49 protein-coding genes, 1 tRNA gene and 1 pseudogene (1 of these 51 only partly in view) are annotated in these 56,651 nt (G+C 71.4%); 25 read left to right on the forward strand and 26 right to left on the reverse strand.

The annotated features are described in order from the left end of the window. The 3 genes from ACZ3ZD_RS28820 to ACZ3ZD_RS28830 all read right to left on the reverse strand — a co-directional run. Positions 1-835, reverse strand: partial view of a HAMP domain-containing sensor histidine kinase gene (locus ACZ3ZD_RS28820; protein ID WP_467403288.1) — the 5' portion only. It extends 290 nt beyond the left edge of the window; the window shows 835 of its 1,125 coding nt (coding positions 1-835); the start codon lies at positions 833-835; its stop codon lies beyond the left edge, outside the window. Continuing rightward, a complete protein-coding gene (locus ACZ3ZD_RS28825) occupies positions 832-1,572 on the reverse strand; it encodes a response regulator transcription factor (protein ID WP_467403291.1) in 741 nt (246 codons plus the stop codon). The genes ACZ3ZD_RS28820 and ACZ3ZD_RS28825 overlap by 4 nt, the downstream gene beginning before the upstream one ends. Positions 1,573-1,684: 112 nt before the next feature. After that, positions 1,685-2,362, reverse strand: a complete 678-nt coding sequence (locus tag ACZ3ZD_RS28830; protein ID WP_467403294.1) for a spermidine synthase family protein — start codon at positions 2,360-2,362, stop codon at positions 1,685-1,687. 174 nt (positions 2,363-2,536) lie between these two features. Between ACZ3ZD_RS28830 and ACZ3ZD_RS28835 the strand changes: the two genes are divergently transcribed. The 4 genes from ACZ3ZD_RS28835 to ACZ3ZD_RS28850 all read left to right on the forward strand — a co-directional run bounded on the left by ACZ3ZD_RS28835 (position 2,537) and on the right by ACZ3ZD_RS28850 (position 7,389). Continuing rightward, entirely contained in the window at positions 2,537-3,301 is a 765-nt protein-coding gene (locus ACZ3ZD_RS28835; RefSeq protein ID WP_467403297.1) for a rhomboid-like protein, read from the forward strand. A 115-nt stretch (positions 3,302-3,416) separates the two neighbouring features. Beyond that, on the forward strand, positions 3,417-5,837 hold the full coding sequence (gene lon, locus ACZ3ZD_RS28840) for an endopeptidase La (RefSeq protein WP_467403300.1): 2,421 nt from the start codon (positions 3,417-3,419) through the stop codon (positions 5,835-5,837). A 131-nt stretch (positions 5,838-5,968) separates the two neighbouring features. Further along, on the forward strand, positions 5,969-6,979 hold the full coding sequence (locus ACZ3ZD_RS28845; protein ID WP_467403303.1) for a serine/threonine-protein kinase: 1,011 nt from the start codon (positions 5,969-5,971) through the stop codon (positions 6,977-6,979). A 158-nt stretch (positions 6,980-7,137) separates the two neighbouring features. Continuing rightward, on the forward strand, positions 7,138-7,389 hold the full coding sequence (locus ACZ3ZD_RS28850; RefSeq protein WP_467403305.1) for a hypothetical protein: 252 nt from the start codon (positions 7,138-7,140) through the stop codon (positions 7,387-7,389). Positions 7,390-7,453: 64 nt separating this feature from the next. On the opposite strand, the gene ACZ3ZD_RS28855 is transcribed toward ACZ3ZD_RS28850, so the two are convergent. Together ACZ3ZD_RS28855 and ACZ3ZD_RS28860 are read right to left on the reverse strand one after the other, a co-directional pair. Further along, positions 7,454-9,823: a SpoIIE family protein phosphatase gene (locus ACZ3ZD_RS28855; protein WP_467403308.1), complete on the reverse strand. Its 2,370-nt coding sequence runs from the start codon at positions 9,821-9,823 to the stop codon at positions 7,454-7,456. Positions 9,824-9,964: 141 nt separating this feature from the next. Beyond that, on the reverse strand, positions 9,965-10,801 hold the full coding sequence (locus ACZ3ZD_RS28860) for a lysozyme (protein ID WP_467403310.1): 837 nt from the start codon (positions 10,799-10,801) through the stop codon (positions 9,965-9,967). A 247-nt stretch (positions 10,802-11,048) separates the two neighbouring features. Here ACZ3ZD_RS28860 and ACZ3ZD_RS28865 point away from each other — a divergent pair, with 247 nt between their 5' ends. Further along, complete coding sequence (locus ACZ3ZD_RS28865) at positions 11,049-11,540, forward strand: MarR family winged helix-turn-helix transcriptional regulator (protein WP_467403314.1); 492 nt, start codon at positions 11,049-11,051, stop codon at positions 11,538-11,540. Positions 11,541-11,571: 31 nt separating this feature from the next. On the opposite strand, the gene ACZ3ZD_RS28870 is transcribed toward ACZ3ZD_RS28865, so the two are convergent. Beyond that, positions 11,572-12,360 (reverse strand): protein phosphatase 2C domain-containing protein, encoded by a 789-nt coding sequence (locus ACZ3ZD_RS28870; protein ID WP_467403315.1) that lies wholly within the window; start codon positions 12,358-12,360, stop codon positions 11,572-11,574. Positions 12,361-12,732: 372 nt separating this feature from the next. Here ACZ3ZD_RS28870 and ACZ3ZD_RS28875 point away from each other — a divergent pair, with 372 nt between their 5' ends. From ACZ3ZD_RS28875 to ACZ3ZD_RS28895, 5 genes are read left to right on the forward strand one after another with little or no spacing between them, the layout of a single operon-like run. Next, positions 12,733-15,618: a sensor histidine kinase gene (locus ACZ3ZD_RS28875; RefSeq protein ID WP_467403319.1), complete on the forward strand. Its 2,886-nt coding sequence runs from the start codon at positions 12,733-12,735 to the stop codon at positions 15,616-15,618. Next, positions 15,615-16,112 (forward strand): roadblock/LC7 domain-containing protein, encoded by a 498-nt coding sequence (locus ACZ3ZD_RS28880; protein WP_467403322.1) that lies wholly within the window; start codon positions 15,615-15,617, stop codon positions 16,110-16,112. The genes ACZ3ZD_RS28875 and ACZ3ZD_RS28880 overlap by 4 nt, the downstream gene beginning before the upstream one ends. Then, positions 16,109-16,516 (forward strand): DUF742 domain-containing protein, encoded by a 408-nt coding sequence (locus ACZ3ZD_RS28885; RefSeq protein WP_467403324.1) that lies wholly within the window; start codon positions 16,109-16,111, stop codon positions 16,514-16,516. Before ACZ3ZD_RS28880 ends, ACZ3ZD_RS28885 begins: the two co-directional genes overlap by 4 nt. Further along, positions 16,497-17,150, forward strand: coding sequence for a GTP-binding protein (locus tag ACZ3ZD_RS28890; RefSeq protein ID WP_467403327.1), 654 nt, complete (start codon positions 16,497-16,499; stop codon positions 17,148-17,150). The genes ACZ3ZD_RS28885 and ACZ3ZD_RS28890 overlap by 20 nt, the downstream gene beginning before the upstream one ends. Positions 17,151-17,165: 15 nt before the next feature. Beyond that, on the forward strand, positions 17,166-18,419 hold the full coding sequence (locus ACZ3ZD_RS28895; RefSeq protein ID WP_467403329.1) for a styrene monooxygenase/indole monooxygenase family protein: 1,254 nt from the start codon (positions 17,166-17,168) through the stop codon (positions 18,417-18,419). A gap of 33 nt (positions 18,420-18,452) precedes the next feature. On the opposite strand, the gene ACZ3ZD_RS28900 is transcribed toward ACZ3ZD_RS28895, so the two are convergent. From ACZ3ZD_RS28900 to ACZ3ZD_RS28915, 4 genes are all read right to left on the reverse strand, one after another. Continuing rightward, positions 18,453-19,493, reverse strand: coding sequence for a C40 family peptidase (locus ACZ3ZD_RS28900; RefSeq protein WP_467403331.1), 1,041 nt, complete (start codon positions 19,491-19,493; stop codon positions 18,453-18,455). A gap of 112 nt (positions 19,494-19,605) precedes the next feature. Further along, positions 19,606-19,926 carry a hypothetical protein gene (locus ACZ3ZD_RS28905; protein WP_467403334.1) on the reverse strand — a complete coding sequence of 107 codons (321 nt, stop codon included), beginning with the start codon at positions 19,924-19,926 and terminating at the stop codon, positions 19,606-19,608. Continuing rightward, entirely contained in the window at positions 19,913-20,569 is a 657-nt protein-coding gene (locus tag ACZ3ZD_RS28910; protein WP_467403336.1) for a TetR/AcrR family transcriptional regulator, read from the reverse strand. The genes ACZ3ZD_RS28905 and ACZ3ZD_RS28910 overlap by 14 nt, the downstream gene beginning before the upstream one ends. A 68-nt stretch (positions 20,570-20,637) precedes the next feature. Further along, positions 20,638-21,576: an AurF N-oxygenase family protein gene (locus tag ACZ3ZD_RS28915; RefSeq protein ID WP_467403339.1), complete on the reverse strand. Its 939-nt coding sequence runs from the start codon at positions 21,574-21,576 to the stop codon at positions 20,638-20,640. 122 nt (positions 21,577-21,698) lie between these two features. On the opposite strand from ACZ3ZD_RS28915, the gene ACZ3ZD_RS28920 reads away from it, so the two are divergent. Then, positions 21,699-22,808, forward strand: a complete 1,110-nt coding sequence (locus ACZ3ZD_RS28920) for a ferritin-like domain-containing protein (RefSeq protein WP_467403343.1) — start codon at positions 21,699-21,701, stop codon at positions 22,806-22,808. A gap of 83 nt (positions 22,809-22,891) precedes the next feature. Here the strand turns inward: ACZ3ZD_RS28920 and ACZ3ZD_RS28925 are convergent, their stop codons facing one another. The 4 genes from ACZ3ZD_RS28925 to ACZ3ZD_RS28940 all read right to left on the reverse strand — a co-directional run bounded on the left by ACZ3ZD_RS28925 (position 22,892) and on the right by ACZ3ZD_RS28940 (position 28,017). Next, the gene (locus ACZ3ZD_RS28925) at positions 22,892-24,349 is read right to left on the reverse strand and encodes a penicillin-binding transpeptidase domain-containing protein (protein ID WP_467403741.1); all 1,458 of its coding nucleotides are present in this window, start codon (positions 24,347-24,349) and stop codon (positions 22,892-22,894) included. Between the two features lie 35 nt (positions 24,350-24,384). Further along, the gene (locus tag ACZ3ZD_RS28930; RefSeq protein ID WP_467403346.1) at positions 24,385-25,746 is read right to left on the reverse strand and encodes an FtsW/RodA/SpoVE family cell cycle protein; all 1,362 of its coding nucleotides are present in this window, start codon (positions 25,744-25,746) and stop codon (positions 24,385-24,387) included. A gap of 226 nt (positions 25,747-25,972) precedes the next feature. Continuing rightward, positions 25,973-27,226: an ATP-binding protein gene (locus ACZ3ZD_RS28935; RefSeq protein ID WP_467403349.1), complete on the reverse strand. Its 1,254-nt coding sequence runs from the start codon at positions 27,224-27,226 to the stop codon at positions 25,973-25,975. Next, positions 27,223-28,017 carry a hypothetical protein gene (locus ACZ3ZD_RS28940; protein ID WP_467403352.1) on the reverse strand — a complete coding sequence of 265 codons (795 nt, stop codon included), beginning with the start codon at positions 28,015-28,017 and terminating at the stop codon, positions 27,223-27,225. Before ACZ3ZD_RS28940 ends, ACZ3ZD_RS28935 begins: the two co-directional genes overlap by 4 nt. Positions 28,018-28,408: 391 nt before the next feature. Between ACZ3ZD_RS28940 and ACZ3ZD_RS28945 the strand changes: the two genes are divergently transcribed. Then, positions 28,409-29,212 (forward strand): nuclease-related domain-containing protein, encoded by an 804-nt coding sequence (locus tag ACZ3ZD_RS28945; RefSeq protein WP_467403355.1) that lies wholly within the window; start codon positions 28,409-28,411, stop codon positions 29,210-29,212. 11 nt (positions 29,213-29,223) lie between these two features. On the opposite strand, the gene ligD is transcribed toward ACZ3ZD_RS28945, so the two are convergent. Further along, positions 29,224-30,111 (reverse strand): non-homologous end-joining DNA ligase, encoded by an 888-nt coding sequence (gene ligD, locus ACZ3ZD_RS28950; protein ID WP_467403358.1) that lies wholly within the window; start codon positions 30,109-30,111, stop codon positions 29,224-29,226. Between the two features lie 53 nt (positions 30,112-30,164). Here ligD and ku point away from each other — a divergent pair, with 53 nt between their 5' ends. Both ku and ACZ3ZD_RS28960 read left to right on the forward strand, forming a co-directional pair. Beyond that, positions 30,165-31,187, forward strand: coding sequence for a non-homologous end joining protein Ku (gene ku, locus ACZ3ZD_RS28955; protein ID WP_467403361.1), 1,023 nt, complete (start codon positions 30,165-30,167; stop codon positions 31,185-31,187). A 207-nt stretch (positions 31,188-31,394) separates the two neighbouring features. Further along, positions 31,395-31,895: an SPW repeat protein gene (locus ACZ3ZD_RS28960; RefSeq protein WP_467403365.1), complete on the forward strand. Its 501-nt coding sequence runs from the start codon at positions 31,395-31,397 to the stop codon at positions 31,893-31,895. A gap of 144 nt (positions 31,896-32,039) precedes the next feature. Here ACZ3ZD_RS28960 and ACZ3ZD_RS28965 read toward each other — a convergent pair whose 3' ends face one another. The 6 genes from ACZ3ZD_RS28965 to ACZ3ZD_RS28990 form a co-directional block, all read right to left on the reverse strand. Then, positions 32,040-32,330, reverse strand: coding sequence for a hypothetical protein (locus tag ACZ3ZD_RS28965; RefSeq protein WP_467403369.1), 291 nt, complete (start codon positions 32,328-32,330; stop codon positions 32,040-32,042). 241 nt (positions 32,331-32,571) lie between these two features. Further along, the gene (locus ACZ3ZD_RS28970; protein WP_467403371.1) at positions 32,572-33,906 is read right to left on the reverse strand and encodes a Dyp-type peroxidase; all 1,335 of its coding nucleotides are present in this window, start codon (positions 33,904-33,906) and stop codon (positions 32,572-32,574) included. Positions 33,907-33,961: 55 nt separating this feature from the next. Next, the gene (locus tag ACZ3ZD_RS28975) at positions 33,962-34,975 is read right to left on the reverse strand and encodes a hypothetical protein (RefSeq protein ID WP_467403373.1); all 1,014 of its coding nucleotides are present in this window, start codon (positions 34,973-34,975) and stop codon (positions 33,962-33,964) included. A gap of 10 nt (positions 34,976-34,985) precedes the next feature. Continuing rightward, positions 34,986-35,519, reverse strand: a complete 534-nt coding sequence (locus ACZ3ZD_RS28980) for a hypothetical protein (protein WP_467403376.1) — start codon at positions 35,517-35,519, stop codon at positions 34,986-34,988. A gap of 112 nt (positions 35,520-35,631) precedes the next feature. After that, complete coding sequence (locus tag ACZ3ZD_RS28985) at positions 35,632-36,120, reverse strand: hypothetical protein (protein ID WP_467403378.1); 489 nt, start codon at positions 36,118-36,120, stop codon at positions 35,632-35,634. A gap of 375 nt (positions 36,121-36,495) precedes the next feature. Then, on the reverse strand, positions 36,496-37,245 hold the full coding sequence (locus tag ACZ3ZD_RS28990; RefSeq protein ID WP_467403381.1) for a hypothetical protein: 750 nt from the start codon (positions 37,243-37,245) through the stop codon (positions 36,496-36,498). A gap of 350 nt (positions 37,246-37,595) precedes the next feature. On the opposite strand from ACZ3ZD_RS28990, the pseudogene ACZ3ZD_RS28995 reads away from it, so the two are divergent. The 4 genes and pseudogenes from ACZ3ZD_RS28995 to ACZ3ZD_RS29010 form a co-directional block, all read left to right on the forward strand. Continuing rightward, a pseudogene (locus ACZ3ZD_RS28995) lies at positions 37,596-38,249 on the forward strand (tyrosine-type recombinase/integrase); the annotation flags it as partial. Positions 38,250-38,394: 145 nt separating this feature from the next. After that, entirely contained in the window at positions 38,395-38,694 is a 300-nt protein-coding gene (locus tag ACZ3ZD_RS29000; protein WP_467403382.1) for a FeoA family protein, read from the forward strand. Beyond that, on the forward strand, positions 38,691-40,628 hold the full coding sequence (feoB, locus tag ACZ3ZD_RS29005; protein ID WP_467403384.1) for a ferrous iron transporter B: 1,938 nt from the start codon (positions 38,691-38,693) through the stop codon (positions 40,626-40,628). The genes ACZ3ZD_RS29000 and feoB overlap by 4 nt, the downstream gene beginning before the upstream one ends. After that, positions 40,625-41,203, forward strand: coding sequence for a NifU family protein (locus ACZ3ZD_RS29010; protein WP_467403387.1), 579 nt, complete (start codon positions 40,625-40,627; stop codon positions 41,201-41,203). The genes feoB and ACZ3ZD_RS29010 overlap by 4 nt, the downstream gene beginning before the upstream one ends. Before the next feature lie 732 nt (positions 41,204-41,935). Here the strand turns inward: ACZ3ZD_RS29010 and ACZ3ZD_RS29015 are convergent. From ACZ3ZD_RS29015 to ACZ3ZD_RS29035, 5 genes are all read right to left on the reverse strand, one after another. Beyond that, positions 41,936-42,595, reverse strand: coding sequence for an endonuclease VII domain-containing protein (locus tag ACZ3ZD_RS29015; RefSeq protein WP_467403390.1), 660 nt, complete (start codon positions 42,593-42,595; stop codon positions 41,936-41,938). Between the two features lie 374 nt (positions 42,596-42,969). Then, positions 42,970-44,199 carry a pentapeptide repeat-containing protein gene (locus ACZ3ZD_RS29020; protein ID WP_467403393.1) on the reverse strand — a complete coding sequence of 410 codons (1,230 nt, stop codon included), beginning with the start codon at positions 44,197-44,199 and terminating at the stop codon, positions 42,970-42,972. Positions 44,200-44,744: 545 nt separating this feature from the next. Further along, on the reverse strand, positions 44,745-45,509 hold the full coding sequence (locus ACZ3ZD_RS29025; protein ID WP_467403395.1) for a transposase family protein: 765 nt from the start codon (positions 45,507-45,509) through the stop codon (positions 44,745-44,747). Between the two features lie 125 nt (positions 45,510-45,634). Beyond that, the gene (locus ACZ3ZD_RS29030) at positions 45,635-46,168 is read right to left on the reverse strand and encodes a VOC family protein (RefSeq protein ID WP_467403397.1); all 534 of its coding nucleotides are present in this window, start codon (positions 46,166-46,168) and stop codon (positions 45,635-45,637) included. Between the two features lie 546 nt (positions 46,169-46,714). Continuing rightward, positions 46,715-46,786: transfer RNA gene (locus ACZ3ZD_RS29035), tRNA-Arg, on the reverse strand. 100 nt (positions 46,787-46,886) lie between these two features. On the opposite strand from ACZ3ZD_RS29035, the gene ACZ3ZD_RS29040 reads away from it, so the two are divergent. The 7 genes from ACZ3ZD_RS29040 (at position 46,887) to rho (ending at position 56,525) form a co-directional block, all read left to right on the forward strand. Then, entirely contained in the window at positions 46,887-47,489 is a 603-nt protein-coding gene (locus tag ACZ3ZD_RS29040) for a response regulator (protein ID WP_467403401.1), read from the forward strand. A gap of 467 nt (positions 47,490-47,956) precedes the next feature. Beyond that, entirely contained in the window at positions 47,957-48,931 is a 975-nt protein-coding gene (gene nrtL, locus ACZ3ZD_RS29045; protein ID WP_467403404.1) for an ArgS-related anticodon-binding protein NrtL, read from the forward strand. Positions 48,932-48,980: 49 nt separating this feature from the next. Then, positions 48,981-50,372, forward strand: coding sequence for a diaminopimelate decarboxylase (lysA, locus tag ACZ3ZD_RS29050; RefSeq protein WP_467403408.1), 1,392 nt, complete (start codon positions 48,981-48,983; stop codon positions 50,370-50,372). Between the two features lie 158 nt (positions 50,373-50,530). After that, positions 50,531-51,820, forward strand: a complete 1,290-nt coding sequence (locus ACZ3ZD_RS29055; RefSeq protein ID WP_467403745.1) for a homoserine dehydrogenase — start codon at positions 50,531-50,533, stop codon at positions 51,818-51,820. A gap of 6 nt (positions 51,821-51,826) precedes the next feature. After that, entirely contained in the window at positions 51,827-52,885 is a 1,059-nt protein-coding gene (gene thrC / locus ACZ3ZD_RS29060) for a threonine synthase (RefSeq protein WP_467403412.1), read from the forward strand. Between the two features lie 280 nt (positions 52,886-53,165). Next, on the forward strand, positions 53,166-54,083 hold the full coding sequence (gene thrB, locus ACZ3ZD_RS29065; RefSeq protein ID WP_467403416.1) for a homoserine kinase: 918 nt from the start codon (positions 53,166-53,168) through the stop codon (positions 54,081-54,083). 405 nt (positions 54,084-54,488) lie between these two features. Then, entirely contained in the window at positions 54,489-56,525 is a 2,037-nt protein-coding gene (rho, locus tag ACZ3ZD_RS29070) for a transcription termination factor Rho (RefSeq protein WP_467403419.1), read from the forward strand. Positions 56,526-56,651: the final 126 nt, after the last annotated feature.

Here is a 56,651-nt window from a genome sequence, read left to right on the forward strand (position 1 = left end):
GGCCGTGCGGCGGGCTGTGCTTGACGGCGTTGTCGATCAGGTTCGCGACGACCTGGTGGATGCGCTCGGGGTCCGCGTGCGCGGTCAGCTCCGGCGGGGAGACGTCGAGGTGCAGATGGACGTCCTTGCGCGTGTGGCTGCCGGAGCCGGTGGGCATGCCCGCGCGCGCGGAGGCGACCATGTTGGCCTCCTTCAGCACGCCCGACAGGTACGGCCACACCTCGAAGCGGCGCAGCTTCAGCGGGACGACGCCGTTGTCGAGCCGGGACAGGTCCAGCAGGGTCTCCACCAGGCGGCCGAGCCGCTCGGTCTGCTTCAGGGCCGTCCGCATGGTCTCCGGGTCGGCCTCGGTGACCCCGTCGACGATGTTCTCCAGCACCGCGCGCAGCCCGGCGATCGGGGTGCGCAGCTCGTGCGAGACGTTCGCGACCAGCTCCTTGCGCTGGCTGTCCTGGGCCTCCAGCTCATCGGCCATGACGTTGATCGTCTCGGCCAGGTCGCCCAGCTCGTCCCGGCGGTTCTCGCGCACCCGGCGGGTGTAGTCGCCCTCGGAGATGGAGCGGGCCACCGCGTTCATCTCGTCCAGCGGCATGGTGAGCGAGTGCGCCACGAACTGCGTGATGAGCAGGGTGGCGATCATCGAGAAGACCGTGATGAAGCGCAGCTCCGTCTTGGTGTGCACCGCGACGATCGACAGACCGGTGGTGATCAGCACCGAGATGACGACGAGCGCGCCCAGCTTGGTCTTGATCGAGAACGGGCGTACGCCGCCCCAGGGTTCCTCGGCGGGGATCCCGGGGCTCCTCCGTGCGGCCTGGCGCCCGTCGGTGCTCACGGGTTCGGCGTCTCCAGCGCGTACCCCACCCCGTGCACGGTGCGGATCCGCTCGGCGCCGATCTTCCGCCTCAGCGCCTTGATGTGGCTGTCGACCGTGCGGGTGCCGGAGGCGTCCGCCCAGTCCCACACCTCGGCCAGCAGCTGCTCCCGGGAGAGCACCGCGCGGGGGGTGTTCGCCAGGCACACCAGCAGGTCGAACTCGGTGGGGGTCAGGTGGACGTCCTCCGACTTCACCCGCACCCTGCGCTGCGCGTGGTCGATCTCCAGCTCGCCCAGGCGCAGGATGCCGGAGCGGGGCGTGGTGGCGGCCAGCGCGGCCCGCTCCACCCGGCGCAGCAGCACGTGCACCCGGGCCGCCAGCTCCCGCATCGAGAACGGCTTGGTCATGTAGTCGTCGGCGCCGACGCCGAGCCCGACCAGCATGTCCGTCTCGTCGTCCCGCGCGGTGAGCATCAGCACCGGCACCGGCCGCTGCGCCTGCACCCGCCGGCAGACCTCGAGCCCGTCGAAGCCGGGCAGCATGATGTCGAGGATCAGCAGGTCGGGCTGCCAGGCCTCGGCCGTGTCGACCGCGGCCGGACCGTCGCCCGCGGTTTGCACCAGAAATCCCTCGGCGCGGAGCCGGGCCGCGATGGCGTCGACGATCGTGGGGTCGTCCTCGACCACCAGCACCCGGCGCTGTGCGCCCGGGGTGGTCGTCGCCGCGCCGCTCTGGGAGGTGTGTGTCTGCTCCATCGCCCGCCCCTGTTGTTGCTTTCCGGAATCCGTGGGGTGATCCCATGTCTGCGATTGACGCTTGAATGATCCGCGTCAGAGCAGCACATTACGGGGACTCACCGCGCTGTCGCTATCCAGGTCGGACGCCGAGGTGGACGGCGTCCGGAACGCCCCGGGCAACAGGCACCTCTTCGGTACGCACCTGCCGGAACCCGGCATTCCGCAAGCTTCCTTCAAATTCCGGAGAGGGTTCGGCCGACCACACCGCGAGCACCCCGCCGGGTCTCAACAGCCGGGCGCACGCGGCGAGTCCGGCCGGTGCGTAGAGGCCGTCGTTGCCCTCCGTGACGGTCCAGCCGGGGCCGTTGTCGATGTCGAGGCACAGCGCGTCGAACGTGTCCGATGTCTCATGGACGTACGCGAGGAGGTCCGCTTCCACGATCGAGGTCCGCGGGTCGGCGAGCGCGCCCGCCGACACCTCGGCCAGCGGGCCGTCCCGGTGCCAGTCGACGACGGCGGGCTCCCGCTCCACCACGGTGATCCGTCCCCAGCGCGGGTCGGCGGCCGCGTGCGCGAGCGAGAAGCCCACGCCCAGCCCGCCGAGCAGCAGCCCCGGCGCCGGCCGGCCGTCCAGCGCGGCGCGGGCCGCGTCGACCAGCAGCCGCTCCGAGCGCCCGTCGGAGGTGTCCATCAGGAAACAGCCGTTGGCGATGATCTGCAGCAGCGCGCCGTGCCGGCGCAGCACCACCTCGCCGTACGGGCCGTCGCGCCGGTCCAGGACCACGGGAGTGTCGTACACGGCAGTCATGAGCCCATCCTGCTCGAACAGGGCCCGGCGTTCACGTGAATTGCGGATGACGCACGGCCGCGGGTGAGAGGTTGCTGAGAATCCCCTCCCGCGTGGCCCCGGTCATAGACAGCGACACGCCGAGGACGAAGGGTGGGGCCTGAACGGAAGGAGCGCCTCAGCGTGGAACGCGGCATGACGGGCCCTGCGCCGGACGCCTCCCTCCCGGACGGTACGGCCGCCGTACCGGTGCCGGTCGGCCTGCCGGCCGGCAGGCCTCGCCCGCGCACCGGCACCCCGGCCCCGGCCGCCGTGACCGCTGCCGTTCCCGTCCCGGCCCCCGCCCCCGCCTGGCGGTCCCTCCCGCTGCCCACCCCGGCCGGCACCCCGTTCACCTTCGCCTACGCGGCCGTCCTGGCCGTCACCTCCCTGGTCGCGGCCCTGGCCGACCCCGCCCTGGTGCACGCCCTGCACCAGGGCTCCAGCACGGACGTGGTCCACCTGGTGCGCACGCCGGTGCCGGTGCTGCTGGCCAGCGCCCTGTGGATCGCGGGCGGGGTCCTCTCGCCGTACGCGGTCCTGTTCGTGCTGGTGCTCACCGCGCTGGAGCGGCGGATAGGCGGAGCGCGGGCCGCCGGCGTCTTCCTGCTCGGCCATGTCCTGGCCACCCTCGCCACCGAGGTGCCGGTGGGCCTCGCCGTCCTCGCCGGCCACCTGCCCGGCACCTCGCTGCACCGACTCGACTACGGCATCAGCTTCGGCGTGGCCGCCAGCCTCGGCGCCCTCGCGGGCCTGCTCCGGCCCCGGCTGCGCTGGACCGCCCTGGGCCTGACGGCCGGGGTCCTGCTGACCGACCTGTTCGCCTACACGGACCCGTTGACCGACTGGGGCCATGTGATCGCGCTGGTCACGGGCGTGTCGACGTGGCCGTTGGTCCGGCGCTGGCACCGGTCCGCCTGACCCCCGCCCCCCTCGGGCGCACATGATCGCTCACAGCGAACACCCGCCTGGGAACATTCCGCGACGCCGGAACATTGAGTCGGCATAGCTCAAGTTGACTGCCTAAGGGGAGATCATGGCTGCTGAGTCATCGGCGTTCACGCTGACCCTGCCCGTGCTGCCGCTCGACGACGAGGTCGTGCTGCCCGGGATGGTGGTTCCGCTGGACCTGAGCGACGCCGAGGTGCGGGCCGCGGTGGAGGCCGCGCAGGCCGCCGCCCGCTCGGAACCCGGGAAGCCCAGGGTGCTGCTGGTGCCACGCGTCGACGGCACGTACGCCAGGACCGGCGTCCTCGGCACGGTGGAGCAGGTCGGCCGGCTCGCCGACGGTGACCCGGGGGCCCTGATCCGCGGCCGGAGCCGGGTGCGCATCGGCGCCGGCACCACCGGCCCCGGCGCCGCGCTCTGGGTCGAGGGCGCCCGCGTCGCGGAGGACGTCCCGGAACCGCTGCCCGGCCAGGTCGCCGAGCTGGTCAAGGAGTACAAGGCGCTCGCCACCACCTGGCTGAAGAAGCGCGGCGCCTGGCAGGTCGTGGACCGCGTCCAGGCCATCGACGACGTGCCGGCGCTGGCCGACAACTCCGGCTACTCGCCGTTCCTCACCACCGAGCAGAAGCTCGAACTGCTGGAGACCGCCGACCCGGTGGCCCGGCTCAAGCTCGCCACCCAGCAGCTGCGCGACCACCTCGCGGAGCAGGACGTGGCCGAGACCATCGCCAAGGACGTCCAGGAGGGCGTCGACAAGCAGCAGCGCGAGTTCCTGCTGCGCCGTCAGCTGGAGGCGGTCCGCAAGGAGTTGCGCGAGCTGAACGGCGAGAAGGAGGGCGAGGAGTCCGACGACTACCGGGCCCGCGTCGAGGCCGCCGACCTGCCGGAGAAGGTCCGCGAGGCCGCCCTCAAGGAGGTCGACAAGCTGGAGCGCGCCTCCGACCAGTCGCCCGAGGGCTCCTGGATCCGCACCTGGCTGGACACCGTCCTGGAGATGCCGTGGAACGAGCGGACCGAGGACGCCTACGACATCCAGGGCGCCCGGGCGGTCCTCGACGCCGAGCACGCCGGCCTGGAGGACGTCAAGGAGCGCATCACCGAATACCTGGCCGTGCGCAAGCGGCGCACCGACCGGGGCCTGGGCGTCATCGGCGGCCGGCGTGGGGGCGCCGTACTCGCCCTGGTCGGCCCCCCTGGGGTCGGAAAAACCAGTCTCGGCGAAAGTGTCGCCCACGCCATGGGACGCAGGTTCGTCCGCGTCGCCCTCGGCGGCGTCCGCGACGAGGCCGAGATCCGCGGTCACCGCCGCACGTACGTCGGTGCGCTGCCCGGCCGGATCGTGCGCGCCGTCAAGGAGGCCGGGTCGATGAACCCGGTGGTCCTGCTGGACGAGATCGACAAGGTGGGCTCGGACTTCCGGGGCGACCCGGCCGCCGCCCTCCTGGAGGTGCTCGACCCGGCGCAGAACCACACCTTCCGGGACCACTACCTGGAGGTCGAACTCGACCTGTCCGACGTGGTCTTCCTCGCCACCGCCAACGTCCTGGAGGCGATCCCGGAGGCCCTCGCCGACCGGATGGAGATCGTCCGCCTGGACGGCTACACCGAGGACGAAAAGGTCGTTATCGCCCGCGACCACCTGCTCCCGCGCCAGCTGGAGCGGGCCGGTCTGGACGAGGGCGAGGTCACGCTCGACGAGAGCGCGCTGCGCAAGCTCGCCGGCGAGTACACCCGCGAGGCGGGTGTGCGCACCCTGGAGCGGTCCCTCGCACGGCTGCTGCGGAAGATCGCCGCCCAGCACGAACTGGGCGAGCGGGAGCTGCCGTTCACCGTCACCGACGGCGAGCTGCGCGCCCTGATCGGCCGGCCGCACCACGTGCCCGAGTCCGCCCAGGACCCGGCCGAGCGCCGTACGGCCGTACCCGGTGTGGCGACCGGACTCGCCGTCACCGGCGCCGGTGGCGACGTGCTGTTCGTGGAGGCGTCCCTGGCCGACCCGGAGACGGGCGCGGCGGGCCTGACCCTCACCGGCCAGCTCGGTGACGTGATGAAGGAGTCGGCGCAGATCGCGCTGAGCTTCCTGCGCAGCCACGGCGCCGAACTGGAGCTGCCCGTGGCCGACCTGAAGGACCGGGGCGTGCACATCCACTTCCCGGCGGGATCGGTGCCGAAGGACGGGCCGAGCGCGGGCGTCACGATGGCCACGGCCCTCGCCTCGCTGCTCTCCGGCCGCCTGGTCCGCACGGACGTCGCCATGACCGGCGAGGTCTCGCTGACCGGCCGGGTGCTGCCCATCGGCGGGCTGAAGCAGAAGCTGCTCGCCGCCCACCGCGCCGGGGTGACCACCGTCATCATCCCCAAGCGCAACGAGCCCGACCTGGACGATGTCCCGGCCGAGGTGCTGGAAAGGCTGGACGTCCACCCCGTGACCGACGTCCGCCAGGTCCTGGAGCTGGCGCTCGCGCCCGCCACGAGCGACGCGGCGCCTGAGGTGCCGGTCGCGGCCTGACGAGCGCGTGGCGCGCGTCCCTCGGTGGGCCGAGGGGCGCGGGGGACGGCGTCGGGGAGGCCCGGGTCTCCGTGCGGAGGCCCGGGCCCGCGCCGTACGCCCGGAACGGGCTCACTCGGTAGAATTCAGGCGTGAGCCGGCCCGCCGGGCACGCCCCCGGCCTGATCGGGGCCGAGATCGCGGGCTACCGGGTGGAGCGCGAACTCGGCCGCGGCGGCATGGCCGTCGTCTACTGCGCCAGGGACCTGCGCCTGGGCCGCACGGTCGCCCTGAAGCTGCTCGCCCCCGAGTACACGCGCAACGAGGCCTTCCGCAACCGCTTCGCCCAGGAGTCCCGGGTGGCCGCCGCCATCGACCACCCCAACATCGTGCCCGTCTTCGAGGCCGGCGAGGCGGACGGGGTCCTGTACATCGCCATGTGCTTCGTCTCCGGCCTCGACCTGCGCGCCCTGCTCGACCGCGAGGGCCCGCTCCCGGTGCCGGCCGCGCTGCGCATCGCCGCCCAGCTGGCCTCCGCGCTGGACGCGGCCCACGCCCGCGACCTGGTGCACCGGGACGTCAAACCGGGCAACGTGCTGGTCGCCAAGGGCGTCGACAGCGACCACCCCGAGCACGTCTACCTGACCGACTTCGGCCTGGCGAAGAAGTCGCTGTCGCTCACCGGGTTCACCACGGCGGGCGAGTTCGTCGGCACGCTGGACTACGTGGCGCCCGAGCGGATCGCCGGGCGCCCGGTGGACGGCCGGTCCGACCAGTACAGCCTCGCCTGTGTGGTCCACGAGACCCTGACGGGCGCCCCGCCCTTCCGCCGGGCGGACCAGCTGGAGCTGCTCTGGGCCCACCAGTACGACCCGCCGCCCGCGGTGAGCGCGGAGCGGCCGGACATCCCGGCCGGCGTGGACGAGGTGCTGCACCGGGCCCTGGCGAAGATCCCCGACGACCGCTACGGCACCTGCCTGGAGTTCGTGGCGGCCCTGCGCGGCGCGGTCGCCGAGGCCGGCCCGCGCGGACCCGCGCCGACACCTGAGCCGACACCTGAGCCGACGCCTGAGGCGACGCCTGAGCCGGCGTACGGACCCCCGTACGAACCGCTGCCCCGGCCGCCCGCCTGGGCCGGTCCCGTGCTCCGGGCGGCCCGCTAGCCGGCGCATTCTCCTCCGCCGCGTTCCCCCGTCAAGTCCCGAGTCCTCGGAACATGACCCTTCCGTGCCGCTCCGGCCTACTGGAAGCACGGGCCGCACCGGAACCACCGGACACCGACAGGGCCCGCGACACGGAACGACACAGAAGGAGAAAAGCCATGAAGCGCACGAACGAGAACCTTGGGGACCGCCGCTCGAAGCGGGGCATGCGCCTGCGCCTGGCCACGCTCGCCGTCTCGGCCGGTGCGGTCGCCGCCGGGGTGATGCTGCCGGCCGTCTCCGCGAGCGCGGCCCCGATGCCCCGGACTCCGGTGGTCGTCCAGCTCCCGGCACACCACGGTCACCACGGTCACCACGGTCACTACTACGACTACGACCACTACTACGAGTACTACTCCTACTACTGCTGACGCACTCCTGCCGACGGCGGGACGGGCGGGCCGGGGTCATCCGGCCCGCCCGTCCCACCCCGGGTCAGGGCGCGGTCAGCGACTGCTCCGCCCACACCGTCTTGCCGACCCGGTCGTGCCGGGTGCCCCAGCGGTCGGCGAGCTGGGCGACCAGCAGCAGGCCCCGGCCGCCCTCGTCGAAGATCCGGGCCCGGCGCATGTGCGGGGTGGTGCCGCTGGAGTCGTAGACCTCGCTGATCAGCTTGGTGCCCTGGTGGATCAGCCGGAGCCGGATGGGCGGGCGGCCGTAGCGGATCGCGTTGGTGACCAGCTCGCTGACCATCAGCTCGGTGGTGAACGCGGCCTCGTCCAGGCCCCACGCGGAGAGCTGCTCGGTGGCGTACCGGCGGGCGAGCGCGACCACCGTGAACTGGTCGTCCAGCTGCCAGGTGGCGACCAGGTCCTCGTGCAGCGCCCGGGTGCGGGCCACCAGCAGGGCGATGTCGTCGTCGGGGCGGTGACTGAGCAGCTCGGTGAGGACCCGGTCGCACACCGCGTCCAGGGACGTCGCGGGGCGGCCGAGCGCGGCGAACATCTTGTCCAGCGCCACGTCGATGTCGTGGTCGCGGGCCTCCAGCAGCCCGTCCGTGTACAGCGCCAGCAGGCTGCCCTCGGGCAGTTCCGCCTCGATCGCCTCGAAGGGCAGCCCGCCGAGCCCGAGCGGCGGTCCCGCCGGCACGTCGAGGAAGCGGACGGTGCCGTCCGGGCTCACCACCGCGGGCGGCGGGTGCCCGGCCCGGGCCGCGGAGCAGCGGCGCGAGACCGGGTCGTAGACGGCGTACAGGCATGTGGTGCCGATGCCGCCGGCGGTGTCGGCGCCCGGGTCCGCGCTGCCCTCGTCGGCGGCCAGCCGCAGCACCAGGTCGTCCAGGTGGGTGAGCAGCTCGTCGGCCGGCAGGTCGACGTCGGCCAGGGTGCGCACCGCCGTGCGCAGCCGGCCCATGGTGGCGGATGCCCGGATGCCGTGGCCCACCACGTCGCCGACCACGAGCGCGACCCGCGCCCCGGACAGCGGGATCACGTCGAACCAGTCGCCGCCCACGCCGGCCCGGGTCGCGGCCGGCAGGTAGCGGGTGGCGATCTCCAGCGCCCCCTGCTCGGGCAGCGTGTGCGGCAGCAGGCTGCGTTGCAGGGCCATGGTGGTGGTGCGGGACCGGGGCCGGTCGTGCGCCTGCTCGATGCCGGTGGCCGCCTTCGCGGTGAACTCCTCGGCGAGCCTCAGCTCCTCCGGTCCGAAGGGCCCCCGCTCCGGGTGCCGGCCGAACAGGGCCACGCCCAGGGCGGCCCCCGGCACCAGCAGCGGCACCGCCAGCAGGGAGTGCGCCCCGGACGCGCGCAGCCAGGCGGCGCCCGGGTCCAGCGCCGCCCACTCGGCGATGTCCGGGTCGGCCGTGTCGTACAACTGCGGCCGGGCCGTCGCCAGGCAGCGGGCGGCCGGCGAGTCGGCCGGGCAGACGACGGTCTGGCCGACACCGGTCTGGCCGGCACCGGTGCCGTGGTCCGGCCGGTCGCCGTCCGGGACCGCGCGCAGGGCGGCCCGGCGCAGCACGACCTGCTCCGGGGCGGCGGCCCCGGCGGTGCTGCGCGGGGAGTCGAGCAGGTCGACCGTCATGACGTCGGCCAGCCGGGGGACCGTGACCTCGCCGAGTTCCCGGGCGGCACGGGCCTGTTCGGACGGTGTCCCGTCCGGCGGGCCGGAGCCGTCCGGGGGCCGCGGCGGGGGGTTGGCGGTCTCCCGGGCGCTCTGCACGGACAGGCACACGGCCCGCACCCGGCCGTCGGCGTCCTTCAGGGGGGTGACGAGGGCGGCTCGGCCGGGCTCCGCGCCGAGCCGTACCGGCGCCTCCTGCGGCCTGCCGGACTCCAGCGCCAGCCGCATCGCCCGGTCGGCCTCCTCGCTCGCGGCCCCCGGCACGATGTGGGCGAGGCCCAGTCCGCGCATCGCCGCCTCGGGCAGGGCGAGGGCGTGCTCCAGCCGGCGGTTGGCGCGTACCAGGCGCAGCTCCGCGTCGAAGATGGCCAGGGGAAAGGGGGACTGGAGGAACGTCCACTCCTCCAGCGGTTCGCCGCGGGGCGGCCGGGCGCGGGCCGGTACGGCGCTCACCACCAGCCAGTCGGTGGCCCCGGCCGGCGAGGTCCGGCGGTGGACGAGCACGCCCAGGTCCAGTCGCCGGCCGTCCCGGTGGCGCAGCGGGACGGTGCCGTTCCAGCGGGTGCGGCCGGCCAGTGCCCGGCGGACCGCCGTGTGGTCGCCGGCGAGCAGCGCGGTGGCGGGCCGGCCGACCACCGCCGGGGAGTCGTAGCCGAGCAGCCACCGCGCACCCTCGCTCCAGCCGGTCAGGATGCCCTGCTCATCGATGGTGGCCGTGGCCGTGTACGTCGACTGTCGCTCCATCGCCGCTCATCTCGCCTTGCTCGGCAGGCTCACCTCCAGCATGATCCCGGGCGGCGCTGAGCACCAACGCAGCGCGGGCGGGCCCGGTGGCCTCCGGCGGTGCGGGGCCGCCGGGACCGCCGGGGGGTCACCGGGGACGCCTCAGCCGAGGGCCAGGGCCTGCACCCGGTCGAGCGCGCCGTTGAACCTGTCGTGGTCGCCGACGGTCGGTCCGGAGGAGGTGTACTGCCACATCGTGTAGTACGTCCACCCGGCCGGCAGTGTCCCGGGGTCGGCGGCGTAGCGGGCGATCCACAGCGGGTCGTTCGCCGCGAAGGCGCCGCTGTCGCCGGTGCACTGGGTCCACCAGCCGGCGGCCGTGTAGATCACCGGGTACCGGCTGGTGCGGGCCTTGTAGGTGGTGACGAAGTCGGTGATCCAGCCGACCATCTGGCTCGCGGTCTTGCCGTAGCAGGCGGCGCCGTACGGGTTCCACTCCATGTCGAGGGCTCCGGGCAGCGTTTTGCCGTCCCGGGACCAGCCGCCGCCGTGGTCCACGAAGTAGTCGGCCTGGGCGGCGCCACTGGTGGTGTCGGGGGTGGCGAAGTGGTAGGCGCCGCGGATCATGCCGACGCCGTAGGAGCCGTTGTACTGCTGGGCGAAGTACGGGTTCGTGTAGTACGTGCCTTCCGTGGCCTTGGTGTACGCCCAGCGCACCCCGCTGCCCCACAGCGTCGACCAGGCGACGTTGCCCTGGTACGCGGAGACGTCGACGCCCTCGGTCTGGGTGGCGGCCTTGGTGGCGGGTGCCCCGTCCCGGCCGTCGTGGGCGAGGACGCCCATGCCCATGTGGGCGGAGCCGCGGGCGGGCGTGCTCGCGGCCCGGGCGGAGGCGAGCGGGAGGCTGAGGGAGAGCGCGGTGAGCAGCGCCGTGAGCAGCGCGGTGAGGAGGACGGCGCGGGGGCGCGGGTGGGCGGGGCCGGGTCTGAGCACGGGCATGGCGTGCCTCCGGGGGGAGCGAAGTGGGGGAGTGAGCTGTGTGGGGGGCTCGTGGCGCTCGACGCCGTGCACTGGCGTGGGCATGCCAGTAAGGGCGTGGTAAAGAAGCTACGCACGTAGATGACGACGTGGGAAGGGGGTCCGGACGACGCCGTTGGTCTACGCCTGCGAAATACTGACGGAGCTGCGGCGATGACGACTTTCGACGGAAACTTTCACCACCACGAAACCGAGCAGGGGTGCTGACGTGCACGAGGACGGAAACGGTGCCGCCCACGGCGTCACCGGCCAGGTGACACCCAGTGGTGCGGACCAGGAGTTCCTGGCGCTGGAGCGCGAGTTGACCGTGCTGCTCCGGCGCGCCCGGGCCAACCAGGGCGAGATGGCCCGGGAGGTCCACCCCGACCTGGAGTCCTCCGCCTACGGCCTGCTCATCCGGCTCGACGAACTGGGCGGCCAGCGGGCCACGGCACTGGCCGCCTACATCGGCGTCGGCAAGGCCACCATGTCCCGCCAGCTGCGCGCCCTGGAGGACCTGGGCCTGATCGCCCGCGAACCCGACCCCGCCGACGGCCGCGCCTGGCTCGTCACCCTCACCGAGGAGGGCAGCCGCCGCGTCGGCACGGTCCGCGAGGCCCGCCGCGCCCGCTACGTCCGCCAGCTCGCACACTGGGACCGCCGCGAGGTCGCCGAACTGGCCCGGCTGCTGCACGAGCTGAACGGCGTCATGGCCAAGTAGGCCGGACAAGGGCGCCCCCGGCGCCCGGCCGTCACAGCTCCACGTACACCACCGTCGCGTCGTCGTGCGTCTTGCTCCGCCCCAGGAACGCCCGCTCCTCCCGGTCCGCCGCCTCCAGCTCCCGTACCCGGTCCACCAGCGAGCGGGCGCCCTCCTTGGCGACCACGTCGAACAGCGCCGTCCAGTCGCCCTCCCGGAACCGCTCCGTCCAGCGGGTCGCGCCGTCCGTCAGCGCGGCCAGCGCCCGGACCTCCCGCCGGGGCAGGACACCGGTGACCGCCCGGACGGCCACGGCCGGGTCGGCGGCGGCCGTGAAGAAGCCGCCCTCCTTGTTGCGCAGGTGCGTGTCGACCAGGGCGTCGGTGGCGAGCGCGGCCCGGGGCAGCCGGGCCAGCCGGTCGTCCAGCACCGGGGTGACCGCGCCGTCGGGTCCCCGCACCAGCAGCGCCGAGTCGGACAGCACCAGGTACTCGACCTCGGCGGCGGACCACCGGGCCAGGACGACGGTTGCCTGGGGGGTTCGCGGGTGAGAAAGGTCACAGGTGCCCGCGTGGGCCTCGGCGGTGCGCCGGATCGCCCGCGCGAGCACCTCCGTGAGCGTCAGATCTCGCCCGGAAAGGGTCAGTTCGGTCAGCGCTCCGCCCAGCCGCGCGGTGAACCAGGGAACGGAGTGCAGGCAGCCCGTCCCACCGGCCGGCGGCGTGACCCCGTCCAGGACGATCACGCAACCTCCCTGTCCGGAGGCGGGAAGTCCGACACCGGCGAAGTCCTCGTTGGGGCGGGTCGCGTCGCCGGAGTCCGAAACGAGATCAGTGCGCATCCGGCCAGTCTGCACGAGGCCTTCACGCCGTGCGCCAAAGACCGGCAAGCACCGGCGAATCCTCACGGCCGCCCAGGTCAGGCGCCTGGTTTGGGCAGGAATGGTCCACTCCGGAAAGACGTGGTGGCGAATACTGCCAAAGCCCGCCGCGTGCGTCCAACCGGCCCACCGCACAAGGGCCCCGCACGCGCCAGAGGAACTTGCCCGCCAACTCCCCTCCGATGTTCACTCCTTCGGGTGGCGGGTCAGGTGATGCGCGACCACTGCCCACCGGCGCTGGGAGGGTCGGGAACCGTACGAACCGGGTGTACGCACCACTTGGCACCGAGCTGACGGGGCGCCACCCGGGCCCCTGGGTAGACGAGTTCAGGAATGCGAGCACCGGTGCAGAAGAAGCGGCCTCGGCGCACAGGCAGGCAGACGGTCCCCGAGGGGACCGTTCCCCAGACCCCCGTGGGCTCCGGCCGCCCCACCCATGTGCGCACCCGGCTGATCGTCGCCGTCGCCGTGGTGGCCGCGGCCGTCGCCGGGGCCGGCGCGCCCGCGCTGCTGAGCGCCTCCCAGGACGTCAGCGAGTCCCAGGACCTGGTGACCCTCGCCGGACGCACCCAGGACGCGCTCACCCTCGCCCACTCCCTCGCCGACGAACGCGACGAGGTCACCTCCTACGTCGCGGCCGGCCGCCCCAAGTCCAAGGCGCCCTCCGAGGACCGCAGCGCCCGCGTGGACCGGCAGGTGGAGGAGCTGCGCGCCGACACCGACACCCCGGCGCGGCTGCGCACCGCCCTCGACGGCATCGACACAGTGCGCCGGGCCGCCCTCACCGGCAAGACCGACGCCCTGCGCACCCACCAGGCGTACTCGGCGGCCATCACCGCACTGCACGGGCTCGCCGAGCAGCTGGCCGCGCAACTGCCCCCACGGGCCGGCTCCGGCGCCCACGCCCTGGCCGAACTGGACTCCGCCGTCCAGCAGTCCGCCGCCGCCCGCGGCCTGCTGCTGGCCGCGCTGAACATCCCGTCCCGGTCCCAGACGGTGATCGACCCCACCACCGGCCTGCCCACCACCTCCGCCACCGGTACGGCCACGGACCGCAAGCAGCGTGACGCGCTCACCGCCGCCGCGCAGCAGGCCCGGCTGCGTGCCGACGCGGCCCTCGCCGACTTCCGCGAGAACGCGCCCAAGGCCGCCGTCGACTCCTACGACTCCACGGTCACCGGCCCCGAGGTCAACTCGGCGACCGCGTACCTGTCCACGCTCACCGACCAGCCCACCCTGGCCGACAGCGAGCTGACCACCAGCACCAAGAAGCTGGACGCGGCCCTGTCCGCCCGCGTCGACCTGATGCGCGGCGCCGAGTCCGCGCTCTACGACCACCGCACCAAGGACCTCGCCCGGCTCCGGGACGACGACGTCACCGCCCTGGAGATCCGGATCGCCGTCCTCGGCGTGCTGATGCTGGTCGCGGTCGGTGTGGCCACCGCCATGGCCCGCTCGCTGACCCGCCCGCTGTCGGTGCTGCGCCGCGGCTCCGCCCGCCTGGCGGAGGCCGAGGAGCCGGCCGGCCAGGAGCCGATCGCCTTCACCGGCCGCAACGACGAGTTCGCCCAGGTGGTCCGCTCGGTCAACGCCCTGCACGGCCACGCCGTCGCACTGCACGAGCGCGTGGCCACCCTGGAGACCGACCGCAAGCACCTGGTCGGCCAGCGCCAGAAGATGGCCGACGCCCGTGAGGAGCTGCGCGCCGAGCTGGCCGACTCCGCCGCCCAGCTGGAGCGGCTGCGCACCAGCATCGGCACCACCTTCGTCAACCTGGCCCTGCGCACCCTGGGCCTGGTCGAGCGCCAGCTGGCGGTCATCGAGGGCCTGGAGGACCGGGAACAGGACCCCGAGCGCCTCGCCACCCTGTTCAAGCTGGACCACTTCGCCACGGTCATGCGCCGGCACAGCGAGAACCTCCTGGTCCTCGCCGGCACCGAGCACGTCCAGCAGCACCCCGGCCCGGTGCCGCTGGTCGACGTGGTCCGGGCGGCGGTCAGCGAGATCGAGCGGTACGAGCGCGTCCGCATCGCCGCCCTGCCGCCGCACGCGCACGTGGCCGGCTTCGCCGCCGACGACCTCTCCCACCTGCTGGCCGAACTGATGGAGAACGCCACCGCGTTCTCCCCGCCGGACCTGCCGGTCGAGGTCTCCGGCTGGCTGCTGGAGTCGGGCGAGGTCATGCTGTCGGTGCAGGACGAGGGCATCGGCGTGGCCGAGGACCGCCTGACCCGCCTCAACGCCCGCCTCGCCGACTTCGACCCCGAGTCCCTCTACGACCAGGAGGGCGAGGACGGCCTCGGCCTCGGCCTGTACGTCGTCGCGCGCCTCGCCCACCGCCACGGCGTCCGCGTCCAGCTGCGCGAGCAGAAGCAGGGCGGTATCGCGGCGGTGGTGGTGCTCCCGCCCGGCCTCCTCGTCGCGCCCCCGCCCGCCGCCGTGGCGCCCCGGATCGCCCCCGGCATCACCGGCACCTTCACCCTCCCCGGCGCCGCCGCCGAGGCCAACTCCAACGTCCTGCCCGCCCGCAAGCACCAGGACCTCCTCGTCGGCCTGGCGGAGCAGGCGGTACGGCAGGCCGGCGAGGAGACACCGCGGCAGCCGTCGGCACAGGTGCCGGAGCGGTCGGCCGAGGACGCCCACGAGCAGGCCGCCCAGCCGGCACAGGACACGGAGACCCGCCCGAAGGCCCCGCCGGAGAGCTACGCCGAGACGACGATGGAACTCCTCCTCCCGGACGCACCGGCGCAGCCGGCACCGGCGGAGCCGGACCGTCCGCACGCCCCGGCAGCCGCCGACGCCGATGCCGGGCCCCGGGCCGATGCCGGGCCCCGGGCCGGAGCCGAGACCTGGACCGGAGCCGAGCCCCGGATCGGAGCCGAGCCCCGGACCGTCACCGGGACCGAGGCCGCGCCCGAAACCGAGCCCGAGCCCGCGCCCGAGCCCGAAGCCGAGCCCGAGGAGCGGCTCACCAGCAAGGGTCTTCCCAAGCGCACACCCAGGATCACCGCACCCACCGCCCCGCCCCGCCCGCGCAGCGCGTCCGTGGACGCGGAAGCCCTGCGCCGCAGGCTCGGTGGCTTCCGCCGCGGTGCCGAGGCCGGCTACCGCGACGTAGAGGCGGAGATCGCCGAACAGACGGCCAACACCCAGCGGCCGTCGAGCCACGCACACGCCGAAGAAGCCACGGGGGGCACAGCCGAGGAGGCAAGCAGTTGACCGCGCCCACTACCTACGGACTGAGCAGTGAAGCCCGCAACCTGCACTGGTTGCTGACCAACCTGGTCGAGGAAGTACCCGGCATCCAGTCCGTCGCCGTGGTCTCGTCCGACGGCCTGCTGCTGCTCTCGTCCGACCCGGGTCACACGGAGCAGTCCCGCCAGGCCCGCCCGGCGAAGGGCCCCCGGGGCTCCTCCGCCGACCTCGCCACCATCGTCTCCGGCATCGGCAGCCTCACCATCGGCGCCGCGAAGCTGATGGACTCCGGGGCGGTCCGGCACACGATGGTCGCGATGGAGCAGGGCAGCCTGTTCGTGATGTCGATCAGCGACGGCTCGCTGCTCGGCGTCCACGGTTCCGCCGAGTGCGACATGAGCGTCGTGGCGTACCACATGGCGCTCTTCGTGGGCCGGGCCGGACACGTGCTGACGCCCGAGCTGCGCAGCGAACTGCGCAAGTCCCTGGAGGGCGAGTCGACGGGGAGCACCCGATGAGCGGCACCCCGAAACTGCCCGTCCGGGGCGGTGACCGCAAACCCGCCCGGGTGCGCCCCTACTCGCTCACCGGCGGCCGTACCCGCTTCGGCCACGTCCTCCTCGTGGAGACGTTCGTGGCCGCGCTGGAGGCCCCGGAGGAGCGCAGGGAACTGACGAACGGCGCCCTCACCACCCGGGTCATGCCCGAGATGCGGGCCATCGTCGAACTGTGCCGCCGTATGCGCACGGTGGCCGAGATCGCCGCGCTGCTGAAGATGCCGCTCGGCGTGGTCCGCGTACTCCTGAGCGACCTCGCGGACCAGGGAAAGATCCGTGTATACGGCACCGGGACCGGTCACGGCACCGGCCGTCCGGACCGCGCGCTGCTGGAAAGGGTGCTGAGTGGACTCCGCCGTCTCTGACGCCACCGCCTCCCCCGGGGGCGCCCCCCTCGCCGGCTTCACCGAGCCGGACGAGGACCTGAAGTCCTGGCAGACGGACCGGACCCGCGCCCCCGTCGCGACGAAGATCGTGGTGGCGGGCGGCTTCGGCGTCGGCAAGACCACCCTGGTCACCTCCGTCTCGGAGATCACGCCCCTGCAGACCGAGGCGCTGATGACCGAGGCCAGCGAGGGCACCGACGACCTGTCGGCCACCCCGGGCAAGCTCACCACCACCGTGGCCATGGACTTCGGCCGCATCACGCTCGACGACGACCTGGTGCTCTACCTGTTCGGCACGCCGGGCCAGCAGCGGTTCTGGTTCATGTGGGACGACCTGGTGCGCGGCGCGATCGGCGCGGTCGTCCTCGCGGACACCCGGCGGCTCAAGGACTGCTTCCCCGCGCTGGACTACTTCGAGAGCTGCGGGCTGCCGTACGTCGTCGCGGTCAACCACTTCGACGGCAGCGAGCGCTTCGCACCGGAGGACGTGCGGGAGGCGCTGACCATCCCCGCGCACATCCCCGTCATGATCATGGACGCCCGGCGCAGGATCGCGGTGATCGAGACACTCCTGTCCCTCGTCGCCCACGCGCTGGACGAAACCCCCGAGTAGGAGAACAGCCCCCGCATGCGGAAGATACTCGTCGTCGGAGCCGGCCAGTCCGGCCTCCAGCTCGCCCTCGGCCTGCAGTCGCACGGCTACGAGGTCACCCTGATGTCGAACCGGACCGCGGACGAGATCCGCTCGGGCCGGGTCATGTCCACCCAGTGCATGTTCGACACGGCGCTGGGGCACGAGCGCGACCTCCAGCTGAACTTCTGGGAGACGCAGGCCCCGCGGATCGAGGGCCTCGGCGTCTCGGTCGCCGCCCCCGGCTCGCACGACCCGGGCCCCACCCAGCGGGCGATCGACTGGGTGGGCCGGCTCGACGGGTACGCGCAGTCGGTGGACCAGCGGGTGAAGATGGCCGGCTGGATGGAGACCTTCGCGCAGCGCGGCGGCCAGCTGGTCATCCACGGCGCGGCGGTCGGCGACCTGGACTACTTCTCCCGCGCCTACGACCTCGTCCTGGTCGCGGCCGGCAAGGGCGAGCTGGTGTCGATGTTCGCCCGCGACCCGGAGCGCTCCCCGTACGCCGAGCCGCAGCGGGCGCTGGCGGTGGCGTACGTCCACGGGCTCGGTCCCCGCCCGGAGCACCCGGAGTTCGACGCGGTCCGCTGCAACCTGGTCCCCGGGGTCGGCGAGCTGTTCGTGATGCCGACCCTGACCACGTCCGGCCGCGCCGACATCCTGTTCTGGGAGGGCCTGCCCGGCGGCCCGCTGGACGTCTTCCACGGCGTCAAGGACCCGGCGGAGCACCTCTCCCTGACCCTGGAGCTGATGGAGAGGTTCACACCCTGGGAGTACGCGCGGGCCACCAAGGTCGAGCTGACCGACGCCGGCGGCACGCTGGCCGGCCGGTACGCGCCGACCGTCCGCAACCCCGTCGGCCGGCTGCCCGGCGGCGGGCTGGTCCTCGGCGTGGCCGACGTGGTCGTCGCCAACGACCCGATCACCGGGCAGGGTTCGAACTCGGCGGCCAAGTGCGCGGCCGCGTACCTGGCGTCCATCCTGGAGCGCGGTGACCAGCCGTTCGACGAGGAGTGGATGCGGCAGACCTTCGACCGGTACTGGGCCACCGCGCAGCACGTCACCAAGTGGACCAACGCCATGCTGGCGCCGCCGCCGGAGCACGTGCTGAACCTCATCGGCGCGGCCGGCCAGCTGCAGCCGGTGGCGGACCGGTTCGCCAACGCCTTCGACAACCCGGCCGACTTCGAGGACTTCTTCTACGACCCCGACAGGACGGCCGCCTACCTGTCCTCGCTGACGACCGCCTGACGGGCCGGGGCGGCACAGGCCGTCCAGGGCCGGCTAGCTCCGCTCCGCGGGGTCGGGCCGTACCGCGCCGAGGACCGGGTAGGAGGCCAGGGGCGAGACCTCGACCCTCGCTCCGGGGCGCGGTGCCTGGACGACCCTGCCGTCGCCCACGTACATCGCCACGTGCGTCGCCTCGGGGAAGTACACCACCAGGTCGCCGGGGCGGAGCCGGTTCAGCGGGACCCGCCTCAGCCGGCCCCACTGCTCCTGGCTGGTGCGCGGGATCGGGGCGCCCGCGTGGGCCCACGCGTCCGAGGTGAGGCCCGAGCAGTCGTACGCCTGCGGTCCCCGCGCCCCCCAGGCGTACGGCTTGCCGATCTGGTCCAGGGCGTAGCGGACGGCACGGTCGCCGGCCGGTGAGGCGGCGCGGTCGGCGGGGAGGGCGCCCGCGGTGGTGAGCGCCCGCTGGGCCGTGGCGACCCCCTGTTGTTCGAGGCGGGCGATCGCGGCGAGCTGCTCCGGGGTGAGGCTCGCCAGCAGGCGTTCCACGTCGGCGAGCCGGGTCCGGACGTCGTCGCGCTGCCGCTTCTGCCGGCCGGCCAGGCCGAGCTGGGTGTCCAGGGCCCTGCGGGCCGCGCGGGCCAGCGCGTCCCTGCGTTTCTCGGCCGCGGCCAGCCGGCCCACCGTGCGGGCCCGTTCGCGGGCCAGCTCGCCGATGACATGGCCCTCGTCCAGCGCGTGCTGCGGGTCCGGCGCGAGGAGGAGCCGCACGTACGGGCCGAGGCCGCCGCTGTTCTGGTACTGCTGCCGGGCCAGGCGCCCGGCGTCGGCCCGGCTGTCCTGCAACGCCAGTCGGGCCCGGGCCAGTTCGCCGTCCAGCCGGGCCACCTCGGCGCGCTGCCGCTCCAGCCGCTCCGTCGTGGCGTCGTAGGTCTCGGTGGCCTGTTCGGTCTGGCGGTACAGCTGCTGAAGGTCCGTCAGCAGACGGGCCACCGGCGGCTGCGGTTCCGGCGTGGCCGCGGCGGGTGCGGGCGCGAGGACGGCCTGGGCCGCCACCGTGGCCGTACAGGCCAGACGCAGAAGCCTTGCTGACACGTCATCACCTCCGGGGCGCGGGGAGCGGAACCTCCGTCTCCCGTCGCGACCCGATAATCAGACGTGTCGGTGTGGTGGGTGGGGGACGCCTGCGCGGTTCGGCGCAGTGGAATCACCCGTTCGAGTCATCCGGCTTGCCGGGCGGCGTGGCATGTGGCTTGGACCAGGGCCAGCGGAGCCTTCCGGCGGACGTGTCGTCGGGGTCGTACGTGTACTTCCACCCCTGGAGCAGCCCGAGCCGCCGGCTGTGCCCGCGCGCCACCCGGCGGTAGACCAGCACCGTGGGCGGACCGCCCGCCGGGTCGGGGACGGGGATCCGGTACGTCTTCGGGGGGTGCCCGGTGGGCCCGAGCAGGACGGGCAGCACGCGACCGTCCATGGGGCCGCCCTCGAAGGGGGTGTCCTGACTCTTCACGAGGTCAGTCTCGGTCATCCGCGGCGAGCGCGCCGACCAGCTCGGCGGTCTGCGGGTCCCGGCCCGCGGTGACCGTGAGGACGGCCACGAACTGCTCCACCAGCCAGTCGCGCAGCTCGCCGGCCGGGGGCTGCTTGTCCTCGTCCAGCCAGATCAGGGAGGCCGCCTCGACGGCCGTGATCCACATCCGGACCGTCATGCGCAGCCGGGGGCCCGGACCGGTGATGCCCAGGTGCTGGTAGATGTGCTCGGCCGCGGACCGGCGCACCCCGTCCACGAGGGCGGTGGTACGGGAGGTCTCCACCACGCTGCCGCCCTGGAGCAGCGCGCTGAAACCGGTGTCGTGCCCGTCCACGAAGGCCAGGTAGCGGTCCAGGACGCGGGACAGGCGGGGCAGCAGCGGGCCCTCGCGGGGCTCGTCGAAGCAGCGCCGGAGCTCCTCGGCGGCCGAGCGCAGCGCGGCCTCGTACAGCTGCTGCTTGCCGCCGGGGAAGTACCGGTACACCAGCGGCCGCGAGACCCCGGCCGCCTCCGCCACGTCGTCCAGCGACACGTCCTCGGGGGCGCGGTGCGCGAAGAGGCCCAGGGCGGCGTCGAGGAGCTGGCTGCGCCGCTCCTCGACGCTCAGCCGGCGGTATGCGGGGGTGGCCGAGGGGGTCATGACCAGCAGCCTAATCGCCGCCCGGCACCGGCCGTCCCCCCGCGCCCGCGGCTGGTGGCCGTCCCCGCCTACGCCAGCAGGCCCGACGACCGCCACAGCCGCCGGCCGGCACCGCGCAGCACCCCGATGTCGTCCAGGAAGTCCGTCAGCTTCTTCGCGCCCGACTGCATGACCTCCCGGCGGTGTCCGCTCGCCTTCACCTGCGCCAGCGCCTCCCGCCTGTCCAGGCCGACGTTGGTGTAGACGTCCGGGTTGACGAAGGCGACCGAGAAGACGCGGGCGAACTCGCCGGAGGTGACCCGGGTGAACTCCTGGGACCACTTCGGCGCGGTCACCATCTGGCGCCGCAGTTCCTCACGGGCGTACCGGACGTGCCGGGCCTCCTCGATCACGTGGATGCGGGTGACGCCCCGGACCAGCGGCTGCACCCGCTCGTCCGGGAACGTCAGCCGCTGCATCCAGTCCAGGACCTCCTCGCCGAGCAGCGTGGCGGTGAAGGAACCCGGGGTGGTGGATATCGTCTTGAACAGGCGGCCCAGGTTGCGGTGCGCGCGGCTCACCGGGTACCAGGGCGTGCCGCCGTGCGTGATCAGCCGCGCGAACATCTTCGAGTGCCGGCACTCGTCCTCTATCTCGGTGAGCGCGTACCGCACGTGGGCGCTCGTCGCCGCCTTGTCGTAGATGTGCCGGACCAGCAGCTGCATGAGGATGATCTCGAACCAGATGCCGAGCGAGGCCAGCGCGGCGGCCTCGTGCCGGGAGAGCAGGAGGCGCTGTTCCTCGCTCATCCGCCGCCACAGCGGGGTGCCGTAGAGCGAGACCAGCTCCGGCGGCCAGAACCACTTGCCCTCCTCGAAGGGCGCGTCCCAGTCCAGCTCCTCGTCCGGGTCGAAGGAGTGCTTGGCGGAAGAGACGAGCAGCCTTTCGGCCACCTGTTCCCGGTCCTTGAGCAGGCCGAGCGCGTCGCGCAGCCCGTCCAGCGCGTCCGCTTCCGTCAGGGTCGTCATGGCTCCCTCACCTCGTTACCCGGGGGTAGTCGTCGTGCACTTATGAGACTACTTGTCAGCAAGGCAGTCAATCCCTCGCGCGCAACTTGTCGTCCCCGCCTCCCCGTGTGAGCCTGCCGGGTATGCCGACCCACGACCTCTACGCCGCCGACCCGGGAGACTCCCCCTGGCAGGTGCCGGCCACCGGCGCGGCCCGGTTCAGCTGGGAGTACGACGACGGACGCGACCGCCTGCTCGCCCTGTACCAGAAGGGCAAGGACAAGCAGTGGGACGGGCGGACACGCATCGACTGGGACCTGGAGGTCGACCCGTACGACGCCCTCGGCACACCCGAGGAGGCCATGTCCCTGTACGGCACCCCGTACTGGGCCAAGCTCTCCGCCAAGGACAAGGGCGAGCTGCGCCGGCACTACGCCTCCTGGCAGTTCAGCCAGTTCCTGCACGGCGAGCAGGGCGCGATGATCTGCGCCGCGCGGATCGTGGAGTCGGTGCCCGACCTCGACGCCAAGTTCTTCTCCGCGACCCAGACCATGGACGAGGCCCGGCACGCCGAGATATACGGCCGGTTCCTGCACGAGAAGATCGGCCTGGTCTACCCGGTCAACGACAACCTCCGCTCGCTGCTCGACGACACCCTGCGCGACAGCCGCTGGGACATGCCCTACCTCGGCATGCAGGTCCTCATCGAGGGCCTGGCGCTGGCCGCGTTCGGGATGATCCGGGACACCACCGACAAGCCGCTGCCGAAGCAGATCCTCACCTACGTCATGCAGGACGAGGCCCGCCACGTCGCCTTCGGCCGGATGGCGCTGCGCGACTACTACAAGCAGCTCACCGACGCCGAACTGCGCGAGCGCGAGGAGTTCGTCATCGAGGGCTGCCACCTGATGCGCGACCGGCTGCGCGGGGTGGAGGTGCTGCAGAACTTCGGCATCCCGAAGGCCGACGCGGAGGCGCTGAGCGAACGGTCCGAGTTCCTCCGGCTCTTCCGCAAGCTCCTGTTCAGCCGCATCGTCCCCTGCGTCAAGGACATCGGCCTGTGGGGCGAACGCCTCCAGCGGGCCTACGTCGACATGGGCGTCCTCGAACTGGGCGACTCCGACCTGGACGCCCTGATGACCCAGGACGAGGACCTGGCCGACCGGTTGGACGCGGAGCGCTTCGCGGCCGAGGAACGGGCCCGGGTGGCGGAGGTGGAGGCGGCGATCGAGTCGGGGGCGAAGGGGGACTGAGAAGCGGAGGCGGCTCGGACGCCGGCTCTCACGAGGCGAGGGGGGTTCTCACCGGGCGAGGGACCCCGCCCGCCAAGGGACCCTCACCGGTCCAGTACCGCTCGCATCACGTCTCGGGCGATCGGTGCCGCGTCGCCGCCGCCGCTGATCTCGCCCCGGTCCGCCGAGGCGTCCTCCACCACCACCGCGACCGCCACCTGCGGCTCCGGCGCGTCGTCGGACTGCGCCCAGGACAGGAACCAGGCGTACGGCACCCCGGCGTTGCCGACCCCGTGCTGGGCGGTGCCGGTCTTGCCGCCGACCAGCGCGCCGGGGATCGCCGCGTTGGTGCCGGTGCCCTCCTCGACCACACCGGCCATCAGCTCCTTCAGCCGGGCCGCCGTGTCCGGACGCATCACCTGCCGCCCCGGCCGGGCCCCGCTGCCGGCGACCGTCTCACCGCCGTGCCGGGTGGTCCGCTCCACCAGGTACGGCGGACGCAGCCGGCCCCCGTCCGCGACCGCCGCCGCGACCATCGCCATCTGCAACGGCGTGGCCCGCGTGTTGTACTGCCCGATCGAGGACAGCGCCAGCTGCGCCCGGTCCACCCGCGTGTCGAAGGTGCTCTTCGACACGGCGAACGGCACACGCAGATCGGTGTCGTTGAACCCGAACGCCTGGGCCGTCGTCGTCATGTCCCGCACCCCCACGTCCACGCCCAGCTTGGCGAAGACCGTGTTGCAGGACCACTCGAAGGCATCGCGCACCGACGCGTTCCGGCAGCCGTCGCCCTCGTTGGTCAGCAGGGTCCTGGTGCCGGGCAGCCGGTAGGGGTCGGGGGAGTCGGTGGGCGCGTCCAGGTCCGTGACCACGCCCGCGTCCAGCGCCGCCGCCGCGGTGACCACCTTGAACGTCGACCCCGGCGGATACGTCTGCCGTACCGCCCGGTTGAGCATCGGCTTCTCCGGGTCGTGGTTGAGCCGCGCCCACGCCGCCGACACCGCCTCGTCGTTGCCCGACAGCTCCGACGGGTCGTACGACGGACTGGTCACCAGCGCCAGCACCCGGCCCGTGGCCGGCTCCACCGCGGCCACCGCGCCCTTGCGCCCGGCCAGCCCCCGGTACGCGGCCTCCTGCGCCCGCCGGCTGAGGGTCGTCACGACGTCCCCGCCCCGGTCCCGCGCCCGGGCCACGTCCCCCCACAACGGCAGCGGCGCCAGCAGCGGATCGGTACCGGAGAGCACTCCGTCCTCGGCGTGCTCCAGGAACGTCGTACCGTACCTCTGCGAGGAGAACCCGGTGACCGGCGCGTACAACGGGCCCGCCGTGTAGGCGCGTTCGAAGCGCAGCTGCTCGCCGGTGTCCACCGACCCGGTGACCGGCTCGCCGCCCACCAGGATGTTCCCGCGTGGCTGCTGGTAACGGGCGATCGTAGCCCGGCGGTTGGCCGGACTGCCGTCGTACTCCCCGGACTGCACGACCTGCACGCGGGCCGCGTTGACCAGCAGGGCCGCCAGCAGCAGGGCGCAGAAGACGCAGGCGTGCCGGATGTACCTCCCCATCGGCCGCCCGTCCTCGGGGATCCGGTCGTAGTCGCTCACGGTGCCTCCCGCCCGTCGTACTGGCTGCGCGCCGAGTCGCTGACCCGGACCAGCAGCGCCACGATCGCCCAGTTGGTGACCACCGAGGAGCCGCCCTGGGCGAGGAACGGCATCGCCATGCCGGTCAGCGGGATCAGCCCGGTGACCCCGCCCGCGATCACGAACACCTGCAACGCCACGATCGAGGCCAGCCCGACCGCGAGGAGCCGGCCGAACGGCTCGCGCAGCGCGAGGCCAGCCCGGTAACCGCGCTCCACCAGCAGCGCGTACAGCAGCACGATCGCCGCGAGGCCCGCCAGGCCCAGCTCCTCCCCGGCGGTCGCCAGGATGAAGTCCGACTTCACGGCGAAGCCGATCAGGATGGAGTGCCCGAGCCCCAGCCCGGTGCCGAGGACCCCGCCGGCGGCGAACGCGAACAGCGACTGGGAGAGCTGGTTGGGGCCCTGCCCGGCCTCGATCGTGGCGAACGGGTGCAGCCAGTCCTCGATCCGGCCGCCCACGTGCGGCTCCAGACGCCCCACCGCGAAGGCGCCGACCACGGCCAGCAGCAGTCCGACCGCGATCCAGCCGGTGCGCCCGGTGGCCACGTACAGCAGCACCACGAACAGCCCGAAGAACAGCAGCGAGGTCCCGAGGTCCCGCTCCAGCACCAGCACGCCGACGCTCACCAGCCAGATCGTCAGGATCGGCCCCAGCACCCGCCCGGTCGGGAACTGCAACCGCCACAGCCGCCGGCCGGTGTACGCGAGCGCGTTGCGGTTGGCGGCCAGATAGGCGGCGAAGAACACCGCGAGCAGCACCTTCGCGAACTCGCCCGGCTGGATGGAGAACCCGGCGATCCGGATCCAGATCCGGGCGCCGTTGACCGCCGGGAACAGGATCGGCAGCGCCAGCAGCACGAGCGCGGCCACCACGCAGACGTACGAGTACCGCTGGAGCACCCGGTGGTCGCGCAGCACCAGGACGACCGCGATGAACAGCGCCACGCCGAGCGTGGACCACACCAGCTGGGTGGGGGCCGCCTGGTCGCCCGGCGTCTCCAGGTCCAGCCGGTAGATCAGCACCAGCCCGAGCCCGTTGAGCAGCACCCCGATGGGCAGCGGCAGGGGATCGGCGTACGGCGCCCGGATGCGGACGGCGATGTGCGCGAACAGGGCGAGCACACCGAGCCCGGCTCCGTAGCCGGCCGCGCCGGGTGGGACGGTGCCGGTCCGGGCGATCCCCACCGCGCAGTATCCGTACACGGACAGCAGGACGGCCAGCACGAGCAGGGAGAGTTCGACGCCCCGGCGCCGGGGGAGGCGTGCGGCGCGCGCGGGAGCGAGGACCGCCGCCGTGGTGGTTCCGGCGTTCGTCATGCCCGGAACCTATCCAAATGGGGCGTCTTGTGCCGGGAAGAGGGCCTTTCGGACTACTGGCGGTTTTCGCGGCGGACAGCGTCGCGGAGGGCTGTTCAGTCGACCGGCTCGCCACCGGCGGCGTTGACGAGGGCCGTTCAGTCGACCGGCGGAGCCGACGGCAGGGTCGAGGAGGGCTGCTCAGGCAAACGGGGGTCTCGCGGCGGGCAGCGTCGCGGAGGGCTGATCAGGCGACCGGCGGAGCCGCCGGCAGCGTCAGCGTCGCCACCGCGCCCCCGTCCACCGCGTTGGCGAAGGTCAGGGCGGCACCCAGCACCTCCGCCTGCCCCACCGCGATGGTCAGCCCGAGCCCGTGCCCCTTGGCCCCGCCCTCGGTGCGGAACCGCTGCGGCCCGTGCGCCACCAGATACCCCGGATACCCGCCCCCGTGGTCCCGCACGGTCACCACCGGACCGTCCACCGTCAGCACCACCGGCGGCGCCCCGTGCTTGTGCGCGTTGGCCACCAGGTTCCCCAGCACCCGCTCCAGCCGCCGCCGGTCGGTCTCCACCCGGGCGTCCCGCAGGACCCGCACCTCGGTGCCGGTGCCCGAGGCCCGTACCACCCGCGCGGCCAGCGCCCCCAGCCACTCCGTGCCGACCTCCAGCCGCTCCCGCCCGGTGTCCAGCCGTGAGATCTCCAGCAGGTCCTCGGTGAGCGTGCGCAGCGCCGCCACCCGGTCCCGGACCAGTTCCGTCGGCCGCCCGGGCGGCAGCAGCTCGGCCGCCGCGTGCAGCCCGGTCAGCGGAGTGCGCAGCTCGTGCGCGACGTCCGCGGTGAACCGCTGCTCGCTCAGCAGCTTGCTCTGCAGGGTCGACGCCATCGTGTCCAGGGCCGCGGCCACGGCGGCGACCTCGTCCTGCGGGCGGGTCGGATCCTGCGTCCGGGGGTCGTTCACCCGGGCGTCCAGGTCGCCGGCGCTGATCCGCCGGGCGACCTGCGCGGTGCCGTGCAGCCGCCGGGTCACCCGGGTCACCGCGAACGCGCCGACCAGCACGGTCGCGCCGATCGCCAGCCCCGACGACCACAGGATCGACTGGTCGAGACCGGCGATGGTGCGGGACTGCTGCGAGTAGTCGACCTCCACGGCCAGCGCCCGGTGCCCGGCCACCGGTCCCGCCGCCCACATGATCGGCCGGCCCTGGTGGGTGGCGACCATCGTGCCGCGCTCCCCGGCCGCCGCCAGCGTCCGCAGCGGAGTCGGCAACCCCTCGGGCTCCACCCCGGCACCCGGCAGCAGCGTGTCCCCGGCCTCGTACGCCCGCGTGGCGTCCGCGAGCCGGGACAGCGCCAGGTCGCGGGCCTGGCCGACGGTCTGGTTGGTCACCGAGACATGGACGAGCACGCCGAGCAGCGCGGCCAGCGCGCAGCACATCACGGTGATGAACACGGCGGCCTTGACGGCGAGGGCCCCGGCCCAGTGGGGCAGCGCGAGCCTCACCGCGGGCTCGCCGGGGTGGTCGCCGGGGTTGCCGCGCTCGTCGGAGTCGCCGGGCTCTCCGGTGTCGCCGGGATCGCGTCGGGGGAGACCGACGGGGACGGGGTCCGGCCGGTGCGGCCGTCGCCGACGTGCAGGTACTCGTCGCGGGAGAAGACCATCGCCCGCTGGCCCGGGTCCCACTCCCAGGTGGTGCGGTACTCGTAACCGGAGATGTCGGCCGGCGACCGTTCGATCAGCGACCGCCCGGCCAGCTCCACCCCGATGATCGCGTCGTTGTCGGCCAGCACCTGCACCAGCCGGTGCCGCTCGACGGTGTACACCCGCACCGCCGTCTGGTTGGTCGGGTACAGCCGGAAGCCGAGCGTCAGATCCGCCCGGCCGTCCCCGGTGAGGTCCCGGTAGTACGGCTTCAGCAGCGGACACCGAGCCCGGTCCCCGCCCGGCCGGCACTCCTTCATCCGGTTCACGGTCGCGTGGTACGCCCCCTTCGAGCCGTAGTCGGCGGGGTGCGCCTTCAGCTCCGCCTCCACCACGTCCACGGGATCGATCGCGCGGATGTCGTCACCGGGGACCGTGATGCCCTTGACGATCTCCCGGGTCGCCACGTCGTAGGGGTAGGCCGGGCTGGACGCCGGCCGCAGATCCGGCCAGAGCTTGGCGGGGCTCGCGGCGGTCGGCGTCGGCCCGGCACCGCGCAGCCCCCCGGTGTCACCGCAGGCCGCCGCCGTCGCCGACAGCACGGCGACGGCAGCCGCGGCGAGGGCGGCGCGCAGGGGACGACGGACCGGCATCCCTACATTCTGACGTAGCCCGCCGGGCACGGCTCCGGGTGCGGGGCGCGAGGCAGGCAGAGCCCGCGCGGGACCGGGCCGGTCGGCGGCCGGTGCGCTGCCGGCCGGCCGGCTTCTTCAGCAGGGGTACGGCGGACTCCAGCCGACCGGAACGACCCCCGGAACCGGTGGCCGGAAAGCCCCGGACCGGTACGGCCCACCCGTTCGCGACGGCCCCGGAACCGGTGCGGCCCACCCGTACGCGACGGCCCCGGAACCGGTACGGCCCACCCGCTCGCGCCGGCGTACGCGACGGCACCCGCCCGGCTCGCCTCCCGGGACTGGCCTCGGCGGTAACCGGTCTTGCCCCGGCGGCACCCCGCCTGTTCCCATGGTCGGGGGGTGATGGCGCATGAGCGGACTGCGCGTGGTGCCGGCATTCCGGCACGGCCGGGAGCGGCTGTACGTCTGCCGCGAGGACGGGTCCCACCTCGCCTGGTACGACCGTGAGACGGGCCGGGTCAACCTGCTCGGCGAGGACAGCAGGGACGACGTACTGAAGGCCCTGCAACCCTTCCTCACCGGCCCGGTCACCGTGGGACCGCCCCCGGTGCCCACCCCCGCGGAACTCGCCCGGCTCACCCTGCACCCCGACGACGACCTCGCCCCCAACCGCCCCGGCGAGGCCCTGCTCGTCGCCCTCGACCGCGACCCCGGCCCCGCCCACCGGCTGCGCCCCGACCCGCGCCGGCGCGCGCTGACCGCCGAGCAGACCGTCGGCGGCGCCCTGGACGAGCTGGAGGGCGCCGGCTGGCACACCGTGCACTCCGTCCCGCTGCCCGGCGGCGACCGCATCCACCACCTGGTGATCGGTCCCGGCGGCCTGTTCGCCGTACACGCCCTGTACGCCCGTAGGAGCCGGGTCCTGGTCGCCGACCCGATGGTCACCCTGGGCCGCCGCGAGGCCGAGCCGCTGCTGCGCCGGCTGCGCGCCGACGCCGACCGCGCCTCCTACGCCCTGACCGCCGAGGTGCGCCCGCTGCTCGCCCTGGCCGGCCCGGCCGACGTGACGGTCACGGCGCGCCCGCGCGGGCTGCGGATCCTGACGGACACCGAGCTGGCCGGCCTGGCCCGGATGGGCGGGGTGCTCAAACCGGCGGACGTGGAGGCCCTGCACGGGATGGCCCGTGACCGCAACACCTGGGGCCGGGTGTAGACGGGGAGCGGTCAGGGCAGCGGTACGGCCCGCTCCGGTTCCGTCAGCGGGGCCATGAGGTCGCCGAGGTCCTGAAGGCGCGGGGCGATGTCCTCCGCCCGGAACTCCAGTCGGCCGGGGCTGCGGCAGTCGGCCACCTCCTCCCAGGTCACCGGAGCCGACACCAGCGGGGCCCGGCGGGCGCGCACGGTGTACGGGGTGGCCGTCGTCTTGCGGGCCGCGTTCTGGCTCCAGTCGACGAACACCTTCCCCGGCCTGAGGCTCTTCGTCATCCGGTGCACCACCAGCCGGGGCAGCTCCCGCTCGGCCTCCACGGCCAGCGCCTTCGCGTACTCCGACGTCTCCTCGGAAGAGCTGCCGCGCACCGCGGCCAGCAGGTGCAGCCCCTTGGAGCCGGCGGTCTTCGGGTACGCCTCGATGCCGTCCGCCGCGAGCCGCTCACGCAGCCACAGGGCGACCTCGCAGCAGTGCACGATCGTCGCGGGCGCGCCCGGGTCGAGGTCGAAGACCAGCCGGTCCGCCTCCTGCGGGGACTGCACCAGCCACTGGTGCGTGTGGAACTCCGTGACCAGGTTCGCCGCCCAGACCAGGCTCGGCAGGTCCTGCACCACCACCATCCGGGCCGGGCTGTCCGCCGACGACCGCGGCACCTCGGCGGTGGTGACCCAGTCGGGCGTACCCGGCGGCACGTTCTTGGTGAAGAACCGCTGACCCTCCGGGCCGTCGGGATAGCGCAGGAAGGACACCGCCCGGTCCCGCAGATGCGGCAGCAGGGCCGGTGCGGTGGTCGCGTAGTAGTGCAGCAGCTCCCCTTTGGTGAAGCCGGTCTCCGGATACAGCACCTTCTCCAGGTTGCTGAGCGCGACCCGGTGCCCCTCCACCTCTGTGATAGGCGTCATAAGATGACAATCCCAGACAAGCGGGATAAATCTGCAAAGGAAGGGTGCGGCACGTGCGATCGATCTGGAACGGCGCCATCTCCTTCGGTCTCGTCAGCATCCCGATCAAGCTGGTGAACGCCACGGAGAGCCACGCCATCTCCTTCCGGCAGATCCACACCGAGGACAACGGCCGCATCCGCTACCGCAAGGTGTGCGAACTGGAGGAGCGCGAGGTCACCCAGGCCGAGATCGGCAAGGGGTACGAGGACGCCGACGGCACGATCATCCCGATCACCGACGACGACCTCTCCCACCTGCCCATCCCGACGGCCCGCACGATCGAGATCGTGGCCTTCGTACCGGCCGACCGCATCGACCCCCTCCAGATGGACGCGGCCTACTACCTCGCCGCCAGCGGAGCCCCCGCCGCCAAGCCGTACACCCTGCTGCGCGAGGCCCTCAAACGCAGCAACAAGGTCGCCATCGCCAAGTACGCGCTGCGCGGCCGGGAGCGCCTCGGCATGCTGCGGGTCGTCGGCGACGCCATCGCCATGCACGGCCTGCTGTGGCCCGACGAGGTGCGGGCCCCGGAGGGCGTCGCCCCCGAGACCGACGTCACCATCCGGGACAAGGAGCTCGACCTCGCGGACGCCCTGATGGACACCCTCGGCGAGGTCGACATGGACGACCTGCACGACGAGTACCGGGAGGCGCTGGAGGAGGTCATCGCCGCGAAGGCCTCCGGCGAGTCCCCGCCCGAGGCCCCGGCCCCCGCCGCCGGCGGCAAGGTGCTCGACCTGATGGCCGCCCTGGAGGGCAGCGTGCGCGCGGCCCGCGAGTCCCGCGCGGCCGCCGGCGCGGAGGCCGACGTCAGACCCCTGCGCCGGGGCCGGACGGCCCCCAAGGAACCGGCCGGCAAGAAGTCGACGTCCACGGCCGCGAAGAAGACGACCCCGGCGAAGAAGGCCACGCCCGCACGCAAGTCGACGTCGAAGGCGGGGGAGAGCGGGAAGAAGACGGGGTCCGCGGCGGCGAAGAGCACGACGAAGAAGGCCCAGACGAAGAAGACCACGCCCCGCAAGCGGTCGGCGTGACAGGCATGGGGACGCTCGCGACCGTGCCGGTGCTGTAGCCGGTCGTGCCACCACTTCCGGGCCCTGCGCGAGGCGGGAGACACGATCGGAAAGCCGCCGAACGCCTACGCCGCACCGGAGTCACCCGTGAACCCGGCGGTTAGCGCCCGGCAGATGGGTACCCGCCCGGCACATCGGTACGAACGCCATACTTCGGAGGTAAGTGACATGGCGACCTCTCCTCGGACCGACATGGCGACCCACCCCGACATCATCGCCATGCGTGAACGCCACGAGATGGCCGAACGCACCACGAGCACGCCAAAGGCGCAGGCCATCGAGACCATGGCCCTGCTCACCGGGCTCTACCTCGCGGCCTCGCCCTGGATCACGGGCTTCAACGGCTTCTCCACCCTGGCGGTCAACAACCTGATCACCGGCATCGCCTACGCGCTGCTCATGAGCGGTGGCTTCGGCCGGGCCTACGACCGCGTGCACAGCATGGCCTGGGCCGCTTGCGCACTGAGCGTGTGGACGATCATCGCGCCGTGGGCCGTGGCCGGCAACGTCTCCACGACGAAGACCATCGTCAACAACGTCATCGTCGGCGTCATAGGGCTGCTGCTGGCCCTCGCGGCCGCCGCGATCGGCCGCCCGGCCGCCCGCGGCAAGGAAGCCACCGGCCCCGCCGGCCGCATGTCCGGTCCCTATGCGGGAGGACGAAGCTGACGGGACGCGGCGGCAGGCCCGTACGGGACGACCCCGGCCCGGCGTTCCGCCGATGCCGGGGTCTTCGGGCACATGGGGTACCGGTTCGTTTGCGAGGCGCCACCCGCACGGGGTCGGCACGACCCCGCGATGCGGGCGGGACCCTCAGATCCGCCCGCCGGTCAGCCGGGTGAGGGGTCCGAGCGTCCGGCGCCCCGCCCGGCGGCCCGCCAGGTAGGAGGTGGCGCTCAACGCCGACAAGCCCGCGCCCACGCCGGCGGCGAGCACCTTCCGATGAGCGATCACCGTCCCCACCGTCCTGGCGAACGCCACGGCCTGCCCCGAGGCGGTGACGACGGCCTTGCGTCCGGCCTGCACGCCGTCGACCGCGCCCCGCACGACCGCACTGCTCGTGCCGGCCACGCGCTCGCCCTCCTCCGCGGCCTTGTCAGCCACCTTGTCCGCCGCCCGCGACGCGGGAGCGGTGGCCTTCGCCGCAGCACCCCGGGCCTTGCCGGCCGTGCCCCGCTTGGCTCCAGAACTCTGATTCGTCGCACTGTTCGACTGACTCATGCACCCCGCGTTGCCGCTCCCACGACCGACAAACGCGCCCCGCACCGGGCGGGCCGCCGAAGGGTCACCCGGCTGCGTCCCGGCGTACCGGGCCCCGCTAGGTGAACGAGGCCCCCCACAGGTGTCAGTCGCGCAGGTCACCGAGCCAGCGCAGGGCGGTCAGGCTCGGCAGGAAGCAGTACTCGCCCCCTCGGGTGACGACGAAACGCGGCAGTGCGGCAAGGCGCCGGCGCAGAGGCCGCCGCGGGATGGTGAACTCGCCGGAGCCGTCGCGGGATCCAGTCACGGGGTCCTGTGCGGTGCCCGCGCCGAAGAACACGCCGTCGTTCATCCACTGGGACTGGACGAACTCGAACTGCCGCCCCGGATGCGCGCCGATGAACGCGAACATCAGACCGCGGTCGGCCCCGTCGTCCTCCAACACCCCCTCGGGCAGGGGCGGACCGTACACGGCGCCGCGGCGGATCATGCGGTGCAGCCGCACCTCTCCCGCCACCGCGGCGTCACGGGGATTGGCCCGGCGGATGTGGCAGCCGCCGGGTGTCCTGAACCCCATTGGGTCGTCGCCCTCGTACAGGAACGTGTTGCGCCGGTACGCGTCGGCACCGAGGGCGGGATCGTCATGCTCCGGAGCCAGCGCCAGGGGAGCCCCGCTGCGCCAACGCCCCATGATCTTCGCGGCGATCAACTCCTCGTCCTGGGGCCCGGTCGAGTTGTCCTTGAGGTAGCGGCGGAACTCGGCGACCTTCTGGTGGAGCTTGCGGAAGACCGCGTAACTGCCGTTGCGGGCCAGGACGGCCGGCTCGGGGCTCTGGATGCCGCCGAGTTCGTCCCGGTAGCCGAGGACGAACTCGCCGGCCTTGATGGGCACTTCCAACTGGTTCGATCCCGGTATGCCGCTGCCTTCGACGGCCGGATGGCTGACTCCGTCGCGGTAACCGAAGTGCTCGGTCTCGGTGGGCAGCGCGTAACACGCCTGCCGCCATATCGCCGTGACACCGGAAAGCCGGTCGTACGCCGGCCGGGCCCGTTCGACAGCGGCTTCCAGGCGCGCGGGATCGGGCGCGACCGCTGTGATCACCACGTGTACACCGGGGCCGCCCAGCGGTGCTTCCCAGTACTCCGGGCTGCTCTCGCCCACATCGCCCAGCGCCCTGGCGCGTGCGGCCATGCCCTGCCGGAACTCCCAGGCGAACGTGTCCAGCGAGGCGCGCGGCACGCCCAGCGCCTCCAGACCGCGGCAGGTGACGGCCACACTCACCCAGCTCTCCCCCAGAGGGCTGACGGAGTCCGCCGCGGAGGTCACCGCCGTACTCGCGCGCCGCATGAACTCCCGTCCGTCACCCCGGTCGTCGATGCGGAAGACGAGGTACGTGGCCGCGTACGGCGTCGGCCGGGCGCTGAGCACCCCGCGCTGGATGTCGTCGAGTCGCAACGCGACGTCCGTGTGCACGCTCACCGTTGACCTCCGGGCGGGTCCTGCTTGGAGACGACTCCTACTTGTCTTACTCGCCTTATTTGGAGACGACGTTCCGCCAGAAGTTCCGCAGGCTGTCGTCACCGCCGAACAGGGAACTGAAGATCGTCGAGTCCGCCAGCAGCAGATCGGCCGCGCGGTCACCGCCGGGCGGCATCCACAGGAACATGTTGAACTCCGCGTTGCCCGCCTCCGTGAACGGATGCGGCCGGGACGTGTCGATCGGCTGCCTGGCCAGCACGCGGATAGCGTCCGGATCGTCGGCCGTCACGTCGTAGTGCGGCAGGTGCATGTGGAAGTTGAAGTTCGTCACCCCGTCGAGCCAGCCCTTCGGGTCCAGATCCCGGACCGTGGACAGCGGGGCGATCCGGTTGCCCTCGAGCGTCGCGGGGCGCAGCCCGTACCGGTTCACGACCGGTACGTCGAGGCCCTTCAACAAGTCCCTGACGTAGGTGGCGAACCGCTGCTGCCGGGGCACCAGTGGATCGCCGTGATGGCGGTACTCCATCTCGCGGACCTTGAGGTCGTCCGAGGCGCCGACATCGTGGTGCGGGCCCAGTACGAGGCAGGCGTCCTCCCGGCCGAGGAACGCCCGCAGCGCCTCGATCTCCCCCGGCCGGGCCTCCTGCCCGGTGACCGCGTGGTCCAGTCCGAACACGAACAGCACGTCGGTGTCGCCGAGCACCCGCTCGTCGAGCGGCGTGAAGAAACCGGCCTGGTCGATGCGCTGGTACACGGGAACGGAATGTCCCGTGACCTCTTCGACGTAGTCCTGGAACGGTATCCAGGCCCAGAAGAACAGCTCCAGCGACCCGGCGATGCCCTGCTGGAACCGGTAGGGGTCCGACCACTTCGGGTCCTCGTAGGCGGGCCATGCCACCCGCCTGACCTCGGTCATCGTGGAGAAGCGGTTGTCCAGCTCGGCCGCGTCGCGACCGGCCTCCGCAGGATAGCTCCAGGAGACGTACACGCTCACCCGACGCCCGCCAGGGGTGTACTTCCGCGGCACGTGCCGCTGGTTGTACGTGCGCGCGGTCCTGACCTCGCTCATTTCCATGGTCTCACTGCATCTGGTCGAGCATCTCCGAAAGGGCGCTCTTGATCCGCAGCGCCTTCTTGATCTCGTCCGCGGTCACGTACGGATACTCGCCGTACTCGATGAAGCTCGGACAGTGGTGTTCGCGTACGAAGCGCACGAAGGCGTCGGGGTTCGTACGCCAGTCCTCGGGGAAACCCTCGAGATTCTCGAAGGCCGTGCTCACGCCCGCTTTGGTGAAGAGCGCGACAGCGTCCTCCGTGTACTTGTCGAAATCGGTGTCGAAAATTCCCTGGTACATGAAGCGCGTGTCGTCGTCGAAGAGAACCCAGCGCAGATAGTGCAGCTTCAAGGGCGCGAGGAGGTACGGATCCTGCTCCAGGGCCTTGGCCAAGGTGTAGCCGTACTCGCGCATCGTGCCTGCCCTGCCCGGTTTGACGTTCGCGACGATGGTGAACCCGTAACAGGCCGGGGTCCTGGGGAAAACAGGGCCGTATTTGCCCTGTTCCAGGTGTCCGGTTTCCTTGGGAATGACGGCCGCCTGCGGCTTGATCTCCATGTCCGCTCCTCCCGTGTTCCAGAGACCGGGACGGACCACCTCCAGCGTCGCACTCGACGGCGGGGGCTGCCCGCCGAGCGGGGGAGCCGATCAACGGCTCGCCCCCTGGCGGTCAACGCTTGCTGGCCACCTTGTAGACCACGACGGCAAGGCCGAGCACCAGGTTGACCGCCCCTGTGATCAGCACCGCGCGGCCTGTGGCGCCCGCGCTGCGGGCGGCGACCGTGGACCAGCCGACATGACCGGCCAGCGCCACGCCGAGGGCCAGCCACACCGCCCCTTTCGGGCCGATGCCCAGCAAGGGTGTGACAGCGACTGCCACGGCCGGCGGCACGGCTGCCATGATGACGGGCCACTCGTCCGTGCAGGCTCCACGGATGTCCTTCATGCCCACGGACCCGCCCGCGATGCGCTGCCGGAACAGCCGGCCGTACACGCGGGTCGCCCAGGACACCGTCCCGGTGCACAGCAGCAGGAGAACCAGTTGCAGCCGGGGGGCGGAACCGAGTGAGCCGGCTCCGACCACCACCGAGGCCGCGAGCAGCGAGCCGTACACGGCCCCCGCGTACTCGCGCCCCTCGGCGGCGTCCGACGGGGACACGTCCCCAGGTGGCGAGGGAGCCCGGCTTTCCATGGTCCCAGTGTGCTCACGCCCGTTGCGCCCCGCATGGCCAGACCATCGGCGCCGCCCTGATGCGAGAGAAGTCCGACACCGGCGGCAATCGCAATCGCCATCACGTCACGCAACCTCCGGGCCTCGCTCGCTGCAGCCCCGCAGCCAGAGGCCGCGCCCCAGACCGGCCACAGCTCCGTGCACAACGCCCTCGACGCCCACTCCCGCCCGGCCCCCACAGCGAGTCCACGGGGACGCGCTCAGGCACATCCCGGAGCTTCTACTTCGGACGCCGGCCGACGACCTGGCCGTCGAGCGACAGTTCGCCTCGGCCGCGTGTGGTGCGCTGACCGGTTGCCGGGGTCACGCGTCCCAGCGAGTGGTGACGGCTTCCGCGACGCCGAAAACCTCGTCGCACTCGGCGCACTGTGCTTTGCCGAAAACGTAGGTCAACTTCTGCGCGACATCGGTCTGGCCGTCCGCGAGTGCGCGACTGTGGAGCCTTTGGGCCAGCCCCTCCAGGGCTGAGGCGTCCGCAGGCCGCAGCGGCATTTTCCTTGCCGTGGCCTCGTTCATGTACATGCTGTCCGTGGTCGAGAAGAAGCCGTACTCACCGAAAGCCACGAAGTTCTCCGTGCTGCACGAGGGGCACGGGACTTCGAACTCATCGTCGTTCAGTCCGTCGAGCTGCTCACCCCAGACCTTGTCCCCTTCGAAGCTGAGGAGCGCAGCCAGCAGGTAGACGTAAGTAGCGGGGTCGTCGGCGAGGGTGGGATCCCGAAGAGCTTCCTCGGTCAGTCGCACCAGGTCCGACATCTCCGAGGCGTAGGCCACGTGGGGATCTTGCTCGTCGTATGGCCGGTCAGTGCTGGCTGCGATGGCGCCGGCGAGCGTGAGTGGCATCTGCCTGTCCGCGGGTGACCACTGGCGAGCCACGTCGCGCAGGGCGGGCAGGGCCGCGTAGCTCGCTGGGTAGACGGTCCCTTGATGGCACAGCCGGGACCAAAGGGCGGTCCATCCTGAGTCCTTCGGGGCCGGGCTCACTGCGTCGAGCAGGCCGGGAATGTCTTCTGCCGTGCCGTAGGCGTGGTGGAGCTGGGACCAGTCCGTCATGCCAACGATCTAAGCAGCCGGCTGCGTCGGGCCTCACGGCTGGGGCCGTGCCGGTCGCCCGACCTTGGGGGCAAGCCGAGCCTAGGGCCAGAAAGCAGCCGGCGACCTGCGGCGATGCTCGAAGATCCCGTCCACGTCTGGTCTGCAGAACCCGGCATGGGACCGCTCCGGGCCGCACATGCCCGCACATACGCGAAGACCCCGGCCTCAGCATCTCTGCCGGTGACGGGGTCTTTGGAAAACCTCATGCTGGGTGCCCCGGCAGGATTCGAAGTCCTCTGTGCAAGCTAACGTAGTTGCTTCGCCTGACGGTGGTGGCTTGCTGCAGGCCATGTCGCATCTTGTAAAGCCAGGCTCGTTCCCTGCTGACTGCTGTCTCGTACGTGGGTGGGTACGGCCGCGCGCGTGGCCGCCGACTCGTCGGCCTGTTCGCCTGCATGTACTACGGCGCCCTCCGCCCGGCTGAGGCCGTCGGCCTCACCAGTGCCGACCTGAAGCTGCCCGAGGTCGGGTGGGGGACAGCACTGCTGAACCGGACGCGCCCCAGTGTCGGCGAGCAGTGGACCGATTCCGGCGAGACTCACGACGACCGAGGCCTCAAGAACCGGCCGGCGGAGGAGGTCCGGCTCGTACCGATCCCGCCCCAGCTCGTCGCCATCCTCCGGCAACACCTCGACTCCTTCGGCGTTGCCGAAGACGGGCGGCTGTTCACCAACGAACGCGGGGGAGTGGTCGGCTCGTCCACGTACTACCGCGTCTGGCAGGAGGCTCGGGCGCTGGCGCTCCCGCCGGCCGCGGTCACCTCACCGCTCGCCGCCCGGCCGTACGACCTCCGCCACTCGGCGCTGTCGAGGTGGCTCAACTCCGGTGTCGACCCTGCAGAGGTCGCCGAACGTGCGGGTAACAGCGTTGAAGTCCTACTGAGCCGCTACGCCAAGTGCATCGACGGGCGGCAGGCGATCGCCAACCGCAAGATCGAAGAGTTGTTGCGTGAGTACGAGTGATCATGTGCGGCATCGGCTTGGCTCCCGCAGATCCGCAGCCCTCCGTGGGGTCCAGCGTCGGGAAGGGGGGCCGATATTGCTGCTACCGGGATAAAAGGTTAGCCTGCCCTAAGCTACTTAGGTGATCCCGGGGTTGAGGATGTCGATGGTCTCAGTGCAGTTGGGTGCGCTTCGGAGTGGTCTGTCCGTGCCGACGGATTCAGCGGGGGATGCGCGACTGGCCGACCTGCGACCCGGGATGAGTGGCCAGGTGATCGACATCGACGAGTCGGTCGAGCCGAGCACCGCGCGGCGACTGTTCGATCTGGGGTTCGCTCCCGGCGCTGAGGTCACCGTGCTGCGGAAGGCGCCGCTTGGCGACCCCGTTGTCTTCCAGATCGTGGACTACGAGGTGGCACTGCGCAAAGAGCAGGCTGCCGGCATCCGTGTACGGCGCACTGCATGAGCGCGCACTGCGGTCCGGTGGCCCAGACGGTCACCGGCAATACTCGTCTGGCTCTGGTCGGCAGCCCGAACTCGGGCAAGAGCACGCTTTTCAATGCCCTGACCGGCCTGCGGACCAAGACCGGCAACTACCCCGGAGTGACCGTCGCGCGCTATGAGGGGACAGCGCGTGTCGGCGAGCACGAGGTGGTCATCGAGGATCTGCCGGGCACCTACAGTCTCGACCCGATCAGCCCGGACGAGCAGGTTGTCGCCGATGTGCTCGACCCGGACAACCCGGGCATCGGCACACCCGACGGGATTCTCGTCACGATCGACGCGACGACGCTGCGCCGTTCCCTCGGGCTACTGGCCCAGGTCATGCAGACCGGTCTGCCGATCTGTGTGGTGCTCACCTTCCGTGACGAACTGGCCCGTCGCGGCGGCACCCTTGACGTCTCGGCCCTCCGCCGTGCACTCGGCGTACCGGTCGTCGCGGTGACAAGCGGATCACGCAATGACCTGGAGCAGTTGCAGTCCATGCTGCTCGACTGGGCCGCATGGGAGCGGCCGGTCGTCGCGCCGCCCACCGATCCCTCACAGAGGCGGGCTTGGGTGGAGTCGCTGCTGCAGAGCGCGGACTACCAGGTACCCGAGGTCGATCACCGCACGCGGCGCATCGATGCCGTACTGCTGCACCCGCTGTGGGGCACACTCATCTTCTTCGCGACCATGTTCGCGTTCTTCCAGATCATCTTCACCGTTGCGACACCGCTGCAGGATGCGGTGCAGAGCCTCTTCGACCGGCTCGGCACGCTGGTCACCGAATACGTCTCGAACCCGTTGCTCGCCGGCTTCCTCGGCAACGCCCTGATCGGCGGCTTGGGCAGCGTACTGGTCTTCCTGCCGCAGATCGCCCTGCTGTTCCTCATGATCTCGCTGCTGGAAGGCAGCGGCTACCTCTCCCGTGCGGCCTTCCTGATGGACCGGCTCATGGCCAAGGCCGGGCTGGAGGGCCGGGCGTTCGTCGCCCTGCTCTCCTCCCTCGCCTGCGCCATCCCCGGCATCATGGCCACCCGCTCCCTCCCGTCGGCCAAGGACCGCTTCGCGACTATGATGGGCGCGCCGCTGATGACCTGCTCGGCGCGTCTGACGGTCTATGTGCTGCTGACCGGCCTGCTGGTGAGTCCCGATACCAGCGTCGGTCCTTTCGGTGCCCAGGGCGTCGTCATGTTCGCCCTGTACCTCGTCGGCGCGCTCTCGGCCATGGCGACGGCCTGGGTCTTCAAACGGTTCAGCAGCCGGGGCGGACCGGTGCTGCCGTTCTACATGGAGATGCCGTCCTACCGGCTGCCGCGGCCGCGGGCGGTGATCGAGGCCATGTGGAGCGCCTGCAAGGGCTTCCTTCACAAGGTCGGCCGGATCATCCTGCTCGTCACCGTCGCGATGTGGCTGCTGCTCAGCCTGCCCATGCACAGCGATGCCCAAGTGCGCTCCGCCGGAGTCGACCCGACCGACCGGACCGCCGTCTCGGCCTACGAGGTCGACCACAGCTACGCCGCCGACATCGGTCATGCCATCGAACCCGTCTTCGAGCCCCTTGGGTTCGACTGGCGGATCAACATCGGCGTGCTGGGATCGCTGTCCGCCCGCGAGGTGTTCGTCGCCACGCTCGGCCAGGTCGCCGCCGCCCAGAACCCCGACCAGCCGGCCGAAACCCTGGCACGCATGACCTACACCGACGGGCCGCACCAGGGAAAGAAGCTCTTCACCCCGGCCACGACGGCCGCCCTGCTGGTCTTCTTCCTCTATGCACTGCAGTGCATGTCGACGGTCGGGGTCATGCGTCGTGAGACCGGCTCGTGGAGATGGCCCGCGGTCGCCTTCGGCTACATGTTCGTGCTGGCCTGGACCATGGCCTTCCTGACGCACACCGTCGTAGGACTGCTGGCATGAGCATCGTGCCCATGCACCCCGAGGCCACGGCCGACCCGCAGGCCGTCCGCTGGGTGATCCCCGCCGGCACGCTGCCGGTCGTCGGAGAGATCGCCGAGGCCCCGGACGAGCTCGGGGACATGCTCCAGCGCGAAGACATCGCCTCCATCGAGGTGGAGACAGGGGCCGTGGTGATCCGACTCGCCGACGGCCGGAGCTGGTCCGGCACAGGAGCACGAGTACGCGACGCGCTCAGCGCCGCACTGCAACACCCCCAGCGGTGGCGGCCTGCCGACGTGGCCACCGAAGACGTCCTGCTGCGCGCCGCACTGCAGGACGTCCTGGACGGATCCGCCGGCGACTACATCCGCTCCCACGGCGGCGAAGTGACGATCGTGTCCGCCCACGATCGGCACGCGGAGGTGCGGATGGCGGGCACCTGCAGCCACTGCCCAGCTGCCGGATTCACCCTCCACTCCCGCCTCGAATCGGAACTGCGCGCCCGCTTCCCCGACCTGGTCGAGCTGCGCGCCACGGAGGAGCCCGGCAAGGCGGCAAGGCACACATGGCTCACCCTGCGCCGCCGCAGCGCGTGACCGTCCAAGACAGGGGCGGCGACGGATCCGCTGCAACCACTTTGGCCGACAGGCTGCGCGCGGCTTCCGCCGGCAGTCACAGGCTCCTGTCGGCGGAAGGGCTACGGCCATGGAGGAGCGCGGGCCCGTGGACTTGGCCAGGGGCCTTCCCATTTGTAGGGGCTGACCTGGGCAGACGCTCCAAGATCCTGTCCACGAATAGTCCACAGACCCCGTCCTGGGGCCGCTCAACGCTGCGTACGCCTGCACATACGCGAAGACCCCGGCCTCAGCGTTTCCGCTGGTGACGGCGTCTTTGGGCACCTATTCCACGGTGCCCCCGGCAGGATTCGAACCTGCGCACACGGCTCCGGAGAGCATGGTCACACCATGTTTGATTATGCCTTTGACCTGCAAGGGAGCCTCGCGCGGCGCGTGGTCACGCTTGGTTCACACGCCCCTCACACGCACGCGGGAAGGTTACTTACTTCCAGTCTGGTTGAGGACCAGACGGGAGGCGACGACGTGAGAGGCTGCCCCCCCGGATGTTGCAGCCCGGCACTCAGGCCGGACAGGTGGGACACTGTGAATCTCGCTGTCCCACCCTTTTGTGCAGGTCCGCGCAATAGTCGGACAGTCGGACACACGGGGCAACCCCCATGGCGCCTACGTCGGCCAAGGGCCATCGTGCGAGGCTGAAAGTGCAAGAAAAGAACCGTCCTGACTTCTAGACCGGAGCGACTTCCAACGTCATCAACGGTGCGGTCGGTGGCTAAGAAGGTAGTTAATACCTGCCTTCAGTATCTCGGGGTCATCCTGGGCATAGCCCAGCATTCCGTTGCAGGGCTGGCACAGGATGCCGCGTACGCATTTGCCGCACGAGCGCCCGCCCTGAGAGCAGCACGAGTGGTCGTGGTCGATAGATAGCTCTCTGCCGCTAGCACAGATGTCCTTCCGGCAAATCGCGCAGGCTCCACCCTGAGCCTCCAGTAGTTCCGCGAATTGTTGGTAGGTGATGCCGTATCGCCAGCAGATGACGCAGCGGTTACACATGGACCGGAGGCCGTCATCTCCTGGCGTCTGCTTCGCCCGCTTGTGGAACTCGGTCGGGGAGAGCCAACGGAGGCACTTGCTGCATATCCGTTCGCCGCGCTCGTTGTAGCGCTCGCTCATAGGGATTATGCGGCTCTTCACCTGCGGGGGCGCAAACATCGAGACGCCCTTCGCTTTTCTCTGCAAGTGTAGATTGCAGAGGTCCTTCGCTCTAGCACGGTTAGTGCATCCCTTGATGGCGCAGAAAGGCATGCGCTCAGAGCGGTCCTTCTCGTAACACCCACTGCACAAGCCGCGGGCCTTAGCGGGCCGGCCGCAACCGTTAGAGCACTTTGGCTTTGACTCTGGCGTCACATCCATGATCGTGCTTGAACCCTTTTCCCTAGGCTATTTAAATCTGAATCCGGCCTTCGTCCGGAGCCTCGCTTGTTGGCGGCTGCATGCTCGGATGGCGGGGCGAATGAGACTGCCTGTCTCGCCCTCGCCAGCTACGTACCGTGAAACCAGCCCTTATGAGCAGGAGACAACAGGCAAAGGGCTGCAACATCCGGGGGGCGACAGGGGGCAAAAGTCATGCCCGGGCCCGGAGGCCAGCGGCCCTCTTGCAGGACCGCGGAAAACATAACGGGGGCAGCCCTGTGCAGGGTCGGGCAGGTGGGGTACTGGCGCCCCCCCAACCTCCTAAACATGCCGGACAGTCCGACGCGTCGGACAACACGGGCTTCAGGTAATGCTCAGCTTCGCACCGAGCGACGCAGCCACCGCCATCGCGTCCGCTGGGTGAGCCGCAGGGACGGCGGGGCTGGCGGGGGCCAGGGAGTCACGACCTTCTCTGGCGTGTGTGTGTCCTCAAAGGAGAGTCGACCACCCTTTATCTCGGCCTGCGTGAGCGAGACAGCCCCAGAAACAAAGTATGCGTCGTTGAACAGGACAGACGTTCCGGTCAGGCTTACGTCAAAAACGACGGAAGATCCGCAAAAGTCTGCACCTATGAAGCTCAGGAATCCTCCTCGCAACTCGGCTGCCGAGAACCAAACGTCGCCTCCTGTAAATTTTGCTCCAAGCCAAACTGGACCTCCGAAGTTGAGCTCCCCTTCATCATCGATGATGCAACTCCCGAATGTCACTCGGCTCCCGCCGAAGAATGCTGCGCCAAAGCTGACTTCGCCTCCTCTGAATTCGGCAAAAATGAACGATATGATGCCGCTCATGAAGTGGGCGCCAGTGAACAGGACCTGTGCTCCATTGAAAATGGCAGGCGGATCATCGCCACTTCCAAAGTTCACGGTTGCGCCACTGAAACGAGCGTGATCAAAGGACACGGTCCCGCCTATGAACTGGCAACCGGAAAAATTGACATCGCCTGATGTGAAGTGAGAACCGGAAAACGATCCGCCGTCGAATGTTGCGCCACTGAAGTCCAGGTCAAACCCGCACCATGCCGTCTCCTCTTCCGGGTCTTGCAAGTGCTCCGCGATTACTTTGATGGCAGTGAATCGCACTTCCCGCTCGCCGGGTCGCGCTTCCCTCGGATTGTAGGGCATGCGTATATAGGCGCACAGTAGGCGGCAAATGGTCTCGCGCTGACTACTGTCATCATCGGCCAATTTTGAGAGAGCATATATTCCGGCGAGCCTAACTGCTGCGCTTTCGTGCCCAAGTTGCTCGGCGGCGGCTTGGTAGCGAGACCCTAGGCTCTCGGAATCTTCCCTGTGGCTTGCGGCCTCTTCTATCTTCTGCTTCCGATACGCGTAGACAATCGCAAAGACTCCAGCCAAGAGTCCTGCTGCCGTCACTGTGCTTCTTGTTAGGTCGAAGAGTCTATCTTTTGGCAGAGATGCGCTTTTCTGGGGCCAAAAGCCAATGTGCGCCCCCGTCAGTTCGGCAAGTCCGACGAAAATGGCCCAAGCCGCCACCGCTGCCGTTGCAAAGGAAAGGATCAGCGTAAGGGGAAAGCTAGGCATTCGTGGAGTATGTCTTCCGGCGTCCCGCCTCATTGCTCTTCTTCTGGGGCGCTGAATTTTCCTCAGCTTTTGGCGAAGGGGTAGCTGCATAAGCGAGGATCTTACCGAGCAGTGGTCGGGGCCCGGGCAACTTTGCCCACTCCCCGGCGTGAAGCCCTGCTCGGACAGGTGGGACAACTGCGGATCCCTCTGTCCCACACATTTGGGCAGGTCAGCGCAGACATTGGGACAGTCGGACAGGGGGGACACCTCTGTCCACCACCTTAAAGATCGCACCCCACGAACTGGACCCGGACACTTCGTCCGGGTCCCGCGCTGTTGGGCGCTCCAGACTCGCGATGGATGGGCATGACCATCTGTCCGGCACGGCGAGCGGCTCGGTACCGGGAAGCGGGCCCCTAGAACAAGGAGGCATCACGCAATCAGTGCTACGACCGACCAGGCCGGCCAGCACCTCTTGCGTGTAGCCGCGGCGCTTCCGGTAGAACGCGATGCGCTCGCCGATGCTGAGGTGATCTCCAAGACCACGCGAGCCGTTTCCAACCTCAGTTGGATGTCGCAAGGTGAAGCGTGAGGACGGCTTTGACCAGGTCGGTGATGCGGGTGGTGCTGCAACGGAGCTTGCGCAGTAGCCGCCAGGACTTCAGGGTGGCCATGGCCTGCTCGCCGAGCGCGCGGATCTTGGCGTGGGAGACGTTCCCTGCCCGCTGACCTGTGGAGAGCTTGTCCCAGCGGCCCCGGTAGGGAACGCGGACCGTGCCGCCCGCCCCTTGGTAGCCCTTGTCCGCCCAGCAGCGCACCCCGGTCTGGGCCAGGGCGTCGATGATGCCGTGGGTGCGCGCGGCCTTGATGTCGTGGACTGCGCCGGGCAGAGCGGGTGAGGCCCACAGCAGCCGGCCGAACGGGTCGGCGATGACCTGCACGTTCATCCCGTGCTTCTTGCGCTTCCCGGAGTAGTAGGGCCGGTCGGCGGCGATCCGGTCGATGAGCAGCAGGGTGCCGTCGAGGATCACGAACGCCTTATGCACGGCGGCGCGGGCGGCTGCGGCGAGGTCGGGGGCGTGGACGGCCAGGACCTCCACGGCCTCGGCGATGTAGCGGTAAACGGTGGCGATGCCGACGCCGAACCCGGCTGCGAGCTGGGCGTAGGTGTGTCCGCAGCGCAAGTGCGCGAGTACGAGCAGGGCCTGCCGGTCCGCGGTGAGTCGGCGCCACCGTGTCCCGCGCTGGATGCGCCTGGCGGCCAGCAGGCGGGTGAGGAACCGCAGGGTCGCGCTGGACAGATCGATTCCCGATGGGTAGACAAGCACGTGAAGCTCCGGGCGGGCAGGTTGATCTTGGTCGACAACCCATCTACCAGGAGCTTCACCCACTTCTCAACGCCATGCCTACAGCAACTAGCCTGTCGCTCCGCCGCGTTGGAACAGCGCAGTGATCAACTGGTTGTCTTGACGGGCGCGCTGCTGCGTCCGCGGCGTCGACCGCTGAGCTCAACGTCGAGCGTCTCCTGGGCCACGCGCATGGCCTCAGCGTAGACGGGGTCCTGCAGCCGCTTCCACATCTCGCCCTCAACGACGTCCTCCACATGGCTGACCACCCACCAGATGTTGCCGAAGGGGTCCTTGATGCGCCCGCCACGCTGTCCGAAGGCGTTGTCCGCCAGCGCGGTGACGACCTGCCCGCCGGCCGCGATGGCTCGTGCGAACGCCTGGTCCGCGTCAGTGACGAACACGCGGAGCAGGCTCGGCATCGTGGGCCAGTCCGCGCGTCGGTCGAAGGCCAACACGACGGTGTCGCCTACGCGGATCTCACCGTGACCGATCAAACTGTCCTCGGTCGCCACCCGTCCGAGTTCCTCTCCGTCGAACACCTGGGCCACAAAGGCGAAGAAGGCCCCCGTGTCGTCGGTCACGACCCAGGGAGCAACCGTGGTGTAGCCCTCGGGCGCGGCGTTGATCTGCTCCGGCATGGCGTTCCCCTCGCTGATGATGCCTACCGGCGGCGAGGATAGGGACGATATAGGTCTGATTCCGTCCTACATCGTCAGCAGTGCCGGCCGGGGCCGCGCCCCTACTGCACGACTCCAAGAGATGGCCCGACCACACCAGCCACAGGTTGGAAAAGGCTCCTTCGCCGACGTGGAACGCGGATCCTATGCCAAGGTCGCCATCGGAAGATTCCACCTCGACGTATGCCAGTGCAGCGGCGTACTTGGTGAACATTTCTCGCGCTTGCCCAGAATCCACTTGCCGCCCCGCCCCTTGTCCCTCGGGCTGCGCGCTGAGATGTGGCAGCCCTTGACTGAGGCTAGCGTTGGTCGGCTTGGAGTCCCCGTCTTCACGATCGTGCGGGGTTGCGCCGAGCTCGGCGAGGGCGGCTGGAAGTGGGGGAGTCGGTCTCACACGCGGAGAGTGCACAACAGCAAGAAAGAGCGGGAGTCAGTGAGACTGACTCCCGCCCTCTACTGTCGGCATCCGCCTTGGTCAGCCCTTGATTCTTGCTGATCCTGGGCGAGTGCCCCCGGCAGGATTCGAACCTGCGCACACGGCTCCGGAGGCCGTTGCTCTATCCCCTGAGCTACGGGGGCGTGTCGGGCGCTGAGCTCTCGCTCGCGGCGACGGGTAGAACACTAGCAGGTCCCGTGGGGTGATCCGGAACCCGTTTCCCGGGGTGGTCGCCTGTAGGGGGTGGAAGTGGGGAAAACCCGGACGCGGTGGCCGGACCGGACCTACTCTCGACGTGTGTCAGGCGCTCCGGGCCGGGTGCTTGTTGTGGACGACAACAAGGTCATCCGGCAGCTGATCAGGGTCAACCTCGAGCTGGAAGGGCTGGAGGTCGTGACCGCGGCCGATGGCGCCGAGTGCCTGGACGTGGTGCACCAGGTGCGGCCCGACGTCGTCACGCTCGACGTCGTCATGCCCCGGCTGGACGGGCTCCGCACCGCCGCCCGGCTCCGGGCCGATCCCCTTACCCGCGACCTGCCCCTCGCCATCATCAGCGCGTGCACGCAGTACGAGGTCGAGACCGGCCTCGACGTCGGCGTGGACGCGTTCCTGGCCAAGCCCTTCGAGCCGGCGGAACTGGTCCAGCTCGTGAAGCACCTCATCGCGCGGCGCACCGGACAGGACGGGCGTGAGCGTGAGGGGGAAGCGCGCGGGGGAGAGCGCAGCGGCGGAGAGCAGGGCGGGGGTGGTGACGGGGAAGTCGACGGCGACGCGGGACCCCCCGGTCCCGGCCCCAGTCACGGAGTCGGTGTCTCGCCCGGTCACGAACTCTCGCCCGGTCAGTAAGTCCCGGTCAACGCGTGTGGAGCGGGCACCGAGCTGCGCCCGCTCACCCAGCTCCGTCCGGCCGGCGCTGTGGAGCGGGCACGGAGGTGCGCCCGCTCGCACAGCCCCGTCCGTTGGCGAGTTCGCTGGTCCCGCGGTGCCGCCGGGCAAGCGAGGGCCGTCACGCTGTCCCGCCCCGCAGTCGCGCCCCCTCCAGCCACGCGCCCCATCCGGCCGCGCAGCCCTTCCGGCCGCGCGGCCCGCCGGGTCAGCGAGGTCGCCCGGTCCCGCGGTGCCGCCGGGCAAGCGATGGCTGTCACGCTGCCCCGCCCGGCAGGCGCGCCCCGCCTCGCAGGCGCGCCCCATCCAGCCACGCACCCCACCCAGCCACGCGCCCCGCCAGATCAGCGAGGTCGCCCGGTCCCCCGGCCGCTCCCCCCCGCTCACCCCCGCCGCTCCCCACTCCCCGCCTCCCCTACGCTTGTCCCGTGACCCCCGTCGAGTTGTCCCGTACCGTGCTGGGCGCGGTGCGTCGTGCTGTGGATGACGGGGAGCTGAGCGTGAGCGTGCCCGAGCGGGTCGTGGTGAGTGAGCCGGGTCCCGGGGGGTGCGGGGACTTCGCCACGACCATCGCGTTGCAGCTGGCCCGGCCGGCCGGGCAGCCGGCGCGGCGGGTGGCCGAGATCGTGCGGGCCAGGCTCGCCGTGGCCCAGGGCATCCGGGACGTCGTCGTCACCGGGCCGGGGTTCCTCAACATCAGCCTGGACACGCAGGTCGACCCCGTCACCGGGCTGGTGCGTGAGGTCATGCACAAGGGAGCCCGGTACGGGCACGGCGACGCCCTCGCCGGGCAGGTCGTCGCGCTGCGGGTGCCGTACGAGGTGCGGGCCGAGGTCGTCGCCGACGCCGTCGTACGGCTCGTGGGAGCCCAGGGCGGCCGGGCCACCGTGGAGCACGGGGAACCGGCCGACCTGCGGCCCGTGCCCGCCCCGGAGGACCCCGCCCCGCTCGGTCCCGACGCCGCGCGGTGGGCCCTGCTCCACCCGGCCGCGCACGACCGGCCCCGGATCACCGCCGATCACCTCGTGCAGCGGGAGAGCAATCCGCTGTTCCGGGTGCGGTACGCGCACGCCCGGGTGCGTGCCCTCGGGCGTAACGCCGAGCGGCTGGGGTTCGGTGCCGAGGCCGGGCCCGTGGACGGGGCCCGGGGGCTGCTCAGCCCCCTCGCCGATCACCCCCGTGTTCTCGCCGCGGCCGCCACCCATCGCGCCCCGGACCGGCTTGCCCGGCATCTCGTCACCGTCGCCGATGCCGTGCTGCCCCTGCTGCCCCGCGTGCTTCCCGTCGGTGAGGAGAAACCCTCGGCCGCCCACCGTGCCCGGCTGGCCCTCGCCGAAGCAGCCGGGACGGTGCTGGCCGGTGGCCTGTCCCTGCTCGGCATCGACGCACCCGAACACCTCTGAGGGCCCCGCTGATGCGCCCCGGAGAGACAGAGAGTCTGAGAGCCACGTCATGAGCCGTTCCGCCCATCCCGCCGGGCCCCGCCACGCCGACGTCCTGCCCGAGGGTCACTACTCCGCACCGCCCGCCGACCTCAACGACCTGGACCGCAAGGTGTGGGCGCAGACCGTCACGCGCGGCGACGACGGTGTGGTCAGTGTCGGCGGGGTCCCCGTCACCCGGCTCGCCGAGGAGTTCGGCACCCCGGCCTACGTCCTGGACGAGACCGACTTCCGGGCCCGCGCGCGGGCCTGGCGTACCGCGTTCGGTCCGGACGCCGACGTCTTCTACGCCGGGAAGGCCTTCCTCTCCCGGGCCGTCGTACGGTGGCTGCACGAGGAGGGGCTCAACCTGGACGTGTGCTCCGGCGGCGAGCTGGCCACCGCGCTGTCCGCCGGCATGCCCGCCGAGCGCATCGCCTTCCACGGCAACAACAAGTCCGTCGAGGAGATCCGCCGCGCCATCGAGGCGGGCGTCGGGCGGATCGTGCTCGACTCCTTCCAGGAGATCGTGCGCGTCGCGCACACCGCGCGGGAACTGGGCAGGCGGCAGAAGGTCCAGATCCGGATCACCGTGGGCGTGGAGGCGCACACCCACGAGTTCATCGCCACCGCCCACGAGGACCAGAAGTTCGGGATCCCGCTCGCCGGCGGGCAGGCCGCCGAGGCCGTACGGCGGGCCCTCCAGCTCGACGGGCTGGAGCTGATCGGGATCCACTCGCACATCGGCTCGCAGATCTTCGACATGTCCGGGTTCGAGGTCGCCGCCCACCGGGTCGTCGGGCTGCTGAAGGACGTCCGGGACGAGCACGGGGTCGAGCTGCCCGAGATCGACCTCGGTGGCGGCCTCGGTATCGCCTACACCAGCGGTGACGACCCGCGCGAGCCGCACGAGATCGCCAAGGCGCTCACCGAGATCGTCACCCGGGAGTGCGAGAGCGCCCGGCTGCGTACACCGCGGATCTCCGTGGAGCCGGGGCGCGCCATCGTCGGCCCGACCGCCTTCACCCTCTACGAGGTCGGCACGGTCAAGCCGCTCGAAGGGCTGCGTACCTACGTCTCCGTCGACGGCGGCATGTCGGACAACATCCGGACCGCGCTCTACGACGCCGAGTACAGCGTGGCGCTCGTCTCCCGCGCCTCCGACGCCGAGCCGGTGCTCGCCCGGGTCGTCGGCAAGCACTGCGAGAGCGGGGACATCGTGGTCAAGGACGCGTTCCTGCCGGCCGACGTGGCGCCCGGTGACCTCATCGCCGTACCGGCCACCGGCGCGTACTGCCGGTCCATGGCCAGCAACTACAACCACGTGCTCCGGCCGCCCGTCGTCGCCGTACGGGACGGGGCGGCCCGGGTGATCGTCCGGCGGGAGACCGAAGAGGATTTGCTGCGTCTCGACGTCGGCTGACCGGCGCGGCCGGTCGCCCGCGGGGGCGGAAGATCTGCGGTCTTCCGCCCCCGCGCAAATGAAATAGATGTCTCACGATCCGGACCAAGGGTAGAAACTGCCGTCCGGTGAGTGAGACTGGTCCCACCGTAGACGGTATGAGGAAACGAGGTCGGATGATGCGTACGCGTCCGCTGAAGGTGGCGCTGCTGGGCTGTGGGGTTGTCGGCTCAGAGGTGGCGCGCATCATGACGACGCACGCCGACGACCTCGCCGCCCGGATCGGCGCCCCCGTGGAACTGGCGGGCGTCGCCGTACGCCGGCCCGGCAAGGTCCGGGAGGGCATCGACCCCGGCCTGGTCACCACCGACGCCACCGCCCTCGTCAAACGCGGCGACATCGACGTGGTGGTGGAGGTCATCGGCGGGATCGAGCCGGCCCGGACGCTCATCACCACCGCCTTCGCGCACGGCGCCTCCGTCGTCTCCGCCAACAAGGCCCTGCTCGCCCAGGACGGGGCCGCCCTGCACGCCGCCGCCGGAGAGCACGGCCGGGACCTCTACTACGAGGCGGCCGTCGCCGGCGCCATCCCGCTGATCCGCCCGCTGCGCGAGTCGCTCGCCGGCGACAAGGTCAACCGGGTGCTCGGCATCGTCAACGGCACCACCAACTTCATCCTCGACAAGATGGACACCACCGGCGCCGGTTACCAGGAGGCGCTCGACGAGGCCACCGCCCTGGGGTACGCCGAGGCCGACCCGACGGCCGACGTCGAGGGCTTCGACGCCGCCGCCAAGGCCGCCATCCTCGCCGGCATCGCCTTCCACACGCGCGTGCGCCTCGACGACGTCTACCGCGAGGGCATGACCGAGGTCACCGCCGCCGACTTCCGCTCCGCCAAGGAGATGGGCTGCACCATCAAGCTGCTCGCCATCTGCGAGCGCTCCGCGGACGGTGCGTCCGTCACCGCGCGCGTGCACCCCGCGATGATCCCGCTCACCCACCCGCTCGCCTCCGTGCGCGGCGCGTACAACGCCGTCTTCGTGGAGTCCGACGCGGCCGGGCAGCTGATGTTCTACGGCCCCGGCGCCGGCGGTTCGCCCACCGCCTCGGCCGTGCTGGGCGACCTGGTCGCGGTCTGCCGCAACCGGCTGACCGGGACCACCGGGCCGGGCGAGTCGGCGTACGCCGACCTGACCGTCTCCCCGATGGGCCAGGTCGTCACCCGGTACCACATCAGCCTCGACGTGGCCGACAAACCGGGTGTGCTCGCCCAGGTCGCCACCGTCTTCGCCGAACACGGCGTGTCGATCGACACCGTTCGGCAGCAGGGCAAGGACGGTGAGGCCTCCCTCGTCGTCGTCACCCACCGGGCCTTCGACGCCTCCCTGTCCGGGACCGTCGAGGCACTGCGCAAGCTCGACACCGTGCGGGGTGTCGCCAGCATCATGCGGGTTGAAGGAGAGTAACCAGCAATGACCCACCAGTGGCGCGGAATCATCGAGGAGTACCGGGACAGGCTGCCGGTATCCGACACCACGCCGGTCGTGACGCTCCGCGAGGGCGGCACGCCCCTCGTGCCCGCGCAGGTGCTCTCCGAGCGCACGGGCTGTGAGGTCCACCTGAAGGTGGAGGGCGCCAACCCCACCGGGTCCTTCAAGGACCGCGGCATGACCATGGCCATCAGCAAGGCCAAGGAGGAGGGGGCGAAGGCCGTCATCTGCGCCTCCACCGGCAACACCTCCGCCTCCGCCGCCGCGTACGCGGTGCGGGCCGGCATGGTGTCGGCCGTCCTGGTGCCGCAGGGCAAGATCGCCCTCGGCAAGATGGGCCAGGCGCTCGTGCACGGCGCGAAGATCCTCCAGGTCGACGGCAACTTCGACGACTGCCTCACCCTCGCGCGGGAACTGAGCGAGAACTACCCCGTCGCGCTGGTGAATTCGGTCAATCCGGTGCGTATCGAGGGCCAGAAGACGGCCGCCTTCGAGATCGTCGACATGCTCGGTGACGCCCCCGACATCCATGTCCTCCCGGTCGGCAACGCGGGCAACATCACCGCCTACTGGAAGGGCTACAAGGAGTACGCCGCCGACGGCATCGCCGGCCGCACCCCCCGGATGTGGGGCTTCCAGGCGTCCGGCAGCGCGCCGATCGTGCGCGGCGAGGTCGTCAAGGACCCGTCGACCATCGCCACCGCCATCCGCATCGGCAACCCCGCCTCCTGGAGTTACGCGCTGGCCGCCCGCGACGAGTCCGGCGGTGCCATCGACGAGGTGACGGACCGTGAAATCCTGCGCGCCTACCGGCTGTTGGCCGCGCAGGAGGGCGTCTTCGTGGAGCCCGCCTCCGCCGCCTCCGTGGCCGGTCTGCTCAAGGCCGCCGAGCAGGGGAAGGTCGACCCGGGCCAGCGCATCGTGTGCACCGTCACCGGCAACGGCCTGAAGGACCCGGACTGGGCCGTCGCCGGCGCCCCGCAGCCGGTCACCGTCCCGGTCGACGCGGCCACCGCGGCCGAGCGCCTCGGTCTCGCCTGATCGCTCCGGATCCGGGAGATCCCTGACAGGGTGCACAGAGGGCTTGCGACACGCATCGTGCGCCTCCTGTGCGCCCTATGTCGCCACAGAACCTTCCTTCGATAGGCTGTACCGAACCCGCCTGTGCACATGCCCTCGCGCATGGCGCGGCGCCGCGCCGTCTACGCGGCCCGACGGGTCTGTCGTACGTCATCGGATGTCCACCGCACACCGGTCGAGTGTCCACCGAGTCCCTCGATGCCATTCGACCGCCACGCAGCTCAAGGAGTGTCTTCGAGCGATGGCCGGTCCAGCGTTCCGCGCCGCCGCCGTCCGGGTGCGCGTCCCCGCCACCAGCGCCAATCTCGGTCCGGGCTTCGACGCCCTGGGCCTCGGGCTGGGGCTCTACGACGACGTGGTCGTCCGGGTGGCCGACTCCGGGCTGCATATCGACATCGCGGGTGAGGGCAGCGAGACCCTCCCGCGGGACGAGAGCCACCTTCTCGTCCGCTCCCTGCGCACGGCCTTCGACCTGCTGGGCGGGCAGCCCCGCGGCCTGGAGATCGTGTGCGCCAACCGCATCCCGCACGGCCGGGGCCTCGGCTCCTCCTCCGCCGCCATCTGCGCCGGCATCGTCGCCGCCCGCGCGGTGACCATAGGCGGCGAGACCCGTCTGGACGACGCCGCCCTGCTGGAACTGGCCACCGAGATCGAGGGCCACCCGGACAACGTGGCCGCCTGTCTGCTCGGCGGCTTCACCCTGTCCTGGATGGAGCGCGGCACCGCCCGTGCCATCAGGATGGAGCCGCACGATTCCATCGTTCCGGTGGTTTTCGTGCCAGGGAAGCCGGTCCTGACCGAGACCGCGCGCGGCCTGCTCCCGCGGAGCGTGCCGCACGTCGACGCCGCCGCCAACGCGGGCCGCGCCGCCCTGCTCGTGGAGGCCCTGACCAGGCGTCCCGAGCTGCTGCTGCCGGCCACCGAGGACCGGCTGCACCAGGAGTACCGCGCCCCGGCGATGCCGGAGAGCGCCGCGCTGGTGGAGCGGCTGCGGGCCGACGGCATCCCGGCCGTGATCTCGGGCGCCGGGCCCACCGTCATGGCCCTCGCCGACGCCGACAGGGCCGACAAGGTCTCTCACCTCGCGGGTGAGGGCTGGGCCGCCAACCGGCTTGACCTGGATGTCCGGGGAGCGAGCGTGCTGCCGCTTGCGACCTGACACACGGTTGCCGGATGTGGAGAGGGGGAATGTTTGTTGGATCCGGTAGTGTTAACCTCAAGTCTGCACCCGACCTCACCATGGCGAGGTGCCTCGTGTCCCCGTCCGGGACAGACATTCTTCCGGGAGCCTCCCGCGCCACTCCGTGTTCCTTGCGCCGTACCTGGGCAGTACGACGCATGCGGGCACTGAGCGGGCCGCCGGGCACGCCCCGGAGTCGGTGCTACCACGCCACGTGACACTGGGTGCCACGGCCCGCGGAAGCGCCGATCACCGCACATTTTCTTCCGCCGCTTTGGCGGACCACCGCCCCGGCACGGTTCACAGAAGACAGGACCGTAGCCGGACAGCACAACCGGTCGCCGAGCCAGACAGGCCGACGTCCGCTCCAGGGAAGGACCCTTCGTGAGCGACACCACCGATCTGATGGGCGCACGTGTCGAGGAGACCGCTGCCGCGCCCGCCACGGACGCCTCCGCGCCTGCCACCGGTGCCGGCTCCCGGCGGCGCCGCGGTACCGGCCTCGAGGGCATGGTGCTGGCCGAGCTGCAGCAGGTTGCCTCCGGCCTCGGCATCAGGGGCACCGCGCGGATGCGCAAGAGCCAGCTGATCGAGGTCATCAAGGAGGCGCAGGCCGCCGGGGGAGCCCCCGCCAAGGCCGACGCCGCCGCCGAGACCAAGCCGAAGCGCCGGGCCACCTCCAAGGCCCGCACGGGCGAGTCCGCCGAGAACGGCGAGGGCCCGGCGAAGAAGGCCGAGGCGAAGACCCAGGCGCCCGCGGAGAAGGCCGTGGCCCAGCAGCAGATCGAGATCCCCGGCCAGCCGGCCTCCGACGACGCCCCGAGCGAGCGCCGTCGCCGCCGTGCCACCGCCGAGGCGGGCAGCCCGGCCCAGGGCGGCGCCGAGACCGTCGCCGCCGAGGCCAAGGGCGAGTCCAGGGGCGAGGCGCCCGCGCAGCAGCAGTCGCAGCAGCAGGGTGACGCCGGTGACGGCGAGGGCCGTGGCCGCCGGGACCGCCGGGAGCGCGGCCGGGACCGGGACCGCCGTAACAAGGGCGACGACCAGCAGGGCCAGGGCGGCGGCCGCCAGGACCGGTCGGACCGGTCCGACCGCCAGGACCGGTCGGACCGCCAGGACCGGCAGCAGCAGGGCCAGCAGCAGGGCGGCGGCCGTCAGGACCGCAACACCGGTCCGCAGGACGACGACGACTTCGACGGCGGCCGTCGCGGCCGTCGCGGGCGCTACCGGGACCGCCGGGGCCGCCGGGGCCGTGACGACATCGCCGAGCCGCAGGTCGCCGACGACGACGTCCTGATCCCCGTCGCGGGCATCCTGGACATCCTCGACAACTACGCCTTCATCCGGACCTCCGGCTACCTTCCGGGTCCGAACGACGTGTACGTCTCCCTCGCCCAGGTCCGCAAGAACGGCCTGCGCAAGGGCGACCACGTCACCGGCGCGGTCCGGCAGCCGAAGGAGGGCGAGCGCCGCGAGAAGTTCAACGCGCTGGTCCGGCTGGACTCCGTCAACGGCATGGCGCCCGAACACGGCCGCGGCCGCCCGGAGTTCAACAAGCTGACCCCGCTCTACCCGCAGGACCGGCTCCGTCTGGAGACCGACCCGGGCGTGCTCACCACCCGCATCATCGACCTCGTGTCGCCGATCGGTAAGGGCCAGCGTGGTCTGATCGTGGCCCCGCCGAAGACCGGCAAGACCATGATCATGCAGGCGATCGCCAACGCGATCACGCACAACAACCCCGAGTGCCACCTGATGGTCGTCCTCGTCGACGAGCGTCCGGAAGAGGTCACCGACATGCAGCGGTCGGTCAAGGGCGAGGTCATCTCCTCGACCTTCGACCGTCCGGCCGAGGACCACACGACCGTCGCCGAGCTGGCCATCGAGCGGGCCAAGCGACTGGTGGAGCTGGGCCACGACGTGGTCGTGCTGCTCGACTCCATCACCCGTCTGGGCCGTGCCTACAACCTGGCGGCGCCGGCCTCCGGCCGCATCCTGTCCGGTGGTGTCGACTCGACCGCGCTCTACCCGCCGAAGCGGTTCTTCGGTGCGGCGCGCAACATCGAGGACGGCGGCTCGCTGACCATCCTGGCCACGGCGCTCGTGGACACCGGGTCCCGCATGGACGAGGTGATCTTCGAGGAGTTCAAGGGCACCGGCAACATGGAGCTGAAGCTCGACCGCAAGCTCGCCGACAAGCGCATCTTCCCGGCGGTGGACGTGGACGCGTCCGGCACCCGCAAGGAAGAGATCCTGCTCGGCAACGAGGAGCTGGCCGTCGTCTGGAAGCTCCGCCGGGTCCTGCACGCGCTGGACCAGCAGCAGGCGATCGAGCTGCTCCTCGACAAGATGAAGCAGACCAAGTCGAACGTCGAGTTCCTGATGCAGATCCAGAAGACGACGCCGACGCCGGGCAACGACTGACGCACCCGGTAGACAGCCGCACACCGCGGCGAAGGGCCGCTCCCCCGCGGGGAGCGGCCCTTCGCGCTGTCCGCGCCCGCCGACCCCGGCGCCGGAACCAGTGCCACCCCGAGACGTTTGCCACAG

The sequence above is a fragment of the Streptomyces sp. NPDC023481 genome (assembly GCF_055560195.1).

Coding starts and splice junctions, on each gene's coding strand:
- ACZ3ZD_RS28835 (WP_467403297.1), top strand. CDS start 2,537: ATGACGGGCCCTGCGCCGGACGCCTCCCTCCCGGACGGTACGGCCGCC.
- ACZ3ZD_RS28925 (WP_467403741.1), bottom strand. CDS start 24,349: ATGGGGAGGTACATCCGGCACGCCTGCGTCTTCTGCGCCCTGCTGCTG.
- ACZ3ZD_RS28825 (WP_467403291.1), bottom strand. CDS start 1,572: ATGGAGCAGACACACACCTCCCAGAGCGGCGCGGCGACGACCACCCCG.
- ACZ3ZD_RS28910 (WP_467403336.1), bottom strand. CDS start 20,569: ATGACCCCCTCGGCCACCCCCGCATACCGCCGGCTGAGCGTCGAGGAG.
- ACZ3ZD_RS28860 (WP_467403310.1), bottom strand. CDS start 10,801: ATGCCCGTGCTCAGACCCGGCCCCGCCCACCCGCGCCCCCGCGCCGTC.
- ACZ3ZD_RS28980 (WP_467403376.1), bottom strand. CDS start 35,519: ATGGAGATCAAGCCGCAGGCGGCCGTCATTCCCAAGGAAACCGGACAC.
- thrB (WP_467403416.1), top strand. CDS start 53,166: ATGGCCGGTCCAGCGTTCCGCGCCGCCGCCGTCCGGGTGCGCGTCCCC.
- ACZ3ZD_RS28870 (WP_467403315.1), bottom strand. CDS start 12,360: ATGCGCACTGATCTCGTTTCGGACTCCGGCGACGCGACCCGCCCCAAC.
- ACZ3ZD_RS28850 (WP_467403305.1), top strand. CDS start 7,138: ATGAAGCGCACGAACGAGAACCTTGGGGACCGCCGCTCGAAGCGGGGC.
- ACZ3ZD_RS29030 (WP_467403397.1), bottom strand. CDS start 46,168: ATGCCGGAGCAGATCAACGCCGCGCCCGAGGGCTACACCACGGTTGCT.
- ACZ3ZD_RS29020 (WP_467403393.1), bottom strand. CDS start 44,199: ATGCCTAGCTTTCCCCTTACGCTGATCCTTTCCTTTGCAACGGCAGCG.
- ACZ3ZD_RS28885 (WP_467403324.1), top strand. CDS start 16,109: ATGAGCGGCACCCCGAAACTGCCCGTCCGGGGCGGTGACCGCAAACCC.
- ACZ3ZD_RS28930 (WP_467403346.1), bottom strand. CDS start 25,746: ATGACGAACGCCGGAACCACCACGGCGGCGGTCCTCGCTCCCGCGCGC.
- ACZ3ZD_RS28855 (WP_467403308.1), bottom strand. CDS start 9,823: ATGGAGCGACAGTCGACGTACACGGCCACGGCCACCATCGATGAGCAG.
- ACZ3ZD_RS28990 (WP_467403381.1), bottom strand. CDS start 37,245: ATGACGGACTGGTCCCAGCTCCACCACGCCTACGGCACGGCAGAAGAC.
- feoB (WP_467403384.1), top strand. CDS start 38,691: ATGAGCGCGCACTGCGGTCCGGTGGCCCAGACGGTCACCGGCAATACT.
- ACZ3ZD_RS28945 (WP_467403355.1), top strand. CDS start 28,409: ATGAGCGGACTGCGCGTGGTGCCGGCATTCCGGCACGGCCGGGAGCGG.
- ACZ3ZD_RS28920 (WP_467403343.1), top strand. CDS start 21,699: ATGCCGACCCACGACCTCTACGCCGCCGACCCGGGAGACTCCCCCTGG.
- ACZ3ZD_RS28960 (WP_467403365.1), top strand. CDS start 31,395: ATGGCGACCTCTCCTCGGACCGACATGGCGACCCACCCCGACATCATC.
- ACZ3ZD_RS28895 (WP_467403329.1), top strand. CDS start 17,166: ATGCGGAAGATACTCGTCGTCGGAGCCGGCCAGTCCGGCCTCCAGCTC.
- ACZ3ZD_RS28975 (WP_467403373.1), bottom strand. CDS start 34,975: ATGAGCGAGGTCAGGACCGCGCGCACGTACAACCAGCGGCACGTGCCG.
- ACZ3ZD_RS28830 (WP_467403294.1), bottom strand. CDS start 2,362: ATGACTGCCGTGTACGACACTCCCGTGGTCCTGGACCGGCGCGACGGC.
- thrC (WP_467403412.1), top strand. CDS start 51,827: ATGACCCACCAGTGGCGCGGAATCATCGAGGAGTACCGGGACAGGCTG.
- ACZ3ZD_RS28905 (WP_467403334.1), bottom strand. CDS start 19,926: ATGACCGAGACTGACCTCGTGAAGAGTCAGGACACCCCCTTCGAGGGC.
- ACZ3ZD_RS28915 (WP_467403339.1), bottom strand. CDS start 21,576: ATGACGACCCTGACGGAAGCGGACGCGCTGGACGGGCTGCGCGACGCG.
- ACZ3ZD_RS28940 (WP_467403352.1), bottom strand. CDS start 28,017: ATGCCGGTCCGTCGTCCCCTGCGCGCCGCCCTCGCCGCGGCTGCCGTC.
- ACZ3ZD_RS29000 (WP_467403382.1), top strand. CDS start 38,395: ATGGTCTCAGTGCAGTTGGGTGCGCTTCGGAGTGGTCTGTCCGTGCCG.
- ACZ3ZD_RS29055 (WP_467403745.1), top strand. CDS start 50,531: ATGCGTACGCGTCCGCTGAAGGTGGCGCTGCTGGGCTGTGGGGTTGTC.
- ACZ3ZD_RS28875 (WP_467403319.1), top strand. CDS start 12,733: ATGCGAGCACCGGTGCAGAAGAAGCGGCCTCGGCGCACAGGCAGGCAG.
- ligD (WP_467403358.1), bottom strand. CDS start 30,111: ATGACGCCTATCACAGAGGTGGAGGGGCACCGGGTCGCGCTCAGCAAC.
- lysA (WP_467403408.1), top strand. CDS start 48,981: ATGAGCCGTTCCGCCCATCCCGCCGGGCCCCGCCACGCCGACGTCCTG.
- ACZ3ZD_RS29010 (WP_467403387.1), top strand. CDS start 40,625: ATGAGCATCGTGCCCATGCACCCCGAGGCCACGGCCGACCCGCAGGCC.
- ACZ3ZD_RS29015 (WP_467403390.1), bottom strand. CDS start 42,595: ATGGATGTGACGCCAGAGTCAAAGCCAAAGTGCTCTAACGGTTGCGGC.
- lon (WP_467403300.1), top strand. CDS start 3,417: ATGGCTGCTGAGTCATCGGCGTTCACGCTGACCCTGCCCGTGCTGCCG.